Below are 43,019 nucleotides of genomic sequence, written 5' to 3' on the forward strand. Positions count from 1 at the left end.
TCTCGTTCTCAGCAGAGCCCATAGGGTCTGATGTCATCACTCACAGTGCCCATCCCGCCGGACGCTGAGGTCCGGCGTGTCGGGCCGGAACCACCGTTCGTTGCACAGGCCCCAAGGCGGTCACCGCCTACGACCGCCCCGACCTGGCGCCGCGGCTGCGGCAGACGAAGGCGCGGCTGACCGACCCGGTCGTGCGGGTGCTGGTCGTCGGCGAGTTCAAGCAGGGCAAGAGCCAGCTGGTGAACGCGCTGGTCAACGCCACCGTGTGCCCCGTCGACGACGACATCGCCACCGCCGTGCCGACGCTCGTGCGCTTCGGCGAGGAGACGTCGGTGACCCTCGTGCGCGAGGCCCCCGGGCCCGACGGCGTGGCGACCGAGAAGGCCGAGCGGACCGTCGTCGGGCTCGACCAGCTCGCCGAGCACGTCTCCGAGGCCGGCAACCCCGGCAACCGGGCCCGCCTCACCCGCGCCGAGGTCACGCTGCCCCGCAAGCTCCTGCAGAGCGGGCTGGCCCTGGTCGACACCCCCGGCGTCGGCGGGCTCGGGTCCGCGCACGGCGCCGCGACGATGTCGGCGCTGCCCACCGCGGACGCGGTGCTGCTGGTCTCCGACGCCAGCCAGGAGTACACCGCCCCCGAGCTGGAGTTCCTGCAGGCCGCGCGCAAGCTGTGCCCGAACGTCGCCTGCATCGTCACCAAGACCGACCTGTACCCGCACTGGCGGCGGATCGTCGAGATCGACGAGCGCCACCTGCGCACCGCCCGGATCGATGCGGAGCTGCTGCCGGTGTCCTCCGCACTGCGGCTGCACGCGGCCCGCACCCAGGACCTCGACCTCATCGCCGAGTCCGGCTTCCAGGCGCTCACCAGCTTCCTGCTGCGCAAGGTCGTCGGTGCCGCCGACGACCTGGACCGCCGCTCCACCAGCCAGGACGTCCTCGTCACCTGCCAGGCCCTGGAAGCCACGATGCGGGCCGAGCTGATGTCGCAGAACGACCCGGAGAAGGCCGGTCAGCTCGCCCGTGAGCTGGAGGCCGCGCGGTCGCGCGTCGACGGGCTGCGCCAGCGCTCCGCGCGCTGGCAGACCACGCTGACCGACGGCGTCGCCGACATCATCGCCGACATCGAGTACGACCTGCGCGACCGGCTGCGCGCGGTCTCCCGCGACGCCGAGCAGCTCCTGGAGGACGCCGACCCGGCCGACATCTGGGACCAGTTCGCCGAGTGGTTCCACAAGCAGGTGGCCCACGCCGTCGCCCAGAACTTCGTGTGGACGACCGAGCGGGCACGCTGGCTGGCCGAGCAGGTGGCCGAGCACTTCGCCGAGGCCGTCGACGTGACCCTGCCCGAGCTGCGGGTCGCGGGCGGCTCGGTGGCCGGGCTGGTCGACCCGCTGGAGATGCCCGCGGACGAGAAGTTCGGCATCGGGCAGAAGCTGTTCGTCGGCGCCCGCGGCGGTTACGGCGGCATGCTGATGTTCGGTCTCGCCTCCACCTTCGCCGGGATCGCCCTGCTCAACCCGCTCTCGGTCGGTGCGGGTCTGCTGTTCGGCGCCAAGACCGTGCGCGACGAGAAGAAGCGCTTGAAGCAGCGCCGCCAGGCCGAGTCGAAGAACGCCGTGCGCCGGCACATCGACGAGGTCACCTTCCAGGTCGGCAAGGACTCCCGGGACAACCTGCGCCGCATCCAGCGCGACCTGCGCGACCATTTCACCACCGTCGCCGACGAGCTGTCCGAGGCGCTGAAGGAGTCGGTCGCGGCCGCGCAGACCGCCCTCAAGGACGACGCCGAGCGTCAGCAGCGCGTCGCCGACCTGGAGGCCGAGCTGGAGCGGGTGACCGGCCTCGCCGAGCGGGCCAGGGCGCTGGCCGCGGCCGTGGGCTCCGGTGGTCCGGCGTGAGCGCGCTGACCGAGCAGACCCGCGCGCTGCTGCGCCGGACCCTGGACGCCTACGGCGACTCCCCGCAGGCCGCGGGCTGGCTGCGCCACCACCTCGACCGGTTCGACGAGCCGCTGCGCGTCGCGATCGCCGGTAAGGTCAAGGCCGGCAAGTCCACCCTGCTCAACGCCCTGGTCGGCGAGCGGATCGCGCCCACCGACGCGGGCGAGTGCACCCGCATCGTCACCTGGTACGCCGACGCCCCCCGCCCCGGGCGTGCGGATGCACCTGCGCTCCGGCGCCGACCGTCCGCTCACCCTGGCCCGCCGCGACGGCGCCCTGCAGATCGACCTGCAGGGCGCCCGGGTGGAGGACGTCGACCGGTTGCACGTCGACTGGCCGTCGCAGCACCTGCGCCGCACCAACCTGATCGACACCCCCGGCATCGGGTCGCTGACCGCCGACGCGGCCGGCCGGGCCGGGGAGTTCCTCACGCCGGAGGACACCCCGTCGCCCGCCGACGCCGTCGTCTACCTGATGCGTCACCTGCACGCCGGTGACGTGCGGTTCCTGGAGGCCTTCCACGACCGCGGCGTCGCCCGCGCGACCCCGGTGAACACCATCGCGGTGCTCTCGCGCGCCGACGAGATCGGCGTCGGCCGGCTCGACGCGCTGATCTCGGCGCGCCGGATCGCGCGGCGCTACCGCGGCGACGACAAGCTGCGGGGGCTGTGCCAGACCGTCGTCGCCGTGGCCGGGCTGCTCGCCGAGACCGCCCGCACCATGCGGCAGGACGAGTACGTCGCGCTCACCGAGCTCGCCGCGCTCCCGCGTGGCGACGTCGAGGCGCTGCTGCTGTCAGCCGACCGGTTCGGACGCACCGACCTCGACCGGCCCGACGCCGCCACCCGGATCGCGCTGCTGGAGCGGTTCGGCCTGTTCGGCGTCCGGCTCGGGACCACGCTGATCCGCCAGGGTGTGAAGGACCCGACCGCGCTGGCCGACGACCTGGTGCGCCGCTCCGGACTCGACGAGCTGCGCTCGGTGCTCGACACCCAGTTCTCCGAGCGCCGCGACCTGCTCAAGGCCCGCTCCGCGCTGCTCGCCGTCGACCTCGTGCTGACCCGCGAGCCCCGCCCGGCGACGGCCGCGCTGCGTGCCGAGGTGGAGCGGATCCTGGCCGGGGCGCACGAGTTCGTGGAGCTGCGGGCCCTGGCCGACCTGCGCGCCGGGAAGATCGTGTTCCCGCCGGAGGCGCTCGCCGACGCCGAACGGCTGCTCGGCGGCGAGGGCGGCTCGGCGTCGGCCCGGCTGGGGCTCGACGGCGCCGCGGGCCCGCGCGAGGTCCACGACGCCGCCTCCGAGGCGCTGCGCCGCTGGCGGCGACGGGCGGAGAGCCCGCTGACCGGGCGGGCCTCGGCGGAGGCCGCGCGGATCGTGGTGCGCTCCTGCGAGGGGCTGCTCGCGGAGGCCTCCCGCCCGCACGCGCACCACTAGGCAGGGATCAGGGCGTCGCGTCCAGGGCGTGCAACGCCGCGACCAGCGGGGCCAGCTCGGGTCGTGTCGCCGCGTCGGCCAGTGCCCGTTCCAGCGCCCGGTCGTGGCCCGGGCGGGCGCTCTCCAGGAGCAGACGCCCCTGTTCGGTGAGCTCGGTGTAGATGCCGCGCCGGTCGGTGGGGCACAGGTACCGCTGCAGCAGACCCCGGTCCTCCAGCCTGCCGACCAGCCGGGTCGTCGCCGACTGGCTCAGCGCCACCACCGACGACAGCTGGGCCATCCGCAGGTGGAACCCGTCCTGGCGGGCCAGCGCGTCGAGCACGGTGTACTCCACCACCGACAGCCCGTACGAGCGCTGCAACGCCCGCTCCAGGTCGTCCTCCAGCCGGGCGTGCAGGGCGGCCAGGGTGCGCCACCCCCGCGCCCGCGTCTCGACCGCGTCGTCGTCGAGCGACATGGCATGCCTCCCCTTCGGGCGTCGGCGCTACGTTGGCGGCGTCAGCAATAACCAGCGTGTGCAACTATCGGCGCACGCTGACTGTTACACGTGCCGTCCCCACGATACGAGACGGCCGCCCCGACTCCTGGAGAGACAGCCATGCACCTCGACCTGACCGGCCGGACCGCCCTCGTGACGGGCTCCACCCAGGGCATCGGATTCGCCATCGCCGTCGGCCTGGCCCGCGCGGGCGCCCGGGTCGCGGTCAACGGCCGTACCGCGGACCGGGTCGACGAGGCCGTCGCCCGGGCCCGGGCCGAGTCCGGCGGGGACGTCGCCGGCGTGGCGGCCGACGTCACCACCGAGGAGGGCACCGCGACCCTGGTGGCGGCGCTGCCCGACGTCGACGTCCTGGTCAACAACCTGGGCGTCTTCGGCGCCCAGGAGGCCCTCACCATCACCGACGACGACTGGCGTCGCTACTTCGAGGTCAACGTCCTGACCGCCGCCCGGCTGATCCGGACCTACCTGCCCGGCATGCGGGACCGCGGCTGGGGCCGCATCCAGAACATCGCGAGCGACTCCGCGATCGTCATCCCGGCCGAGATGATCCACTACGGCGTGTCCAAGACGGCGCTGCTGGCGCTGTCCCGGGGGTTCGCCAAGGAGGCGGCCGGCAGTGGGGTCACCGTCAACTCGGTGATCGCCGGGCCGACGCACACCGCGGGCGTCGAGGACTTCGTGTACCAGCTCGTCGATCCGGCCCTGCCCTGGGACGAGGCCCAGCGCGAGTTCATGCGCACCCACCGGCCGCAGTCGCTGATCCAGCGGCTGATCGAGCCCGAGGAGATCGCCCACATGGTGACCTACCTGGCCTCCCCGCAGGCCTCGGCCACGACCGGGGCCGCGGTCCGGGTGGACGGCGGGTACGTCGACTCGATCCTGCCCTGACCGGGCGGGGTCAGCCGCGGTCGCCCAGGATCCGGCGGAGCTCGTCGAGCAGCTCGCTGCGGCTGCCCACCCCGAGGCGCTGGCGCATCCGGGCCACGTGGTGCTCGACGGTCTTCGCCGAGATGAACAGCGCCTCACCGATCTCACGCTGGGTGCGCCCCTGCACGACGAGCTCGGCGACCTCCAGCTCACGCTCGGACAGCAGTCCCGACGCGGCCGGCTCCGGGGCGGCCTCGACGGGTGCCGGAGCCACGACGGCAGGCTCCTCGGCCACCGGGCGGGGCTCCTCCGCCGGCGGTGGGACGGTCCCCTGACGCAGGTCCGTGCCCGCGGCCTGCAGGGCCCGCGCGCAGGCCAGCAGCGCCGACACCGCGCGCCGGTCCCCGGTCCGCAACGCCGCCTGCCCGGCGAGGCGGCCGCCGTCGAAGGACAGGCCGACGGCGTGCAGCCCGCGGGCGGCGGCCTCGACCTCGGCCGCGTCGACCCGGTCCTCCAGCACCCCCACCCAGTGCGGGGCCGCCGTCGCCATGGCGTGGGCGAAGCGGCTGCCGCAGGCCGCGCGCTGCAGCTCGTCGGAGCGGGCGCGGGCGGCCTCGACGTCGTCGGTGAGGACCGCGGCCTGCAGCCGTGCCCAGTGCAGCGGGGCGGCCCACAGCGCGGGCCGGCCGAGCCGGTCGAGCAGCGCGTCGGCCTCGGCGAGGTGCGGGGCCACCCAGCTCTCCTCCCGCAGCCGCGACGCCGCGGTCACCAGCTCCCCGAGCGGCTGCAGCACGTAGAGGTCGACCGGGTGGCGGACGATCGCCTGCCGGGCCCGCGTCCAGGACCGCATCAGGGCGCCGAGGTCGGACTGGCGGCGGGCGATCGCCACCTGCAGTGCCGCGGCGAGGAACTCGTCGCGCGGTTCGAGGGGGTCGTCGCCCTCGTCGACGGCGGCGAGCCGCTCCGACGCCGGGCCGGTCGCGCCGCGCAACAGCGCGATCCAGCCGAGCAGCAGCCGGTGCCGGGCCCGGGCGGGTGCCCCGCCGAGCCCGGTCCGCAGGGCACGGTCCAGTACGGACGCGGCGACGTCGAACTCCCCGGTGTGCACGGCCACCAGCGCGGCCAGCGCGGCCGGGGTGTCGGGCAGCAGCGCGGCGCCGTGCGCGGCCTCCAGGAGCCCGGCGGCGCGGGCCAGGCCGGACAGTGCTGCGGTCGGGGAGCCCTCGACCGAGTCGAGCACGCCGCGGGCGGTCAGGTCGTCGGCGCCGTCGACCAGGGTGGGCGCACGGCCGGCGACGAACCCGGAACCGCCACCGTCGCCCCCGACGACGGCGCGGGCCTCCTCCAGCGCCCCGGTCCCGATCAGGACGGGCACGGCCGCCGCGGGCGGGCGCTCCCCGGACACCGCGGCGGTCCACCGGTACAGCTCGGCACTGCGCGCCAGCAGACCCCGCCGGGCGAGGACGGCGGCCGCGACCGACCCGGCCCGGACGGCGTCGGTGGCCTCGACGGCGTCGGTCGCGGACAGCACCGAGTCGGCGTGCCCGAGCGCACCGTCGAGGTCCCCCGCGACGAGGTGGGCCTGCGCGCGGTGCGCGGCGACGGTCAGTGGAGGTGTCCCCGCGGCGACGGCCTCGGCGTAGAACCGGACCGCGTCCGGGCTCTCCGCGTGGGCCGCCTCGGCCGCGGCGGCCCGGAACACCGCGGCGGCGCGCTCCCCGGTGGCCCCGGACCCGCGCAGGGTGCGGGCGACGGCGAGCACGCTCCCGCCGCGGTCGAGCTCGATCTCGGCGAGATGGCGGCGCAGCTCGGCCCGCCGGGCGGGCGCGACCCGGGCGCGGATCGACTCGGCGACCAGCGGGACGACCCGCCCGTCGGGGGTGCAGAGCCCCGCGGCGACGGCCCGGCCGGACAGCTCGTCGAGCTCGGCGATCTCGGCGCCGACGCCGACGCCGGCCGCGTCGGAGATCCCGAGCAGCGGGACGAGCACCTCGCCGTCGACGGGGGCACCGAGCGCGAGCGCGGTGACCAGCTCGACCACCCGTGGGTCCTCGGCGTCGACGGCGTAGCCGATCTGCTCGGCGAGCTGCGGCGGCACCGGCCCGCCGACCCGCCCGTGGGCGAGCAGCCGGTCGACCAGCATCGGGGCCCCGGCGGTGCGCTCGGCGACGACCCGGACGGCCTCGTCGAAGATCCGGACCCCGGCGACGCGGGCGGCCCGCGCAGCGATCCCGGCCGCGTCCAGGGAGCCCAGGACCAGCGGCGGCGCGGCGGCGGCCAGCGTCGCGCCGAGCCGGGCCAGCGCACGGCTGCGCGGCCACGGTCGGAACGCGACGACCAGGCGGGCGTCCGGGCGGCCCGCGTACCCGCGCAGGTCGGCGATCGCATCGTCGCCGAGCTCGTGGGCGTCGTCGACGACCGTCACGTCCTGTTCGGCGCCGGCCTCGGTCCACACCCGGACGAGCTCGCGCAGCAGGGTCGACTTGCCCGCACCGGCCGGGCCGGTGACGGCCACCAGGCGCGGCGCGGCCGGGTCCTCGGCGACCTCCCGGACCAGCGCGATCGACGCGGGGGACCCGGCGAGCGGGCCGGTCGACGGCGCGGCGGGGGTGCGAGACGTCGTCGGTGCCGCCATCCTCGTCCGCCCTCCGTGTCACCCGTTCGGGTCGCCCGATCGGGGACGACCGAGGCTATCGGGTGCGGTGTCCGGTTCCCCCGGCGGTCCCGGCAGGATCACCGGAGTGCAGGACCACGTGTGGGCGATCGTGCTGGCGGGCGGCCGGGGGCTGCGCTACGGCCGGTTGAAACAGCTCGACGAGCTGGCGGGGCTCCGGCTGGTCGACCACACGGTCGCCGCCGCCCGGCGCACCTGCGACCGGGTCGCGCTGGTGCTGCCGTCCGGTGTGGACTGGGACGGCGAGCCGGTCGACGCGCTCGCCGTCGGCGGCGACCACCAGTCCGAGTCACTGCGTGCCGGGCTCGCGGTGGTGCCCGGCGACGCCGGGATCCTGGTGCTCGCCGACCCGGCACACCCGCTCGCCGCGGACCGGATCTTCACCGACGTCGTCGACGCCGTGCGCGCCGGAGCGGACGGAGCGGTGCCGGTCGTCCCGCTGCTGGAGGTGGTGCAGCGGGTGGTCGACGGCGTCGTCGTCGAGACCCTCCCGAAGCAGGACGCGGTGATCACCCAGTCACCGCAGGCGTTCCGGGCGGACGTGCTGCGGGCCGCGCACGCCGACGCGCCCCGGCCGGTGGAGAACTCCGGGATGCTCGCCGCGCTGGGCCACCGCGTGGTGACGGTGCCGGGGGACCCGGCGAACCTGCACGTGGCGAGCCCGGAGGACCTGGCCGTCGTCCGGCGGCTGGTCAGATGAGCGTGCCGACGTCCTGGCGCACCAGGTCGTCGGTGGCCCGCTCGACGACGGCCGCGATCGTCATCGACGGGTTGCAGGCCGCCGTGGTGCCCGGCATCAGCGACCCGTCGAGCACGTAGAGCCCGCGCTGGCCCCGCACCCGGCCCGCGACGTCGCAGACCGTGCCGATGCACGCACCGCCGAGCGGGTGCCAGGTCGTCGGCACGGCGTAGGTGGTGTCGACGAAGGTGCCGCGCACGCCGGTGATGCGGGCCATCCGCTCGTGGATGCGCGCGGTGAGCGGCGCGTCGCCGTCGAGCGGCCACTGCACGACGCCCTCCTGGCGCACCGGGTCCCAGGTGACGCGGCCGCGGCCGGCGCTGACGCCGTAGCCGACGATCATCGTGACGGTGCGGCCGAGCCCGAGCGGCAGCGGCGGCAGCGACGCCTGGATGATCGTGTTCGCCGATGCCGGGTCCGCCCAGTCCTTCGTCCCGAACACCACGGGCCCGCCCTGCACCGGGCCGAAGTCCTCGACGGGGGAGACCCAGGTGCAGATCCGGTCGCCGTTGGTGCCCCAGTTCTCCCCGAGGGCGTCGGGCAGGTCCGGGATCGTGTCGTGCGCGCGGGCGCGCAGCAGCAGCCGGTTGGTGTTCTGCGTCCCCGCGGCGAGCACCAGCGCCGGAGTCGTGATGATCTTCTTCTCCTGGATGGTGCCGGTCTCGTCGATCCGGTCGACGTGCACCTCCCAGCGCCCGTCGGCGGCCCGGATGACGTCGGTGACCTGGTGCAGCGTCGCGACGGTGACCCGGCCGGTCGCCTCGGCCTCGGCGAGGTAGGTGACGTCGACGCTGTGCTTGCCTCCGTTGTTCACACCGAGCGCGCCGTCGCCGTTGGTGTAGGTGGCCTTCATCTCCCCGCGCAGCTCGGCCAGCGCGTAGTCCCAGTCGATCGGCATCGGGATCTTCTCGACCTCGTAGCCGGCGGCCTCGGCGCGGTCCCGGAACACCCGCGACGAGCGGTAGGTGGGGGAGTCGATCAGCTCGTCGGGTGCGGTTTCCAGGCGCAGCATCCGCGCGACCCGCGGGTAGTGCTCGCGGGCGAGCACGTCGTAGTCGAGCTCGCGGGGCATCGTGGCCGCGAACAGCTCCGCGGTCGGCTGCAGCGTCATGCCCTGGTAGATCAGCGACCCGCCACCGACGCCCGCCGCGCAGAACACGTCCATGCCGTTGCCGCCGACCCGCTCCAGCAGACCGGTGTAGCGGCCGGGGGAAAGCGGGACCGCGCCCGGGGTGCTCCGGGTCGGCCGCCCGAGCAGCACCGACAGCGGGTTCGGCGGCCCGTCCAGCGGGTCGGAGACGGTGTCGAGCCAGAACAGCCTGCGGTCGGGGTTGGTCAGGACCCGCGGGAAGGTCTCCGCGTTCGGGCCGGTGACCCAGCGCCGCCCGCGCTCCAGCACGAGCACCGGCACCCCGGCCTGCGCCAGGCGCAGCGCGGTGACCCCGCCGCCGAAGCCGGACCCGACGACGACCACCCGGTGCTCCTCGCGGGTCACCGCGATCCGGCCGGGCGCTGCGGCGGCGACCCCGCTGCCCAGCAGCCCGAGTCCGGCGGCACCCGCCGCGCCGGCGAGGACGGTCCTGCGGCTGATCGTGCGCACGTGAGCCTCCCGTGGGCCGGATGGACACCTGTCCATCGGGTGCGGTGACCGTAGCGCAGTTCCCGCGACCATCGGTACCGGGTTCGGTACGTCGGGTCGCGCACTACCCTGGAGCCGGTGGACGAGGCGATCCTCCGACCCAGCGAGGTCGCGCCGGCGACGCGCGCCCGGCTGCTCGAGGCGGGGGGCGCGGAGCTCGCGGAGCACGGCGCCGAGGTGCTCACCGTGCGCCGGGTGGCCCGCCGGGCCGGAGTCTCCCCGGCGACCGCGTACAAGGTGTTCGGTTCGAAGGAGCACCTGCTCGCCGCGGTGTTCGTGACCCACCTGCGCGCCGCGCCCGGTGAGGAGCCGGACGACCGGCTGCCGGTGGAGGAGCGCGTCGCCGGCTACGTCGACGGTCTGGTCGCCGCCCTGGCCGGGAACAGCGCGCTGCGCGCGGTGTTCCTCGGCCACGACCCGGCCGCCCGCCGGATCCGGGACTCGGTGATCACCGACTTCCAGGACCGGTTCGACCGCGTCTGCGGTGACGACCTGTCCGGCCCGGCCCGACGCACCGCGCGGCTGCTGCTCGCCGGGGCGTTGGTGCTCACCGGGGTCGGCCTCGACGACCCCGCCGATGCCCGCGCCGAGCTCGCCCGCGCGGTGCGCGAGATGCGCGACGCGAACCGGTGAGCGGGGCTCAGACCGCGAGCAGCTCCGTCGACCCGAGCCCCAGCTCGTCGAGCGTGGCCCGTACCTCGCCGGTGTAGACCGGGTTCATCAGCAGCACCGACCGCGGCGGGGAGTCCAGCAGGTCCTTCGGCGCGCGGATCGGCAGCCCGAGCCCGCCCATGAAGCGGCCCTGCAGGCCGGGGTTGATGTCGACGACCGCGCCGACCGCGCCGGTCCCCTCCGCCCCGCCCTCGACGACGTTGAGGAAGGTCAGCCCCTTCGCCCCGCCGCCCCAGACGACCACCTCGTCGCCGGTCGCGGCCCGGCCGCCCAGCCACTCCCGCCAGCGTCCGACCTGGTCCGACACCCGGGTCGCGAAGTCCAGGCAGGCACCGCGCAGCGCGTCGCGCAGGTGCGGCTCCAGCACAGGCGCGCCCGGGGTCCCGCCCGGCCCCGCCTCGGCGACGACGTACTGGTCGGCGTAGGTCAGCCGCACCTGCGGGTCGGAGAAGCCGACCCCGGCCAGGAACGTCCGCATGGTCGCCGGGGTGAAGTAGGAGCAGTGCTCGTACTGCAGGTCCCAGAAGGCGCCCTCGTCGAGGATCCGGCCCAGGTCGGGCACCTCGGCGAGCAGCGCCCGGCCACCGCCGCGCCGCAGCCCGGCGTGCAGCTCCGCGCCGAAGACGGCGAGGTCGGGGATGTGCTCCAGGGTGTGCCGGCAGACCAGGGCCGCGGTGTCCGGCTCGACCTGGTCACGGGCGAACTCCGCGGGGACGGCGGTGAGCCGGTCCGCGAGCTCGGGCCGGACCCGCTGCGGCACGAAGTGCGGGTCGATCCCGGTGACCCGGCCGACGCCGGCGCCGAGCAGCTCGGCGGCGAAGTCACCGGACCCGCAGCCCACCTCGACGACGTGCCGTCCGGCCAGGCCGAACCGCGCCACCCAGTCCGCGGTGATCTCCGCGGCGTAGGCGGCGAAGCGGGGGGAGTGGTGCTGGGACTCCTCGTGGTCGCCGGTGTAGTCGAGCAGCCCCGGGTCGAAGTCGCGGTTGAACACCAGCCCGCAGCGCTCGCAGAGCACGAGCACCTGGTCACCGGTGGCCACCGACCGCGCCGAGACCGGGTCGGGCAGCACCGCGGTGCCGTGCACCGGCAGCCCGGTCACCGAGAAGAACGGATCGCTCGCGGGCGCGTCGCACGCGGGGCAGCGGTTCAGCACCGGGCGAGACTAGCGGCAGTCCGTCACCCGTCCGTGCGGGCGCTCTCCGCCCGCACGGGGCCCGCGCGTGGCCCTCAGCGGTTCAGCACGCCCTGCGGGTCGTGCACGTCCGGGACGGGACTGCCGGAGGTCCCGAGCAGCTTCTGCCACTGCGGGTGGTCGACGACGTCGGGCACGCTCTCCACCCGCCGCGCCGCCGCGAGTACCTCGACCGCACGGGCGGCGTCGCCCTCGGCGCCCGCGCGCACCGTGCGGGCCAGCTCCGGCCAGGTCTCCCCGCCGAGCAGGCCGTTGACGTCGTCGGCGCGGTGCGCGCGCTGGAACTCGCGCACCGCGGCCGCGGTGCGGTCGTCGAACCGGCCGTCGGGCTTCCCGGTCAGCGACCCGGCGTCGCGCAGCAGGTACTGGGCCGCCTCGACGATCGGCCCGCGGTCGCCGGTGCGCAGCAGCGGCCAGCTCGCCTTGGTCGCCTCGGTGCGGGAGAGCCGCCTGCCCAGCAGCCCCGCCACCTCGCGACGCAGCCGGGGCAGCGCGGCGTAGAGACGGTCGCCGGGGCAGAGGGTGTTGCGGTAGTCGCGGTGGCCGTAGAGCTCGGTCGGGGCGATCCCGTAGCGCAGGCAGATGTAGGCGCAGGTGATGCGCAGCGAGTTCCACAGTGCCGGCGTCGGGTCGACGCCCATGTAGGTGCCCTCGTTCTCGATGCCGATCGCGATGACGTTCTGGCCCGGCGAGTGCGCCCCCTCGACGACGCGGCGGCCCCCGTTGAGCTCACCGAGGCTCCAGAGCCTGCCCTCCAGCACGTGCCCGCCGCGCGAGATGGTGAAGTGCTGCCCGGAGTCGAGCCAGCCGTTGCGGTCCATGTGGTAGTTCTGGATCGCCCTCGCCATCCGGTGCGCGGCGCCGACGCTGTAGTCGGTCGTGTTCGCCCCGGCCGTGTGGTGCACCAGGATCCGGATCGGACGCCGGTCCCAGATCTTCGGTGCGGACCTCGGCTTGCGCGCGCCCCACTCGAAGCAGCGCGCGATGAACGGGATCGGCACGCCCTCCGCGAGGGGGCCGGCACCCGCCGGGCCGGGCATGCCCTCCGGCCCCGGGACCGCCGACGGACCGGGCACCGGGTCGGTGGCGGGCGGGGCGGGGTCGGTGGCCGGCGGCGGCCCGGCGAACGCCCGGCCGGGCAGGACCAGGGCCGCGCCGGCGACCGCACCACCGACCAGCAGCCCGCGGCGACTCCAGCTCTGCCCCGGCTCGCCCATCGCTGCTGCCCCCCATCGGCCGCACCGAGCCGGTACCGCCTTCGTCACACACGCCACATCCGTCCCGTGCGACTCCACACTCTCTCGGTTCACGGGAGAAGTACGGCGCGGGCGCGCCGGTCGAGCGCGTCACACGGGTGAGCGGTCCCCGACCCGCACCTGCGCCCTTGCCTGGGTTACCCGTCGGTAATACTCTGGAGTCAGTTACCGGCCGGTAAGTCGATCGGCCCTGGCACGAACGGCGGTGAAGGACGGATGGGCCACTACAAGAGCAACGTGCGCGACCTCGAGTTCAACCTCTTCGAGGTGTTCGAGGTACAGAACCACCTCGGGACGGGGCCGTTCACCGACGTCGACGTCGACACCGCCAAGGGCGTGCTGTCGGAGCTGTCGACCGTCTGCACCGGACCGCTGGCGGAGCACTACGCCACGATCGACCGCAACCCGCCGGTCTTCCACCCCGAGGACCACACGGTCACCACCCCGCAGGAGCTCAAGGACGCCTACAAGGTCCTCTGGGACGGCGAGTGGTGGCGCCTCGGCCTGCCGAACGAGCTGGGCGGCATGGGCATCCCGCCGTCGGTGCAATGGGCCGCCGCCGAGCTGATGTGTGGCTCCAACCCGGCCATCTTCATGTACATGGCCGGCCCGAACTTCGCCTCGATCCTCCACAAGAACGGGAACGAGGAGCAGAAGCGCTGGGCCCAGCTGATGATCGACCGCGGCTGGGGCGCCACGATGGTGCTGACCGAGCCGGACGCGGGCTCGGACGTCGGGGCCGGCCGGACCAAGGCGATCCAGCAGGACGACGGCACCTGGCACATCGAGGGCGTGAAGCGCTTCATCACCTCGGCGGAGCAGGACTTCACCGAGAACATCATGCACCTGGTGCTGGCCCGCCCCGAGGGCGCGAAGCCGGGCACCAAGGGCCTGTCGCTGTTCCTCGTGCCGAAGTTCCACTTCGACACCGAGACCGGTGAGCCGGGCGAGCGCAACGGCGCCTTCGTGACCAACGTCGAGCACAAGATGGGCCTCAAGGCCTCCACGACCTGCGAGCTGACCTTCGGGGCGCACGGCACCCCGGCCGTCGGCTGGCTGCTCGGTGACGTGCACGACGGCATCGCTCAGATGTTCCAGGTCATCGAGTACGCCCGGATGATGGTCGGCACCAAGGCCATCGGCACCCTGTCGACCGGTTACCTCAACGCGCTCGAGTTCGCCAAGGAGCGCGTGCAGGGCGCCGACCTGACGAAGATGACGGACAAGACCGCGCCGCGGGTCACGATCACCCACCACCCGGACGTCCGCCGCAGCCTGATGCTGCAGAAGGCGTACGCCGAGGGCCTGCGCGCGGTCTACATCTACACCTCGACCTTCCAGGACAGGGTGCGTCTCGGCGACGAGGGCAGCGGGATCAGCACCGAGCTGGCGGAGAAGGTCAACGACCTGCTGCTGCCGATCGTCAAGGGTGTCGGCTCCGAGCGCGCCACCGAGCAGCTCGTGCAGTCGCTGCAGACCCTCGGCGGGTCCGGCTTCCTGCAGGACTACCCGATCGAGCAGTACATCCGGGACGCCAAGATCGACTCCCTCTACGAGGGCACCACCGCGATCCAGTCCCAGGACTTCCTGTTCCGCAAGATCGTCCGGGACAACGGCCAGGCGCTCGCGCACGTCGCGGGCGAGATCCAGGCGTTCATCGACTCCGAGGCGGGCAACGGCCGGCTCAAGGAGGAGCGCGAGCTCCTGCGCACCGCGCTCACCGACGTGCAGGGGATGCTCGGCACGCTGACCGGCTACCTCTACGCCTCCACCAAGGACGCCACCGAGCTGTACAAGGTCGGCCAGCACACCGTGCGGCTGCTCATGGCGGTCGGCGACCTGCTCGTCGGCTGGCTGCTGCTGCGTCAGGCGACCGTCGCGCTCGCCGCACTGGGCACCGACGGCGTCCCGGCGAAGGACCGGGCCTTCTACGAGGGCAAGGTCGGCGTCGCGACGTTCTTCGCGAAGTCCGTGCTGCCCCGTCTGACCTCGGAGAAGGCGATCGTCGCGAACGCCGACAACGCGCTCATGGAGCTCGACGAGGCCTCGTTCTGATCCGGTTCCCCTGACGAAGGGCCCCGGGTGCGGACTCCCCGCCCGGGGCCCTTCCTCGTCCGCCGCTACTGCGCGATGTAGCTCTCCAGCTGCTCGCGCTCCTGCTCGAGCATGTCCATCCGGGCCTTGACCAGGTCGCCGATGGACACGATCCCGGCCAGCGCCCCGTCGACGACGACCGGCAGGTGCCGCACCCGGCGGTCGGTCATGACCCGGGCGAGGTCACCGACGCCGTCGTCGGGCGAGCAGGTGACCACCTCGGTGGACATCACCTCGGACACCCGCGCGTCGAGCAGCGCGGCGCCGTGGCTGTGCAACCGGCGCACCACGTCCCGCTCCGAGACGATGCCGACCAGCCGGTCACCGTCGACCACCGGCAGTGCGCCGAGGTTCCGCTCGGCGATCGCCCGGAGCACCTCGACCACCGGGTCGTCCGGCGCCACGGTGCTCACCGCGCTGCCCTTGCTCCTCAGAACGTCCGCGATGCGCATTGGGGGTACCCCGATCCCTCGCTGTCCGGCGACTGGAGGGATCAGGGTACGAATGTGACGTGGGTTACGTCACCCCCTGGACGCGACGATCACCGGATCAGCCGCCGCACTGCACGATCGGCTGCGGGTTGTACTTGACCGTGCGGGTCTTGCTCGTCGTCTCCCCGGTCTGGACGTTGCGCATGGTCCGGGTGTCGGTCGCGGTGAAGCCGGGCGAGCCCTTGCTGGGGCTGCACGGCTGACCGGCCGGGATGTTGACGACCTGCGGCTGGGTCGGGTTGGTCCGCGGCCCGGTCGTCGAGGTGACGTCGTACATCTTCTGGCCGACGAACGAGACGGTGACGTTGCTGGGCGTCCACGCCGTGCGGATCAGCACCGGGGTGGGGCCGTCGTTGCGGAACTTGACGTCGATGAGGTCGTCGAAGACCGTCGCCTCACGGGCCACCGGGTAGCGGCTGATGTAGTAGCTGTGTTCCTTGTGCTCGATGTCGGTCATGCCGGCGAAGTACGACGCGTTGTACAGCGTCGTCGCGAGCTGGGAGACCCCGCCGCCGACGCCGCGCGCCGGGTGGCCGTCCTCGATGATGCCGGCCTCGACGTAGCCGTTGGCGGCGTTGCGGGGGTTGCTGACGGCGTTGAGGCTGAACGTCTCGCCAGGCTGCACGATCTGGCCGTTGACGGCCTCGGCGGCGCGCTTGATGTTCTGCCCCGAGTCGGCGGCGAACCCGCCGGTGGTGAACGTCGAGATCTCGGTCGCGTTGCCCAGCGACTGCAGGTCGGCCGTGGTGATCTCGGCCGGCTTGTTCGCGTACACCGCGGCGACGGTGCGCTCGCCCTGGCCGGTGAGGATCGGCAGCACGTTCGCGAAGGTCGCGTCGTAGTCGATCCCGCGCCCGTCCTGCGACGGGACGACCCGCGGCGGGGTCGCGGCGAAGTCGAGCTGGGCGTCGACGCCGGGCTTCTCGGTGCTCGCCAGCTGCGGCTGGGCGATGTCCTCGAGGGTCTTGTTCGCGATCACCGGCTTCAGCTTCACCGGGCCCTGCGGGTCCGCGGTGAAGCTGAGCGCGGTGGTGATGTCCTCGGGGGTGATGGTCGCGTTCGCGCCCTCACCGGTGATCGTCAGCGGACCGGCGACGGCGGGCTTGGCGACCTCGTCGATGGCCTTCTGCACGTCGGCCGGGGTGGTGATCGCCTGCTCGACGATCAGCGGCAGCTGCACCGGCTCGCCGGAGGCCCACTGCTCCTCGACGACGCCGACGGCCGCGTCGACGTCGAGCTGCTGCCCCGGCTCCGGCGCGACCGGCATCGGGGTGACGCCCTGCCACTGGACCGAACCCTCCTTGGGCTCCTTCATGACCAGCGGGGCCATCTGCTCGAGCGCGGTGCGCACGGCGCGGTCGTCGGCGGAGTTGACCACCCCGACCTCGCGGGTGGTGAAGAACGAGGAGATCCGGGTGATCGGGTTCAGCGGCTGCTCGCCCGCCTCGTCGAGGGTGCGCGCGTAGTCGACCTGCAGGCCCGCGGCCTTCGGATCGATCTCGGAGCGGACCTCACCGGCCTGGACCGGCACCGGCGCGCCGGCACGCGGCTCGATCGCCGCCTGCAGCGTCTCGGTGGCCTGGGCCCGCGACATTCCACCGATCTGCTGACCGGCGACGACGACGCCACGCGGCACGCTGCCGGAGCTGAGCACGAGGTCGCCGACGTAACCGAGGGCGAGCACACCGAGTGCGGCGGCCGCGACGATCAGGCCGACCGGGCGCTTGCGCTGCGGGCCGTCGTCACCGCTCTCGCCGTCGCCACCCTCGTCGCCGCCACCCCCGTCGCCACCACCGGGACCACCCGGACCACCCGGACCGGTCGCGGCCGCGGGGCCCGCGGCACCGAACGCGCCGGCGCCGAGGACAGCGGTGCCCGCGCCAGGGCCGCCGGTGTGGATGCGGGCGGTCTGCTCGCCGGCGCCGCCCGTGGGCGGCGTCGCGGACGCGGCGGGGGTGACCCGGGGCAGGACCTGGGTGCGCTGTTCGCTGAGCGGGGGGACGCGGACGGTGTCCTGGTCCCGGCCCCCGCCGCCCCCGAGGGCCGGGCGGGTCGGGTCCTGTCCGCCGGAGGTCCGGGGGCCGGGCTCCGACGCGGCGGGCGCCGGGGCGCCGCCGGGCTGCTGCGGGGCACCGGTGCCCGGGCGCTGCGGGGACGGCTGGTGCCCGGCGGGCGACGGCGCGGCCGGGTCGTCCGCGGTGGTGGCCTGTCCGACGACGGTGCGGGCCGCGGGGGACTCCGGCGGCGCCTGCTCGGCGGCCTCGGCCGGATCCGCGGGCCCGGACGCGTCGGCGGCCGGAGTCTCGGCGGCCCGGTTCTCGGCGCTCCGGGTCTCGGTGGCCCGCGTCGCGGCGGCCGGGGCCTCGGCGGCGCCCTGCGGCGCGTTGGTTCCCTGCGCGGCGGCGGGCGCGGCTGTGGCAGGAGCGGCTGCCGCGGGACCGGGCGAGGGGCGGCGGGCGGGCATCACGGGGCGACCGGCACCGGCGGCGTCGCCGTTCGGCTGGTCTCCCGGCTCCGGCGCGGCCGTCACCGGCTGCTCGTCCGCGTCGTCGGACGAGGGAGGGCGCTCGGGCATGACGTGGGACTTCCTTTCCGCACTGCCATCGACTCTGTCATCGAGGCCGACGTCGCCGCCTGCGTCGACACCGCCGTCGAACCGGGTGGGCCGCGGGTCCGTGCGGACCGGCGCGACCCGGGGGGATCAGAGGTAGAGACCGGTCCCGTGCTGGGTGGCCTCGGAGGCCACCGCGTGCAGATCCCGCTCGCGCATGACCAGGTGCCCGACGCCGGCGATCTCGACCTCGTACTGGTCCTCCGGGGCGAGCAGGACGCGGTCGCCGGCCTTCACCGTGCGCACGTGCTGTCCCACCCCGACCACCTCTCCCCAGACCAGACGCTTGGCGACCTGTGCGGTTGCCGGGATCACGATTCCGGCCGAGCTCCGTCGCTCGCCGGAACCCTCGACCCTCTTGATCATGACTCGGTCATGGAGCATCTGGATCTCGAGTTTGGGCTCGGCCACCGGGCCGATGCTACGGGTGGCCCCTGACGCCCCCGGCGGCGCCCGGGGCGGGCGACAGCCTGCCCCGAACGTGGAACGCCCCGCGGCGCTACCGAGTCGGGGGTCGGGTGGCGCCGCGGGGCTCAGCAGGGGTTTCGCACTGCCACGACGACCCGTTACACCGCAAACAGTTTTCACTCGTCCGGAGCAGCGGGGGTCAGGTGTTGGCGAGCAGGTACCGCCCGAAGTGCGGCACGGTGAAGGCGATCTGCCCGCGCTGGGCCGAGAACACGAGGCCCTTCTTGAGCAGGCTGTCGCGCGCGGGGGACAGCGACGACGCCCGCCGGTCCAGGTGCTTGGCGACCAGCGACGTCTCGACGGGGTGGTCCTCCCCGTCGGTCAGCTCGGCCATCGCCCGCAGGTACTCCCGCTCGGCGGGCGTCGCCCGCTCGAAGCGGGAGCCGAAGAAGCCGACCGCGAGCTCGGCATCGGCCTCGGGGGCGGCCATCTCGACGTCCTTCGCACCGATCGGGCTGGTCGGCGCGGCGTCCCAGGCGGCCTTGCCGTAGGCCTGCACGAAGTACGGGTAGCCGCCCGAGCGGACGTAGAGGTCGTCGAGGGCCTCCTGGTCGAAGGTCGCGTCCTCCCGCTCGGCGGGGGCGATCAGCGCGAAGTCGGCGTCCTTACGGTCCAGCCGGTCGATCCGCGAGTACTTGAACAGCCGTTCCGAGTAGGACTTCGACGCCGACAGCACCGCGGGCAGGTGCGGCAGCCCCGCCCCGACGACGACGAGGGCACCCGGGCCTGGGACAGCTCGTGGCAGGCGGCGCAGAGCGCGGAGACGTCCTCGGGCCGCAGGTCCTGCATCTCGTCGATCAGCAGGGCGATGCCGGATCCGACGTCCTGGGCGAGCTCGGCGACCTCGGTGAACAGCTCGACCAGGTCGATCTCGATGTCGCCCGAGTCCGCGCGCCCGTTCTTCACCGGGACGTCGATGCCGGGCTGCCAGCGCTCCCGCAGCTTCGTACCCTCCGGCGACGACCGGAGCGCGAACGCCTTGAGCACCCCCAGCACCTCGTCGATGCGCTCGGGGGCACGGTGCCGGACGGCCAGGTCGCGGATCGCGCGGTGCAGCGCCGCGGACAGCGGACGGCGCAGGTCGGCGTCCGGCCGGGCCTCGATCTTCCCGGCGCCCCAGCCGGCGTGCATCGCCATCGAGCGCAGCTCGCCGAGCAGGACCGTCTTGCCGACGCCGCGCAGCCCGGTGAGCACCAGGCTCCGCTCGGGGCGACCACGGGCGACCCGTTCCAGGACGATCTCGAAGGCGTCCACCTCGCGGTCCCGGCCGGCCAGCTCGGGCGGGCGCTGACCCGCGCCGGGGGCGAACGGGTTGCGCACCGGATCCATGCGACGACGGTATCCGCCGATCTTCGGAATTCCGTAGACGACGGCGGCGTGTCGCCTCCCCGCCACCCGGGCGGCCCAGCGACGCCGACCACCACTCAGCAATCACTCAGCGTGGTCACACTGCCCGTCCGGGCCGGTTCCGGCATCGCCCGTGGGGTCCGTCGCGAACGCACCGTGCGAGTGCGGCCGGTGAATGCCCGCGTCGTCGTCACGATCCGGTGGCCCATACCCCGCGACCTTCCGCGACCGCTGCTGACCAGCAACACTCTGCGGTGTGCACCACCCTGTCGCACGTGACTACGCCCGGGAGGAGAGCGCCGTGGGTCGACACCGAGGACGGCACCGCGCCGACCGGATGCATCACTCCACGCTGCGGATGAAGCCGATCACGCTGCGTCGCCGGAGGCTGGAGAGCCTGCGCACTCTGCTCGCAGGGGCGCGCCCCGGCTGGTGAGAAGGACGGCGGGGACGCCCCCGAACGTCCCCGCCGTCCACCACCTGCTCCCGGGCCCGTCCGGAGTCGGGTCAGGTGCGGTCGGGACCGTCCACGACCTCGCCCTCGACGACCGGGCCGGTGCCCGCGGCGGGACCGGCGATGCGCGGGTACACGCTCGCCGTGCGCGGCTCGGTGACGGTCTCCCCCTCCACCACGGTGGCGCCGTAGCGGATCCGCGCGGTGCGCAGACCCGGTGCGGCCCGCTCGGCGGCGCTCACCATGCGACGCCGGACCAGGGCCCGGGTCGGGGGGAACACCAGGGCGAGACCGAGCACGTCGGTGATGAGGCCCGGCAGGAAGATGAGGATGCCGCCGACGGCAACGAGCAGCCCGTCGGTCGCCTCCTCGTGCGCCAGCTTCCCGCGCTGCACCGCGGTGGCGAGCGCGCGGGCGGCGCGGAGGCCCTCCCGGCGGGCGAGCAGGAGCCCGAGCACGGATCCGGCGAGCAGGACCAACAGGGTCCAGCCCAGCCCGATCCACGCGATCAGCCCGGCGAGCGCGACGATCTCGAGCACGACGTAGAGCAGCACGAACGGCATGCCCGTACAACGCACGGGCACGCCGTTCTGCTCCCGGATCGCCCGAATTCCCCGGATCGATCTCCGGGGGCACTCGGATGATCTCCCCAGGTCACCAGGTGAGGGCGACCCCGGGGTCGTGCAGCAGCGCGCCGACGTCGGCGAGGAACCGCGAGCCCTCGGCCCCGTCGACGAGGCGGTGGTCGAACGACAACGCCAGCCGGCACACGGTGCGCACGGCCAGCTCGCCGTCGACGACCCACGGGGCGGGCCTGATCGACCCGACGGCGAGGATCGCGGCCTCGCCGGGGTTGATGATCGGCGTCCCGATGTCGACGCCGAGCACACCGACGTTGGTGATGGTGAACGTGCCACCGACCAGGTCGGCCGGGGCGGTCCGGCCCGCCCGTGCGGTGTCGGTGAGCGTCGTGAGCGCGTCGGCCATGCCGCGCAGGGTGAGGGTGTCCGCGTCGCGGATCTTGGGGACGACGAGCCCGCGCGGCGTCGCGGCGGCGATGCCGAGCTGGACGCGGGCGTAGTAGACGATCTCGCCGGCGCGCTCGTCCCAGCTGGCGTTGATCGCCGGGGTCCGCGCGGCGGCCAGGCAGGCGGCCTTCGCGACGAACGCCAGCGGGGTCAGCTTGACCCCGGCGAACTCGCGCGAGGCCCGCAGCCGGTCGCGCAGGGCCATCGTCTCGGTGACGTCGACGTCGAGGAACTCGGTGACGTGCGGCGCCGTGAACGCGCTCGCGACCATCGCCGCGGCGGTGGCCTTGCGGACGCCGCGGATGGGCTCGCGCCGGTCCTCGGTGGGTCGGGTGGTGGTGGCGCTCGCGCCCGACCCGGCCGGAGCCCCCGCCGACTCCCCGGCAGCGGATGCCTCGGTGTCGCGGCCGTCGATCGCGGCGTCGTTCCCGGCGTCGTTCCCGGCGTCGTTCCCGGCTTCCGTGAGCCCGGCACCCGTCGCGGCGGCGTGCACGTCCTCACGGGTGATCCGGTCGTCGCGCCCGGTCCCCGTCACGGTCCGCAGGTCGACGCCCAGCTCCCGCGCGAGCAGGCGGACCGGCGGTGGGGCGAGGGGGACCTGCGCGGCCCGCGGCCCCACACCGTCGCCCTCGGCGCCCGGGGCGGCACCGTCCGGAAGACCGGTGGAGGTCGCGGGAGCGGCCTGCTCGGGCGCCGGGGCCGTCCCCGGTGCAGCACTGCTCCCGGAGCCTCCGGCGGGGGGCTCGGCGGAGGCGGCCGGCATCACGGAGCCGGCGGGCGCAGCGGCGGAGGCAGATGCGGCGGGAGCGGAGGCGGATGCGGCGGGATCAGCGGCCGCGGGATCGCGCCGGGGCCGTCGCCGCGCGGAGCCCTGCCGCGGCCCGTACCCGACGAGCGTCGCGATCCGCCCGTCCTTGCCCGCTTCACCGATCTTGGCTCCGGCATCGGCGTCGGGCACGGACCCAGCGGTGTCGATCGCGATGATCGGCGTCCCCACCGCGACGGTCGCGCCCGGCTCGACCAGCAGCTCACCGACCGTCCCGGCCCACGGCGAGGGCAGCTCCACGGCCGCCTTCGCCGTCTCGATCTCCACGATGACGTCGTTGACCGCGACCGTGTCCCCGGGCGCCACCCGCCAGGTGACGATCTCGGCCTCGGTCAGCCCCTCGCCGACGTCGGGCAGCTTGAAGTGCTCACGCATGTGCTCCTCCTCACCAGGCCAGGGAACGGTCGACGGCGTCGAGCACCCGGTCCAGGTCCGGCAGGTACTCCTCCTCCAGCCGCGACGGCGGGTAGGGCGTGTCGAAGCCGGTCACGCGCAGCACCGGCGCCTCCAGCGAGAAGAAGCACTCCTGCTGGATCCGGGCGGCGACCTCCGAGGTCACCGACGCCTCCGGGGGCGCCTCGGACACCACGACCAGCCGTCCGGTGCGGCGCACCGACTCCGCGACCGGGCCGAGATCGAGCGGGGACAGCGACCGCAGGTCGATCACCTCGAGGTCGCGGCCCTCCTCGGCGGCCGCCCCGGCGGCGTCGAGGCAGGTCCGCACCATCGGCCCGTAGGTCGCGACGGTCAGCGTCGAGCCCGGCCGCACCACGCGCGAGGCGTGCAGCGGGAAGGCCGAGCCCAGGTCGGTGGCGGCGTCGAGCTCGCCCTTCTCCCAGTACCGGCGCTTCGGCTCGAAGAAGATCACCGGGTCGTCGGAGACGATCGCCTGCTGGATCATCCAGTGCGCGTCGGCCGGGTTCGAGCAGGTGACCACCTTGAGGCCCGCGACGTGCGCGAACAACGACTCGGGCGACTCGGAGTGGTGCTCGACGGCACCGATCCCGCCGCCGTAGGGGATCCGGACGACGACCGGCACCGGCACCCGGCCCTGCGTCCGGTACCGCAGCTTCGCCAGCTGGGACACGATCTGGTCGTAGCCGGGGAAGACGAACCCGTCGAACTGGATCTCGCAGACCGGGCGGAACCCGCGCACCGCGAGTCCGATCGCGGCGCCGATGATCCCGGACTCCGACAGCGGAGTGTCGAGCACGCGCTGCTCGCCGAAGTCCTTCTGCAGCCCGTCGGTGATGCGGAAGACGCCGCCGAGCCGGCCGACGTCCTCGCCCATGACGAGCACCTTGGGGTCGCGCTCCATCGCGGCACGCAGCCCGTCGTTGAGCGCCTTGGCCATCGTGGTCGGCACGGATCAGCCCTCCTGGTCGGCGAACGACGCGTGGTAGGCCAGGAACTCCTCGCGCTGGCGCTCCACCGTCGGCGACGGCTCGGCGTAGACCTGGGAGAACATCCGCTCCGGGCCGGGCTGGGGCATCGCCCGACAGAAGGCCCGCATCCGCTCGCCCAGCGCGTCGGCCTCGGCCTCGACGGCGTCGAAGAAGTCGGCGCCGACGCCGTGCCGCCGGGCCAGGTGCACCCGCACCCGCTCGATCGGGTCCTTGAGCTTCCACAGCTCGACCTCGTCGGCGAGCCGGTAGCGGGTCGCGTCGTCGGAGGTGGTGTGGGAGTCCATCCGGTAGGTGAACGCCTCGATCAGCACCGGGCCGTTGCCGGTGCGGCACTCGTCGAGCGCCCAGCGGGTGACGGCGAGGCAGGCCAGGACGTCGTTGCCGTCCACCCGGACGCCGGGGAAGCCGTAGCCGCGGGCGCGCTGGTAGAGCGGCACCCGGGTCTGGCGCTCCGCGGGCACCGAGATCGCCCACTGGTTGTTCTGGCAGAAGAAGACCAGCGGCGCGTCGTAGGCGGCGGCCCAGACGAAGCCCTCGTGCACGTCGCCCTGGCTGGTGGCGCCGTCGCCGAAGTAGCAGATGGTGGCCTCACCCGTATCACCGTCGGCGGTGCCGACACCAGCGACACTGCCGCCCACCTTGGACTCGAAGCGCTGGCCCATCGCGTAGCCGGTGGCGTTGAGGCACTGATTGCCGATGACGATCGTGTACGGGTGGAACCGGGTCGCGACCGGGTCCCAGGTCCCGTGGTCGGTCCCCCGGAAGATGCCGAGCAGCTCGGTCGGGTCGACCCCGCGGCACCAGGCGACGCCGTGCTCGCGGTAGCTGGGGAAGCACATGTCCTCGGGCGCGAGCGCGCGGCCGGACCCGACCTGCGCGGCCTCCTGGCCGAGCAGCGGCACCCAGAGGCCGAGCTCGCCCTGGCGCTGCAGGGAGTTGCCCTCGCGGTCGGCGCGCCGGACCAGGACGAGGTCGCGGTAGAGCGACCGCAGGTCCTCGGCGGTGATGTCGGCGACGTAGCGGTCGAACCGCTCGTCCGGCACCCGCTCGCCCTCGGGGGTGAGCAGCTGGACGAGCTCGGGCCCGCCCTCGTCGACGCCCTTCAGCCCCGCGACGACCTGGTCGTGGCTGGGCCGCGACCGCGGATCGGTCGGTATCCACGCCTGGGGTTCGTCCACGGCAGACCTCCTCGGTCGCACCGGGCGGGGTCGCGCCCGGGAGCGTCGGCTCCGGGCCCGTGCGGGTGGTGCGGCCCCGGGACGCGCAGGCGCGTCACCGCCGATCCTGGCACGTCACCGACCCCGAGGAGAACCGGTGCCCCGCAGGTCGACGCCTGGACGACGGACCGTCGGACGTCCACATACGACGGCCCCGGCGCCCGGCCGGGACCGTCGTGGAAGGAGGTCAGGCGCCGTGCGGACGCTCCGGGTTCGGCGGCGGGAACGCCGGGGGCTGCTGCGGGGTGCGCTGCGTCGGGGTGTCGGCACCGCCCGCCGGGTACGGCGGGTTCCCGGCGGCCGCGCGGGGCGGAGCGGGCGGGGTGGTGCCCGGCGAGCCGAAGCCGTAGCCGGGCTGCGGGATGCCCGCGGCGTCCTTGGCCTTGCGGGCGGCGCCGGCGATCTGGTTCGTGTACTTGCCCTTGGTCTGCTTGTCGACGAACTGGGCGGCGGAGTCGAGGGCCTTGCCCGCCTGGTCCGGGTGGGAACGGGCGTAGCGGCGGGCGGCCTCCACCGCGCCGGCCAGAACGGTGAGCCTGCGGAACAACGACATCGTCGAGGACCTCCGTGACGGTGGGGCGCCGCGTCGGTGCCGCGACGCCCGGTCGTCGCACCAACAGTAGGCGAACGTGCGCGGACCGGCGCGGGCTCGCGGCGGTCATGGGACGAGCACGTAACGGATCGGCCGCCAGGCGGCGGGAACCACTCCCCAAGTGGCAGGATCCCCGCCGTTCGACCCGGCATCATCTGGAAGGCAACCGCATGACGACCGCGAGGACCCGCAGTGTCCGCTCCCTGACCGGGATCGCACTGACCGCACTGACCGCACTGGTCCTGACCGGCTGTGGTGCCGGCGGCGACGGCAGCGGGGGAGGCGGCTCCGCCGGAGCCACCGGTACCGACGCCCCGATCCCGGCCGTCGCCAAGGACGACCGGCTCGCCGCCCTCGTCCCCGACGAGGTCAAGCGGGACGGCACGTGGGTCGTCGGCACCGACCCGACCTACCCGCCGAACGAGTTCACCGCGCCCGACGGCACGACGATCATCGGCATGGACGTCGACCTGGGCACCGCGGTCGCCCAGAAGCTCGGCCTGACCGCGCGGTTCGAGCAGAGCCAGTTCTCCGGGATCATCCCGGGCATCACGGGCGGCCGCTACGAGGCGGGCATCTCCTCGTTCACCGTCAACTCCGAGCGCACCCAGGTCCTGGACATGGTCAGCTACTTCTCCGCGGGCACCAGCCTGGCGACCCGCAAGGGCAACCCGGACGGGATCGACCCGAACGACCTCTGCGGCAAGGCGATCGGCGTCCAGCAGGGCACCGTGCAGGTCGAGGACGTGCAGGCCCGCAGCAAGAAGTGCACCGACGAGGGCAAGCCGGCCATCCAGATCACCGAGCTGCAGGCGCAGACCGACGTGACGCTCGCGCTGAACTCGAACCGGATCGTCGCGATGCTCGCCGACTCCCCGGTCGCCGCCTACGCACAGACCACCACCAACGGTGCGGTCGAGGTCGTCGGGCAGCCCTACGACACCGCGCCGTACGGCATCGCGCTGAAGAAGAACGACGGGCAGTACGCGCAGGCCGTGCAGGGAGCGGTCCAGTCGCTGATCGACGACGGCACCTACAAGCGGATCCTCGACAAGTGGAACGTCGGCAACGGCGCGATCCCCACGTCCTCGGTGAACGGTGGCTGAGCCGGCGACCACCGGGGCCCGACCCGAGCCCCACGACGCGATCGGGGTCCGGCACCCCGGACGGTGGGTCGCGATCGCGGTGCTCGCGGTCCTGGGCGCGATGCTGGTCAACTCGCTGCTGACCAACGAGAACTTCGGCTGGCCGGTGGTCGCCCAGTACCTGTTCGCCGGCCCGGTGCTGAACGGGCTCGCGAACACCCTGGTCCTGACCGTGCTGTCGATGCTGATCGGCATCGTCGGCGGGATCGGGCTGGCGGTCATGCGGCTGTCGCCGAACCCGGTGCTGTCCGGGGTGTCCGGGGTCTACCTGTGGCTGTTCCGCGGCACCCCGCTGATCGCCCAGCTGCTGTTCTGGAGCTTCCTCTCCTCGCTCTACCCGAACCTGTCGCTCGGCATCCCGTTCGGCCCGGAGTTCGTCGTGTTCGACACGAACTCGCTGATCACGCCGTTCCTGGCGTGTCTGCTGGGCCTCGGGCTGAACGAGGCCGCCTACATGGCCGAGATCGTGCGCGGTGGCATCCAGTCGGTCGACCAGGGCCAGAGCGAGGCCGCCGGAGCACTCGGCATGACCCGCGCGCAGACCCTGCGCCGGGTCGTCCTCCCGCAGGCGATGCGGGTGATCATCCCGCCGACCGGCAACGAGACGATCGGCATGCTGAAGACGACGTCGCTGGTCGTCGTCATCGGCTACACCGACCTGCTCACCTCGGTGCAGCGGATCTACTCGACGAACTTCCAGACCATCCCGCTGCTCATCGTGGCCGCGGCCTGGTACCTGCTGCTGACCTCGCTGCTCACCGCCGGACAGCGTGTCGTCGAACGTCGCTACGGCCGCGGCGTGGCCGGTGCGGTCACCGAGGCGACCCCGCTGGTGCGGCTGTTCTCGTTCCGGACCGGAGGGAAGACCTCGTGACCCCGATGGTGCGAGCCGAGTCGGTCGGCAAGAGCTTCGGCGACGTCGAGGTGCTGCGCGGCGTCGACCTCGTCGTCGAGCCGGGGCAGGTGTGCTGCGTGATCGGGCCGTCCGGCTCGGGCAAGTCGACCCTGCTGCGGTGCATCAACCATCTGGAGACCATCGACACCGGACGGCTGTGGGTCGACGGCGAGCTGATGGGGCTGCGCGAGGAGAACGGGAAGCTCTACCGGCTCCGCGACTCCGCGCTCGGCCGCCAGCGCCGCGAGGTCGGCATGGTGTTCCAGCGGTTCAACCTGTTCCCGCACCGGACCGCGGCGGAGAACGTGATGGAGGCGCCGGTCGTCGTGCGCCGCGAGTCCCGGGCGACCGCGCGCGAGCGGGCGGTCGAGCTGCTCACCCGGGTCGGGCTCGGCGACCGCGCCGACGCCTACCCCGCGCAGCTGTCCGGCGGGCAGCAGCAGCGCGTGGCGATCGCCAGGGCGCTGGCGATGCGGCCGAAGCTGATGCTGTTCGACGAGCCGACCTCGGCGCTGGACCCGGAGCTGGTCGGCGAGGTGCTCGACGTGATGCGCGAGCTGGCCCGCGAGGGCATGACGATGGTCGTCGTGACCCACGAGATGGGCTTCGCCCGCGAGGTCGGCGACGCGCTGGTCTTCATGGACGACGGCCGGATCGTCGAGTCCGGTGACCCGCGCGCGGTGCTGTCGGACCCGAAGGAGGAGCGCACCCGCGCGTTCCTGTCGAAGGTGCTCTAACCGCGGGGGATGCGCCCCATCAGGAAGAACTCCGGGTTGGGGCGCAGGGCGGTCAGGTGCGCGAGCCGGTTCGACATCGCGAACAGGGCGGTGATCGCGCCGACGTCCCAGATCTCGTCGGAGGTCAGGCCCGCGGCGCGGGCGTCGTCGAGGTCGGCCTCGGTCAGCGACTCCGAGCTCCGTGCGACCAGCAGGGCCAGGTCGACGATCGCGCGCTCGCGCTCCGACAGCTCGACCGCGTAGGGGTTGGTCGCGACGCGGTCGGCGATCTCCGGGTCCTTGTACCGGATCCGGAGGATCGCCCCGTGCGCGACGACGCAGTAGGTGCAGTTGTTGGCGCCCGAGGTGGCGACGACGACCAGTTCGCGCTCGGCCTTGGACAGTCCGTCGTCGGAGTCCATCAGCGCGTCGTGGTAGTCCAGGAACGCCCGCAGCTCCCGCGGGCGCCGGCCCAGGGCCCGGAACACGTTGGGGACGAACCCGGAGCGCTCGGCGATCGCGCCGATCCGCTCCGCCAGGTCCGGCGGGAGACCGTCGAGGTCGACGTGCCCGAACCTGCTCACCTCGTGCTGTGCCATGCCCCGGACGTTAGTCGGGATCGGGCGCCGCGACCCCCGTCCGATAGGCCCACACGACGGTCTGCAGCCGGTCCCGGGTGCCGATCTTCGCCATCGCCCGGCCCAGGTGCGACTTCACCGTCGACGTCTCGACGACCAGCTCCTCGGCGATCTCGGCGTTGGAGAGCCCGCGGGCCAGCATCCGCACGATCTCGGTCTCCCGCGGCGTCAGCGGGGCGACCCCGCCGTCGGGCGCGGCGTCCGGGGCGGGGCGGCGCCGCGCGAACTCGGCGATCACCCGGCGGGTGACGGCCCGGTCGATCAGCCCGTCGCCGCGGGCGAGACGGCGGACGGCGTCGACGAGGTCGTCGGGGTGGGTGTCCTTGAGGACGAACCCGCTCGCGCCCGCCTCCAGCGCGCCGAACACGTAGTCGTCGAGGTCGAAGGTGGTGACGACGAGGACCGCGGGGACCGGGTCGTCGAGGCCGGTGATCTCCCGGGTCGCGACGAGCCCGTTCCCGCCGGGCATCCGGACGTCCATGCAGACCACGTCGGGCCGGTGCGCGCGCCAGCGCCACGGCCTCCGGCCCGCTCGCCGCCTCGCCGACGACCTCGACGTCGCCGGCCAGCTCCAGGAACATCCGGAACCCGGCCCGGACGACGGCCTGGTCGTCGGCCAGCACCACCCTGATCACGCGCGTCCCCCTCCGGTCTCCGGGCCGCGGTCGTGCGGGACGACCAGGCGGACCTGCCAGCCGCCGTCGCCGGTCCGGACCGCGGAGAACGTCCCGCCGACCAGCTGCGCGCGCTCGCGCATCCCGGCCAGCCCGAACCCGCGGGTGCCCGGGGCGTCGGCGGAGGGCGCCGGGGTGCCGCGCGCGGGCCCGTTCACGACCTCGACGGCGACCCGGTCGTCGGTGTGGGTCACCGTCACCCGGACCGGGGCGCCGGGAGCGTGCTCACGGGCGTTGACCAGTGCCTCCTGCACCACCCGGTAGCAGGTGACGTCGGCGACCGGGGACGGCTCGCCCGGGTCCCCGCGCCGGACCAGCTCCACCGGACCGCCCAGCTCCCGGGCCTGCTCCACGAGCCCGTCGAGCTCGGCGAGGCCGGGCACCGGGGTGTCGGCCTCGGCGCCGCCCGCCCCCGGTTCCCGCAGCGCCCCGACGACCAGACGCAGGTCCTGCAGGGTGCGGCGACCCTGCTCCCGCAGCCGGGATGCCGTCCGCCGCGCCTCGTCCGGGTCCCGGTCCACCAGCCGCTCGACCACCGCGGCCTGCACCACCATCGCCGACAGGTGGTGCGCGGCGACGTCGTGCAGCTCGCGGGCCATCCGGGCCCGCTCCCGGGCGACGGCGGCGTCCGCCCGTTCCCGGTACGCCGCGACGACACCGGCGGTGTGCACCCGGTCCAGCTCGGCGTAGCGCCGCCGGGTCCGCAGGTACACACCCAGCAGCAGCGGGCCGCCGTAGACCAGGACCGCCGACAGCACCTGCGAGACGACCAGCCCGCCCGCGCCGAGCAGCGCGTCGCCGGACGGGCGTACCGCGATCCCGGTGAGCACCACGGCCGTCTCGACGACCGCCGCGGCGCCGACCAGGGCCCCGGCCCGGCGCACCGGGAGCCGCGACCCGCAGGTGCCGGCCGCGATCGCCGTCGCCGGGCCGCGCAGCGCCGCGCCCACCGGTATCAGGACGACGTTCACCAGCCCCAGCCCGACCGTCAGCGCCAGACAGACCGCGGGGGCGGTGCGGCGCAGCGCCAGCAGCAGGTTCTGCACGGTCACCACCCCGAGTGCCAGCGCCACCGTGCCCGGCGCGAGGCCCAGCTCCGCGGCCGGGCCCGGTGCCAGCACCACCGGGGTGACCACCGCGAGCGTCCCGGCCGCGACGAGCACCGCCAGCGCGACGTCGCGGCGTCGCGGTCCGGCCAGGCCGAGCGCGGTGAGCCGGGCGTCGAGCCGTTCCACGACCGTGCGGGGTGGCGGTTCGGGGTGCGGGTGCATGGGGTCTCCGGCCTCGGGTGGGGTGATCGTAGGGCTCAGTAGGTGAGGCTCGGCAGCAGCAGGCCCGCCACGACCGCCACCACCGCGATGCCGGCCAGCGCGAGCAGGAGCATCACCCGGCCGGTCACCGGCCACCCGCCGGCCCTGGCGCGCAGTGCGGTGACCACCCCGGCCGCCGCGACGGGCACGCCCACCACCCCGATCCACTGGAGCACCTGGAGCCCGCGCAGCACCGGGAGCGGCACATCGCCCAGCGACGCGATCGTGAGCACCGAGACCACCCAGCCCGTGAGCGCGACGAGCGCCGCGAGCGCCGCGGCCCGGGTGAGACCGTGCGCGACCCGGTCGGCCCGCGGCCGGGTCGCGACGACGACGCCGTACCGGCGGCGCCACAGCGCCCCCGCCGGCCGGGCGACGAGCGCACCGAGGAGCACCACGACCGAGCCGGCCAGCACCGTGCCGAGCAGCGTCGCGTCACGCAGCGGGCCGACCGGCAGCTCGGTGAACGCCGCGTCGTGGCCCAGCGCGGTGACCCGGCCGTCGGCGTCGGTGCGCACGGTCAGCAGCCGCTGCCCGCCGACCTCCCGCCACAACCCGGGCCGGACCTCGGCGTAGGCGGCGGGGCGGACGTCGTTCGGGGCGGGCGAGACCAGCAGCGTGCCGTCCGGCCGGGCCGCCACGCGCATCTGGGCCAGCAGGTTCATCGCCCCCATGAAGGTGCTCTCCGACCGCCGGGCCGACTCGTAGGTCCCCGCGATCGCGGCGGCCCTGGCCGGGGTGCCCGCGTCCGGAGCAGACGCCGGGCCCGCCGGGCCGGGGAGGTAGCGGTCGGTGAACCCCTCGGTCACCGCGCGCCGCAGCTCCAGGGTGTCCGCGCCGCCGCGACCGCTGCTGTTCGTCGTGACGAACACGCCGATCCGCTCGGCCGGGTACAGCTGCAGGTGCGAGTGGAACCACTGGGTGTCGCCGCCGTGGCCGAGGACGAGGTGGCCGTTGCGGCTCTCGTCGAACAGCCCGAGTGCCATCCGCGGGCCGTCGGCGAGCGCGCCGAGGGTGTCCGGACCCAGCGCCGGGCGCTGCATGAGTGCCCACGCGGCGGGGGAGAGTAGCGGGGTCGAACCGGGTGCGCCGAGCAGGGCGGAGGCGAACCGGCCCATGTCGGTGGCCGACGCGCTGAGCGACCCCGCCGGGGCCGGGCTGACGAACTCGAACGGCATCGGCGGGGCGTCGACGCTGGTGTGGCCGTCCGACATCGCCGCGGCGGCGGCCGCGGGCAGCGGCTGGTCGAAGGTCGCGGTCGTCATCCCGGCGCGGTCGAGCACCTCGCGCTGCACGTAGCGCTCGAAGGGCTCGCCGGTGACCCGCTCGACGACGTGCCCGACCAGGCCGTAGCCGTAGTTGGAGTACGACGGCACGGTGCCGGGGGCGCTGACCTGCTCGGGCGGGTCAGTGGCGAGGAACTCCCGCAGCGACGGTCCACCCGGCCCGTTGCGGATGAGCCCGCGGATCTGCTCCTCGAAGCCCGCGGTGTGGCTCAGCAGGTTCCGCAGGGTCACCGGGCCGCGCGGCATCGGCACGTCGATGTCGAGATGGCGGCGGACGTCGGCGTCGAGGTCGACCAGGCCGCGGTCGGCGAGCTGCAGCACGGCGACCGCGGTGGCCACCTTCGACACCGACCCGACCCGGAACAGCGTCCGGGCGGGGTCGACCGGCCTGCCCGGTCCGGCCGAGCCGTAGCCGCGGGCGGCGAGCACCTGCCCGTCGCGTACGACGGTGACCGCGGCCCCGGCGATCCCGCTCCGGTCGAGCGCGGCGGGGACGAGGCCGTCCAGCCAGGCGCCGACGTCGGTGGCGGTGAGCGGGGCGGTCGGGACGGCCGTCCGCGGAGCCGGGTCGGAGGCCGGGGCGGCCGGGGCCGCACAGCGACCGACCAGGGCCGCGACCAGGATGACGAGCAGGGCGACGGTGGCGGCGCTGCGGCGGGGCGGGCCGCCGGTCCGGCGTACGGTGATCATGTCGTCGAGCCTCGCCGGAACGGGCCCCCGGCACATCGGGCGCAGGTCGGCAGTGCGGCCTACGACCTCCGACGGAGACGGCTCTTCCGCACGCGCGGCCCGATCGGGGACCATGTCGCGCCATGGGAGTCCCGGAGCAGGTCCGCACGCAGCTCGCGACCTGGTGCACCGAGCAGGTACCCGACGGCGAGAGCGACCGGCGCCGGATCGCCTACACCACCGCCGGCAACACCGTCACGATCCTGGACCGACGGCCGCCCACGTTCCCGGAGCTGGGTGCGGCGTGGTCGTCGACGGCACTGGCGCAGCTGCGGGTCGACGACCCCGGGCCGGGCAGCTGGACGCTGTACCGCGTCGCCGACCCCGGTTCGGGGCAGCGCTGGCGGCCGGCGGGGCCGCCGGACACCGACCCGTTCGTGCTGCTCGCGCGGGTCGCCGAGACGCTCCGCGCGAGCAGCTGACGCTCAGTCGTCCCGGCCGCCCGTGACGGCCGGGCGCGGGCCCGGTGCCATTGCCGACGGCGTCGACGGGCGGGACGGCTCGTCGTCGTGCGGCGTCGTGTCCGACACGCGCGGGGCCGGGCGCGGCGCGGGCACCGACGGGTCGACGGTCTCGTGGGCGCCGGCCTGTCCGGCCTGCACCGGGACGGTGACCGGGAGCTCCGGTGCCTCCGCGGCCGTCCGGGCGGCGGGGACCGACGACGGCGGCGGCACGACCGGGGACCCGGGGCCCGGCCGCACGGCGGCGGTGCGGTCCCCGGTGCCGCGCAGGAACCGCGCCGAGGCCTGGTTCAGCACCTCGAGCAGGGTCGTCCCGGACGAGGCGGCCCGCGGCTCGTCCCCGACGACGGCGAGCATCCGCGGCGCCGCCGCGGTCAGCAGCAGCCCGTCGGCCTGCATCGCGCCCGCACCCAGCACGACCACCAGGTCGGCGGTGTCCGCCGGGGGCAGCGCGCCGAGGACGTCGTCGAGGGGCTCGCAGACGACCAGGCCGAAGCCCGGGACGCCACGGCCGGCGTCGGCCGCCCAGGTCTCGGCGAGCTGCGGGTGGGTCCGGGCGAGCTCGCCGAGCAGCCGGTCCAGCTCGTCGCGGTCGGCGACCTCGCGCCGGGCACGGTCGAGCTCCTCGAGCGCGTCGGCGTAGGCCTGCGGGTCGTGTGCCCGCAGCGCGTCCACGACGGCGTCGTGCTCCGGCGCCCGTGCCCTGTGGGGCACCCGGTCGGCGCAGGTGGCGGCCAGGCGTTCCAGCTCGTCGGTGGCCTCGGCGGGGTCGCCGTGCTCGTCGTAGTCGACGATCGCGCGGGCGACCCGCTCGGCGGCAGCCAGGTCCGGCACCGAGACCGGGGAGTCCTGCTGCAGGAACAGCACGTCGTGGCGCAGCGCGCCGACCGACCGGGCGGTCGCCGCCACCCGGTCCAGGGTGTCGGTGAGCGCGGGCAGCTCGGAGGGGTCCCGCGGGATCGGCAGGCCCAGCACCGCGCACAGCCGCGCGATCTCGTCGTCGCGGCGGGCCAGGTCCAGGTGCCGGACGATCGCGACCACGTGGTCGTAGGTCTGCGGGGCCTCCCCGCCGACGCGGAAGCGGCGCAGGTGCGGCTCGGCGTCCTTCTGCTCCTGCGGGCGGAAGTAGGACCGGGTCCGGCCGCCGGAGTCGAGGAAGTCCAGGTAGCGGCGGACGAGGTCGGCGCCGCCCTGGGGCAGCGGCTCCACGATCTCGACCGTGGGACCGGCGGCGTGCCGGGCGCGGTCGTCGCGCTGGCGGGCCGCGTGCGCCTGCAGCGCCTCGAACTCGGTGCGCAGTCCCTGGTGGACCAGGCGACCGACGACCTCGCGCAGCCGCTCGGCGTCCGGGGCCGCGGCGATGGCCTCCAGCGAGCCCAGGACGCACCGGGAGACCTGGGTGACGGCCCCGCGCCGGGCGGCGTCGAGGTCGCGCAGCAGACCGGGCACGATCCGGGCCTCGCCGGTCTCGGCGCCGGCCACGACCCGTGCGGCGCGCTCGCAGCAGCCCGCGACGTCGGCCGGGTCGGGCATGCCGTCGGCGGCGGGAAGGCGCTGGCCGCGCCGGGCGGTGCGGTCCGCGCCGACCCGGGCCAGCAGGCGGCGCAGCCGCTGCAGCTCGCGGACCGGCAGCTCCGGGAACGAGGTGGCGACCCTGCCCTCCACGCTCACCGGCAGCGAGTCGTGCACCGCGGCGACCCGCTCGGCGGACGCACCGGTCAGCAGGACGCGCATGCCGTAGCCGGTCAGCTCGGCCAGCGCCCTGGCGAGCTCACCGGGGCTGCTGTCGGAGAGCACGACGAGCGGCTCCTCGGCCACCACGCCGAGCAGTGTCGACGGGTGGGCGGGGTCCTCCTCGGAGCGCGGCGGGGCCGCGGCCCCCAGCGCGGTCGACAGGGTCCGCAGACCGGCCGGCACCCGGCCGGCGCGCAGTTCGGCGGTGATCCGCGCCGCCGCCGCCCGCGGTGCCCCTCCGCCGCGGCCGGCCGACGCCAGCCCTTCGACGAACGCGACGAGCGCGTCGATGTCCGTGTCCTCGGACACCCGGACGTCCAGCATCTCGTCTCACACCTCCGCCGTACCCGTGTCGTCGCCCCGGGGACGACGTTCACGGTGTGTATCGCCGTGGACGGCCCGGTGTTCCGCCTCCGCCGCGATCGTCCGGCCGGGACCGACCGGCCGCCGTCACGAGGAGCGACGGAGCCGTGTCCCGTTCGGGGTACACGGCGGGTGCGGGATCGCCGTGTGGACGTCCCCGATTTCCCGCGAAAGGCTACCGGTCAGGGCTCTACGCTGGGCCGATCTCGTCGAGACCGGGCAACGTCGCCCCTTTCGGCGTCCTTCGCTGTCCACAGTGAGCGACCGAGGCAGTTCAAACACTGCTCCATCAGAGTGAATTTACCCGATCAGCAACAGCGGGCGGAGGGGACACGGTCCTGGCGGTCGGTCCGCTCCCGCCAGAACTCGCGCTCGCCCAGCACCGGCGCACCGGGGTGGTGGGCCGCCCGATGGGCCAGGTAACGCTCGTAGTCGCGCTCCCCGGCGAGCTCGCGCACGAACGTCCAGAACGCCCGGAGCCGGCTCATCCGGAACCCCCGGCCCTGGCGAGCTCGCGTTCGGAGCGGGTGGGGATCAGCCCGGCAGGGGCCTGGATCCGGGACTCGACGTACGGGTCCTCGGAGCCACCGGGCAGCGGGCGTCCGCGCAGCGCGGCGACCCACACCCGGACCGAGTCGGCCAGGACGATCACGATGAGCACCGCGAACAGGGCGGTGAGCACGGTGTCGACGGTCGTGTTCACCACCACCTTCTGCATCGCCTCGACGGTCCTGGCGGTGCCCAGGCTCGTCTTCCCCGCGTCGAGCGCGGCCTGGTACTGGTCGCGCTGGGCCCAGAACCCGAGCTTGGGGTTGTCGGAGAAGATCTTCTGGTAGCTCGCGGTCAGGGTGACGACGGCGTCGAACACCAGCGGGACCAGCGTGATCGGTGCGTAGCGGGCACGGCCGGAGCGGATCAGCAGCGTGGTGCAGACGGCCAGTGCGACGGCGGCGAGCAGCTGGTTGGCGATGCCGAACAGCGGGAAGAGCTGGTAGATGCCGCCCAGCGGGTCGTTGACGCCGGCGTAGAGCAGGTAGCCCCAGGCCCCGACGATGACGGCGCTGCAGATCCAGGCCCCCGGCCGCCAGCTCGTGTCGCGGAAGCGCGGCACCACGTTGCCGATCGTGTCCTGCAGGATGAAACGTCCGACGCGGGTGCCGGCGTCCACCGTGGTGAGGATGAACAGCGCCTCGAACATGATCGCGAAGTGGTACCAGAAGGCGCGCATCGCGTCGCCGCCGAGGACCTGGGAGAACACCGTCGACAGCCCGACGGCCAGGGTCGGCGCCCCGCCGGAGCGCCCGACCAGTGTGTGCTCCTCCACCGCCTGCGCGGCCGCGGTGAGGTCGGCCGGGGAGATGGTGAACCCGATCTGCGCCACCGCGGCGGAGGCGGTCTCGACGGTCGGCCCGAGCACCGTCGCGGGCATGTTCATCGCGAAGTAGAGGCCGGGATCGAGGATGCAGGCCGCGGCCAGCGCCATGATCGCGACGAAGGACTCGGTGAGCATCGCGCCGTAGCCGATGACCCGGATCTGGGACTCCTTCTGGATCAGCTTCGGCGTCGTGCCCGAGGCGACCAGGGCGTGGAACCCGGACAGGGCACCACAGGCGATGGTGATGAAGACGAACGGGAACAGCGAGCCCGCCGCGACCGGGCCCTGCCCGTCGGAGGCGAACCGGGTCAGCGCGTCCATCTGCAACGACGGCCAGGCCAGCAGGATCGAGGCGGCGAGCAGCACGACCACGCCGACCTTCATGAACGACGACAGGTAGTCGCGCGGCGCGAGCAGCATCCAGACCGGCAGCACCGAGGCGGCGAAGCCGTAGACCACCAGCGCGAGGGTCAGCTGGTTCGCGGTCAGGTGGAAGACCTCGCCCCAGGACGAGTTCTGCACCCAGCCGCCGCCGACGATGGCCAGCAGCATCAGCGCGACGCCGAGCACCGAGACCTCGATGATCTTCCCCGGGCGCAGGTAGCGCAGGTAGAAGCCCATGAACAGGGCGATCGGGATCGTCATCGCGAGCGAGAACGTGCCCCACGGCGAGTCGGCCAGGGCCTGGACGACGACCAGCGCCAGCACCGCCAGCAGGATCACCATGATGGCGAGGACGGCGACGATGGCCGCCGTCCCGCCGACCGGCCCGATCTCCTCGCGGGCCATCTGGCCGAGGCTGCGGCCGCTGCGGCGGGTGGAGAAGAACAGCGTGACCATGTCCTGGACCGCGCCCGCGAACACGACCCCGACGATGATCCAGATCGTGCCGGGCAGGTAGCCCATCTGTGCCGCGAGCACCGGGCCGACCAGCGGGCCCGCGCCGGCGATGGCCGCGAAGTGGTGGCCGAACAGCACCCGCCGGTCGGTGGGCTGGAAGTCCTGCCCGTCGTCGAGACGTTCGGCCGGTGTAGCGCGGGTGTCGTCCACGCGCAGCGCCCGGTGGGCGATGAAGCGGGAGTAGAAGCGGTAGGCGATCGCGTAGGACGCGACGGCGGCGAACACCAGCCAGGCCGCGGAGATCTCCTCGCCGCGGGTGAACGCGACGATCGACCAGGCGATCGCGCCCACCACCGCCACCGCGACCCAGATCGCGATCTGCCTCGGGTCGCGACGACGGGTCGTGCCCGTCCCCCCGGTCCCCGGTTCTCCCGGTCGCTCCGTCGTGACCATGCCGTCCCCCGCTCGTGCACCGTGCGCGACCGACGCCGTCGTGGGGCCGGCCCGATCGGGAACGTTACGTCGGGCAACGTTCGCTGTCACCGGTCCGGGGACGCCGTTACCGAGTCTCGACCGGCCGCGTCCTTCCCGATCCCGGGACACCCACCTCACGGGCCCCGTGCAGGCGCAGCACGGAGCCCCCGCACACCGGACGGCGTGCGGGGGCTCCGTGGGTCTCGCGCGGCCGGGTCCGCGGTGGGTCAGGCGCCGAGGCGCTGCTTCAGGGCCTCGAACTCGTCGCGGATCGAGGTCGGGAGGTTGTCGTCGCCGATCTTGGCGAACCACTCCTCGATCAGCGGGATCTCGGCCTTCCACTCCTCGACGTCGACCGCGAGGGCCTCCTCGACGTCGGCGCGCTCGGCGTCGACACCGTCGAGGTCGATCTGGTCCACGGTGGGCACGAAGCCGATGGGGGTGTCGACGGCGGCCGCCGTGCCCTCCATGCGCTGGATGCACCACTTGAGGACGCGGCTGTTCTCACCGAAGCCGGGCCACAGGAAGCGGCCGTCCTCGCCGCGGCGGAACCAGTTGACGTAGAAGATCTTCGGGAGCTTCTCGGCGTCGGCGCTCTTGCCGAGGTTCACCCAGTGCGCGAAGTAGTCGCCGACGTTGTAGCCGAGGAACGGCAGCATCGCCATCGGGTCGCGGCGGACCTGGCCGAGGCCGCCGGCCGCGGCCGCGGTCTTCTCCGAGGACATCGTGGCGCCCATGAAGGTGCCGTGCTGCCAGCTGCGGGCCTCGGTGACCAGCGGGATCGTGGTCTTGCGGCGGCCACCGAACAGGATGGCCGAGATCGGCACGCCGTTCGGGTCCTGCCACTCCGGCGCGACGACCGGGCACTGCGCGATCGGCACGGTGTAGCGCGAGTTCGGGTGCGCGGCGTCGGTGCCGGACTCGGGGGTCCAGTCGTTGCCCTTCCAGTCGGTGAGGTGCTGGGGGTCGCCCTCCAGACCCTCCCACCAGACGTCGCCGTCGTCGGTCAGCGCGACGTTGGTGAAGAGCGCGTTGCCCTCCTCGATGGTGCGCATCGCGTTGGGGTTGGTCTTCCAGTTGGTGCCCGGCGCGACACCGAAGAAGCCGAACTCCGGGTTGATGGCGTAGAGCCGGCCGTCCTCACCGAAGCGCATCCAGGCGATGTCGTCACCGACGGTCTCGGCGCGCCAGCCGGGGATGGTCGGCTGCAGCATCGCCAGGTTGGTCTTGCCGCAGGCGCTCGGGAAGGCCGCCGCGACGTAGTACGCCTTCTCCTCCGGGCTGATGAGCTTGAGGATCAGCATGTGCTCGGCGAGCCAGCCCTCGTCGTGGGCCATCGCCGAGGCGATGCGCAGCGCGTAGCACTTCTTGCCGAGCAGGGCGTTGCCGCCGTAGCCGGAGCCGTAGCTCCAGATCTCCCAGGTCTCCGGGAAGTGGCTGATGTACTTGGTCTCGTTGCACGGCCACGGCACGTCGGCCTGGCCCTCGGCGAGCGGGGCGCCGATCGAGTGCAGCGCCTTCACCCAGCGGTCACCCGCGACGTCGAGCAGCGGGACGACCTGCGCACCCATCCGGGTCATGATCTTCATGGAGATCACGACGTACTCGGAGTCGGTGATCTCGATGCCGATCTTCGGGTCGTCCGAGTCGGTCGGCCCCATGCAGAACGGGACGACGTACATCGTCCGGCCCTTCATCGAGCCGCGGTACAGCTCGGTCATGGTCCGCTTCATCTCGGCCGGGTCGGCCCAGTTGTTGGTCGGGCCGGCGCCGCGCTCGGTCTCGGTACAGATGAAGGTCCGCTCCTCGACCCGCGCGACGTCGTCGGGGTCGGAGGCGGCGTAGAAGGAGTTGGGTTTCTTCTCCAGGCGCGTGAGGGTCCCCGCCTCGACCAGCTGGTCGGTGAGCCGGGTCCACTCCTCGTCCGAACCGTCGCACCACACGACGCGATCCGGGGTGGCCAGCTCGGCGATCTCCTGGACCCAGGCCGCGACGCCCTGGTTGGTGGTCGGTGCCTTGTCGGTGCCCGGAACGGTCGCTGCAGTCATGTCGTCCTGTTCTCCTCGCCGGCCCCGGCCCGCCACCCGGGGGAACTACGACGGGCCCGCGACCGGAGTCGGTGACGGGCCCAGACGGGAAAAGGTGGTTTCCGAGGCTACCTGCGAAATAGTGCGCTACCCACGGGTGGAGTTGAGAGGTCAGGCACAGCACCGATCATGTAAATCGATACAGTACGCGCCGGACGACGGCGATGTCCGCCCAGGTGACAGCCATGTCACACGAACGCAACCTGTTCCCGGTGACCGATTCGCCGACGATCCGTGACATCGGCACGACATTCTCGGAGAAACGTCGCCGAAATTCACCCGCAGACCGGAAGCGACCGCCTCAACGCGTTCCCGGAACGCACTTAGGATTTTCGAGAACGGAAGGGTCAGCGCACGGACGCGACGGAGCGCGCGAGCTCCGGGACCATGATCGGCAGCCGGTGCGCGGTCACCTGCCAGTACCGCGCACCGGGGTCACCGGCCCGCCAGGCGTCGGCGAGCCGCACGACGGCGTCCGGGGCGATCACCCGGCGTGGCCGGGGCCGCATCCCGCAGCGCTCGCGGACGCCGGCGTCGAGCGCGCGCCAGGCGTCCTCGGCGGTGGTGTGGACCGAGACCTCCGGACGACCGGCGACGGCACCCCCGGCATCCGGGTCCCCGGGGTCGGGTTCCACGACGTCGCCGGGGTGTTCCCCGAGCACCAGGGTGTAGGCGCTGACCACCTCGTACGGCACGGCTGTCTCCCGTGTGGAGTCGGCACCGACGACCGGCACCGATCGTCGGTGCCGGTCGTCGCGGACGAGCCGTAGTGAACCAGCCGGTGCACACCGGATCCGCCGAACGAGCGGCCGACGGGGCCGCGCGTCGCCGGAACCACCCGTCCGGGCGGCCGGACGGTCACCCGTGACCGTCACGGGTGGTCACTCGTCGCTCACACCCCGCGACGAGCGGTCAGTGGCGGGCGCCCGCGGGCTCGGCGTCGGCGTCCACCGCGGAGGCACCGGCCGCCAGGACGTCCCGGTGCGCACGACGCAGGCCGAGCCCGGCCGTCACCAGCACCACGGCGACGACGACCGCCGCCGTCCCGGACGCGACGTCCACCCCGTGCACGAACGCCTCCCGCGCGGAGGCCAGCAGAGCCGCGGCGGCGTCGGCGGGCATCGTCGTGGCGACGTCCGCCGCCCCGCCGAGGGTCTCCCCGGCCGAGGACGGCGTCCCGTCGGGGAGCACGACGCCCGCCCGGTACACCGCGGACAGCACCCCGCCGATCAGCGCGGTGCCGAGCACCGCACCGACCTCGTAGGCGGTCTCGGAGACCGCGGCCGCGGCACCGGCCTTCTCCGGCGGGGCGGCCGCCAGGATCGCGTCGTTGGTGACGGTCTCGGACAGCCCGATCCCCGCGCCGATCAGCACCGCGGCCGACATCAGCAGCACGACGGCCGAGTCCACCTGCAGGAACAGGCAGGCCACATAACCGGTCAGGACGAGCGCGAGCCCGGTCGCGACGAGCTGGTGCAGCGCGAACCGGGGGGCCAGCCGCGCGGCGGCGAGCCCGGCCACGACCGTCACCACGAAGCCCGGCAGCAGGATCAGGCCCGCCTGCAGCGGCGAGTACCCGACGACCAGCTGGAGGTACTGGGCGGAGAAGAACAGCAGTCCGGTGAGACCGAACATGGTGGTGGCGTTGGCCAGCGCGCTGTGCCGCAGCACCGGGCGGGCGAACAGCTCCAGGTCGATCAGCGGGTCCAGGCCGCGCCGCACGCGCCGCCGGTAGTGGGCGAGGAACGCGGCGCCCGCGGCGACACCCACCAGCACCGACGCGACGACGGCGGGGGTCACCCCGCCCGCGGACCCGGCCAGCTTCAGCGCCAGGACCAGCGACCCCATCGTCAGCAGCGACAGCACCACGCCGACCAGGTCCAGCCGGCCCGGCTCGGTCTCCCGCGACTCCGGCACCACCAGCGGCGCGACGACGAGCAGCAGCGCCATCGGCGGCACGCTCATCACGAAGATCGAGCCCCACCAGAAGTGCTCGAGCAGCAGCCCGCCGACGATCGGGCCGAGTGCGGCGCCCGCGGCGAACCCGGTCGCCCAGATCGCCAGCGCGAGCCTGCGGTGGGTCCGGTCGAGGAACACCGACCGCAGCAGCGCCAGCGTGGAGGGCATCAGCATCGCGCCGAACACGCCGAGCAGGGCACGCGCCGCGACGAGCTGGCCTGCCGAGGTCGCGAACGCGGCGAGCAGCGAGACCACGCCGAAGCCGGCGACGCCGATCATCAGCAGCCGGCGACGGCCGATCCGGTCACCGAGGGTGCCCATCGTGACCAGCAGCCCGGCCAGCACCAGCGGGTAGACGTCGACGACCCACAGCAGCGTCGCCGCGTCCGGGCGGAGCGCGGCGGAGAGCTCCGGCAGTGCCACGCCGAGCACCGTGTTGTCGATCGACACCAGCAGCGTGGGGATGGCGAGCACCGCGAGTGCGAGCCAGGCGCGCAGCCCGGGCAGCGGCGCCGCGTCCGGCCCGCCCCTGTCCCTCGCCGCGCCCCGTGCGCCGACCTCCGGCCGTGACATCGCCGTTCTCCCTTGCACTCGTCGTTCCGTCGTGCCCTGATCCGGACGCGTCTTTACCGTCCAGACGGTACATCTTTATACCGTCCAGACGGTACAGTCCATTCCCGGCCGGGACTGTGAGCCGGGGCACGGGCACTAGGTGTGATGTCCAGGGAGGTTGGTCAGCCTGGTGACTGGTGGCTGGCCGCCGATGGCGGAGTGAGCGCGGTGGTGATTGTAGAAGTGCAGCCAGCCGGGTAGGGCGTCGTTGCGTTGGCGGGTCGACTCATAGAGTCGGGCGTAGGCCCAGCCGTCGGCCAGGGTCC

General features: G+C 74.0%; 34 protein-coding genes and 3 pseudogenes. 12 read left to right on the forward strand and 25 right to left on the reverse strand.

Translation table 11 applies throughout. From position 1 onward, the window contains the following. The first annotated feature begins 191 nt into the window (after positions 1–191). From FVA95_RS17050 to FVA95_RS17055, 3 genes and pseudogenes are all read left to right on the forward strand, one after another. Positions 192–1,901 (forward strand): dynamin family protein, encoded by a 1,710-nt coding sequence (locus FVA95_RS17050; RefSeq protein WP_240051550.1) that lies wholly within the window; start codon positions 192–194, stop codon positions 1,899–1,901. Further along, a pseudogene (locus FVA95_RS32985) lies at positions 1,898–2,077 on the forward strand (GTP-binding protein); the annotation flags it as partial. The gene FVA95_RS17050 and the pseudogene FVA95_RS32985, both read left to right, overlap by 4 nt. Before the next feature lie 85 nt (positions 2,078–2,162). Next, positions 2,163–3,377, forward strand: coding sequence for a GTP-binding protein (locus FVA95_RS17055; protein ID WP_240051552.1), 1,215 nt, complete (start codon positions 2,163–2,165; stop codon positions 3,375–3,377). A 7-nt stretch (positions 3,378–3,384) separates the two neighbouring features. Here FVA95_RS17055 and FVA95_RS17060 read toward each other — a convergent pair whose 3' ends face one another. Next, the gene (locus FVA95_RS17060) at positions 3,385–3,834 is read right to left on the reverse strand and encodes a MarR family winged helix-turn-helix transcriptional regulator (protein ID WP_149665108.1); all 450 of its coding nucleotides are present in this window, start codon (positions 3,832–3,834) and stop codon (positions 3,385–3,387) included. 141 nt (positions 3,835–3,975) lie between these two features. Between FVA95_RS17060 and FVA95_RS17065 the strand changes: the two genes are divergently transcribed. Further along, complete coding sequence (locus FVA95_RS17065; RefSeq protein ID WP_149665109.1) at positions 3,976–4,767, forward strand: SDR family NAD(P)-dependent oxidoreductase; 792 nt, start codon at positions 3,976–3,978, stop codon at positions 4,765–4,767. A 10-nt stretch (positions 4,768–4,777) separates the two neighbouring features. Here the strand turns inward: FVA95_RS17065 and FVA95_RS17070 are convergent, their stop codons facing one another. After that, complete coding sequence (locus tag FVA95_RS17070; protein ID WP_149665110.1) at positions 4,778–7,381, reverse strand: helix-turn-helix transcriptional regulator; 2,604 nt, start codon at positions 7,379–7,381, stop codon at positions 4,778–4,780. A 106-nt stretch (positions 7,382–7,487) separates the two neighbouring features. Here FVA95_RS17070 and FVA95_RS17075 point away from each other — a divergent pair, with 106 nt between their 5' ends. Further along, a complete protein-coding gene (locus FVA95_RS17075) occupies positions 7,488–8,120 on the forward strand; it encodes a 2-C-methyl-D-erythritol 4-phosphate cytidylyltransferase (RefSeq protein WP_205015886.1) in 633 nt (210 codons plus the stop codon). Here the strand turns inward: FVA95_RS17075 and FVA95_RS17080 are convergent. Further along, a complete protein-coding gene (locus FVA95_RS17080; protein WP_149665111.1) occupies positions 8,113–9,759 on the reverse strand; it encodes a GMC oxidoreductase in 1,647 nt (548 codons plus the stop codon). The two genes, FVA95_RS17075 and FVA95_RS17080, sit on opposite strands and share 8 nt — an antisense overlap. A 117-nt stretch (positions 9,760–9,876) precedes the next feature. On the opposite strand from FVA95_RS17080, the gene FVA95_RS17085 reads away from it, so the two are divergent. Then, complete coding sequence (locus FVA95_RS17085; protein WP_149665112.1) at positions 9,877–10,431, forward strand: TetR/AcrR family transcriptional regulator; 555 nt, start codon at positions 9,877–9,879, stop codon at positions 10,429–10,431. 7 nt (positions 10,432–10,438) lie between these two features. Here the strand turns inward: FVA95_RS17085 and FVA95_RS17090 are convergent, their stop codons facing one another. Both FVA95_RS17090 and FVA95_RS17095 read right to left on the reverse strand, forming a co-directional pair. Next, the gene (locus tag FVA95_RS17090) at positions 10,439–11,626 is read right to left on the reverse strand and encodes a class I SAM-dependent methyltransferase (protein ID WP_149665113.1); all 1,188 of its coding nucleotides are present in this window, start codon (positions 11,624–11,626) and stop codon (positions 10,439–10,441) included. A gap of 74 nt (positions 11,627–11,700) precedes the next feature. Beyond that, on the reverse strand, positions 11,701–12,882 hold the full coding sequence (locus FVA95_RS17095) for an N-acetylmuramoyl-L-alanine amidase (RefSeq protein WP_149665114.1): 1,182 nt from the start codon (positions 12,880–12,882) through the stop codon (positions 11,701–11,703). Positions 12,883–13,137: 255 nt separating this feature from the next. Between FVA95_RS17095 and FVA95_RS17100 the strand changes: the two genes are divergently transcribed. Then, positions 13,138–14,976: an acyl-CoA dehydrogenase gene (locus FVA95_RS17100; RefSeq protein ID WP_149665115.1), complete on the forward strand. Its 1,839-nt coding sequence runs from the start codon at positions 13,138–13,140 to the stop codon at positions 14,974–14,976. A 65-nt stretch (positions 14,977–15,041) separates the two neighbouring features. Here FVA95_RS17100 and FVA95_RS17105 read toward each other — a convergent pair whose 3' ends face one another. The 4 genes and pseudogenes from FVA95_RS17105 to FVA95_RS17120 all read right to left on the reverse strand — a co-directional run bounded on the left by FVA95_RS17105 (position 15,042) and on the right by FVA95_RS17120 (position 19,914). Then, positions 15,042–15,467 carry a CBS domain-containing protein gene (locus FVA95_RS17105; protein ID WP_149665116.1) on the reverse strand — a complete coding sequence of 142 codons (426 nt, stop codon included), beginning with the start codon at positions 15,465–15,467 and terminating at the stop codon, positions 15,042–15,044. A 97-nt stretch (positions 15,468–15,564) separates the two neighbouring features. Next, a complete protein-coding gene (locus FVA95_RS17110; RefSeq protein WP_205015887.1) occupies positions 15,565–18,081 on the reverse strand; it encodes a VanW family protein in 2,517 nt (838 codons plus the stop codon). Positions 18,082–18,207: 126 nt separating this feature from the next. Next, positions 18,208–18,528 carry a co-chaperone GroES gene (locus FVA95_RS17115; RefSeq protein WP_043276256.1) on the reverse strand — a complete coding sequence of 107 codons (321 nt, stop codon included), beginning with the start codon at positions 18,526–18,528 and terminating at the stop codon, positions 18,208–18,210. 196 nt (positions 18,529–18,724) lie between these two features. Beyond that, positions 18,725–19,914 (reverse strand): annotated as a pseudogene (locus tag FVA95_RS17120) (ATP-binding protein). 319 nt (positions 19,915–20,233) lie between these two features. On the opposite strand from FVA95_RS17120, the gene FVA95_RS33515 reads away from it, so the two are divergent. Next, on the forward strand, positions 20,234–20,368 hold the full coding sequence (locus tag FVA95_RS33515; protein WP_255407961.1) for a hypothetical protein: 135 nt from the start codon (positions 20,234–20,236) through the stop codon (positions 20,366–20,368). Positions 20,369–20,439: 71 nt separating this feature from the next. Here the strand turns inward: FVA95_RS33515 and FVA95_RS17125 are convergent, their stop codons facing one another. From FVA95_RS17125 to FVA95_RS33935, 5 genes are all read right to left on the reverse strand, one after another. Beyond that, positions 20,440–20,949 (reverse strand): FxsA family protein, encoded by a 510-nt coding sequence (locus FVA95_RS17125; RefSeq protein ID WP_161992337.1) that lies wholly within the window; start codon positions 20,947–20,949, stop codon positions 20,440–20,442. Between the two features lie 91 nt (positions 20,950–21,040). Then, positions 21,041–22,615 (reverse strand): dihydrolipoamide acetyltransferase family protein, encoded by a 1,575-nt coding sequence (locus tag FVA95_RS17130; protein WP_149665118.1) that lies wholly within the window; start codon positions 22,613–22,615, stop codon positions 21,041–21,043. Between the two features lie 10 nt (positions 22,616–22,625). Further along, the gene (locus FVA95_RS17135) at positions 22,626–23,594 is read right to left on the reverse strand and encodes an alpha-ketoacid dehydrogenase subunit beta (protein WP_051050475.1); all 969 of its coding nucleotides are present in this window, start codon (positions 23,592–23,594) and stop codon (positions 22,626–22,628) included. A gap of 15 nt (positions 23,595–23,609) precedes the next feature. Beyond that, positions 23,610–24,824: a pyruvate dehydrogenase (acetyl-transferring) E1 component subunit alpha gene (pdhA, locus tag FVA95_RS17140; protein WP_205015888.1), complete on the reverse strand. Its 1,215-nt coding sequence runs from the start codon at positions 24,822–24,824 to the stop codon at positions 23,610–23,612. Between the two features lie 226 nt (positions 24,825–25,050). Continuing rightward, on the reverse strand, positions 25,051–25,416 hold the full coding sequence (locus FVA95_RS33935; protein ID WP_149665120.1) for an antitoxin: 366 nt from the start codon (positions 25,414–25,416) through the stop codon (positions 25,051–25,053). 209 nt (positions 25,417–25,625) lie between these two features. Here FVA95_RS33935 and FVA95_RS17150 point away from each other — a divergent pair, with 209 nt between their 5' ends. From FVA95_RS17150 to FVA95_RS17160, 3 genes are read left to right on the forward strand one after another with little or no spacing between them, the layout of a single operon-like run. Further along, entirely contained in the window at positions 25,626–26,561 is a 936-nt protein-coding gene (locus FVA95_RS17150) for an ABC transporter substrate-binding protein (protein WP_149665121.1), read from the forward strand. After that, on the forward strand, positions 26,554–27,474 hold the full coding sequence (locus FVA95_RS17155; RefSeq protein ID WP_149665122.1) for an amino acid ABC transporter permease: 921 nt from the start codon (positions 26,554–26,556) through the stop codon (positions 27,472–27,474). The genes FVA95_RS17150 and FVA95_RS17155 overlap by 8 nt, the downstream gene beginning before the upstream one ends. Further along, complete coding sequence (locus FVA95_RS17160) at positions 27,471–28,232, forward strand: amino acid ABC transporter ATP-binding protein (protein WP_304627184.1); 762 nt, start codon at positions 27,471–27,473, stop codon at positions 28,230–28,232. The genes FVA95_RS17155 and FVA95_RS17160 overlap by 4 nt, the downstream gene beginning before the upstream one ends. Here the strand turns inward: FVA95_RS17160 and FVA95_RS17165 are convergent. The 4 genes and pseudogenes from FVA95_RS17165 to FVA95_RS17180 form a co-directional block, all read right to left on the reverse strand. Then, the gene (locus FVA95_RS17165) at positions 28,229–28,810 is read right to left on the reverse strand and encodes a peroxidase-related enzyme (protein WP_075334019.1); all 582 of its coding nucleotides are present in this window, start codon (positions 28,808–28,810) and stop codon (positions 28,229–28,231) included. The two genes, FVA95_RS17160 and FVA95_RS17165, sit on opposite strands and share 4 nt — an antisense overlap. Positions 28,811–28,820: 10 nt before the next feature. Further along, positions 28,821–29,484, reverse strand: a pseudogene (locus FVA95_RS17170) (response regulator). Then, positions 29,481–30,794, reverse strand: coding sequence for a sensor histidine kinase (locus tag FVA95_RS17175; protein WP_149665123.1), 1,314 nt, complete (start codon positions 30,792–30,794; stop codon positions 29,481–29,483). The pseudogene FVA95_RS17170 and the gene FVA95_RS17175 overlap by 4 nt, the downstream one beginning before the upstream one ends. Before the next feature lie 35 nt (positions 30,795–30,829). Then, positions 30,830–32,809, reverse strand: a complete 1,980-nt coding sequence (locus FVA95_RS17180; protein WP_149665124.1) for a serine hydrolase domain-containing protein — start codon at positions 32,807–32,809, stop codon at positions 30,830–30,832. A gap of 122 nt (positions 32,810–32,931) precedes the next feature. Here FVA95_RS17180 and FVA95_RS17185 point away from each other — a divergent pair, with 122 nt between their 5' ends. Then, positions 32,932–33,270, forward strand: a complete 339-nt coding sequence (locus FVA95_RS17185) for a hypothetical protein (RefSeq protein ID WP_149665125.1) — start codon at positions 32,932–32,934, stop codon at positions 33,268–33,270. Between the two features lie 3 nt (positions 33,271–33,273). Here the strand turns inward: FVA95_RS17185 and FVA95_RS17190 are convergent, their stop codons facing one another. From FVA95_RS17190 to FVA95_RS17220, 7 genes are all read right to left on the reverse strand, one after another. Then, complete coding sequence (locus FVA95_RS17190) at positions 33,274–35,367, reverse strand: hypothetical protein (RefSeq protein WP_149665126.1); 2,094 nt, start codon at positions 35,365–35,367, stop codon at positions 33,274–33,276. 347 nt (positions 35,368–35,714) lie between these two features. Then, positions 35,715–35,894, reverse strand: coding sequence for a YbdD/YjiX family protein (locus tag FVA95_RS17195; RefSeq protein WP_060714194.1), 180 nt, complete (start codon positions 35,892–35,894; stop codon positions 35,715–35,717). After that, complete coding sequence (locus FVA95_RS17200) at positions 35,891–38,074, reverse strand: carbon starvation CstA family protein (protein ID WP_240051551.1); 2,184 nt, start codon at positions 38,072–38,074, stop codon at positions 35,891–35,893. Before FVA95_RS17200 ends, FVA95_RS17195 begins: the two co-directional genes overlap by 4 nt. A gap of 248 nt (positions 38,075–38,322) precedes the next feature. Continuing rightward, entirely contained in the window at positions 38,323–40,143 is a 1,821-nt protein-coding gene (locus tag FVA95_RS17205; RefSeq protein ID WP_149665127.1) for a phosphoenolpyruvate carboxykinase (GTP), read from the reverse strand. Positions 40,144–40,529: 386 nt separating this feature from the next. Continuing rightward, positions 40,530–40,877, reverse strand: a complete 348-nt coding sequence (locus FVA95_RS17210; RefSeq protein WP_149665128.1) for a hypothetical protein — start codon at positions 40,875–40,877, stop codon at positions 40,530–40,532. Positions 40,878–41,094: 217 nt separating this feature from the next. Then, positions 41,095–42,714, reverse strand: a complete 1,620-nt coding sequence (locus FVA95_RS17215; protein ID WP_149665129.1) for an MFS transporter — start codon at positions 42,712–42,714, stop codon at positions 41,095–41,097. A gap of 135 nt (positions 42,715–42,849) precedes the next feature. Further along, positions 42,850–43,019: integrase core domain-containing protein (locus tag FVA95_RS17220; RefSeq protein WP_149662779.1), on the reverse strand; the 170-nt coding region annotated here is incomplete at its 5' end.

The organism is Pseudonocardia sp. EV170527-09 (assembly GCF_008369905.1).
GTDB lineage: Bacteria > Actinomycetota > Actinomycetes > Mycobacteriales > Pseudonocardiaceae > Pseudonocardia.

Bases quoted from the DNA above. Each gene is read 5' to 3' on its own strand.
- FVA95_RS17190 (WP_149665126.1), bottom strand. From the start codon at position 35,367: ATGCTGGACGTCCGGGTGTCCGAGGACACGGACATCGACGCGCTCGTC.
- FVA95_RS17195 (WP_060714194.1), bottom strand. From the start codon at position 35,894: ATGAGCCGGCTCCGGGCGTTCTGGACGTTCGTGCGCGAGCTCGCCGGG.
- FVA95_RS17135 (WP_051050475.1), bottom strand. From the start codon at position 23,594: ATGGCCAAGGCGCTCAACGACGGGCTGCGTGCCGCGATGGAGCGCGAC.
- FVA95_RS17200 (WP_240051551.1), bottom strand. From the start codon at position 38,074: ATGGTCACGACGGAGCGACCGGGAGAACCGGGGACCGGGGGGACGGGC.
- FVA95_RS17110 (WP_205015887.1), bottom strand. From the start codon at position 18,081: ATGCCCGAGCGCCCTCCCTCGTCCGACGACGCGGACGAGCAGCCGGTG.
- FVA95_RS17185 (WP_149665125.1), top strand. From the start codon at position 32,932: ATGGGAGTCCCGGAGCAGGTCCGCACGCAGCTCGCGACCTGGTGCACC.
- FVA95_RS17060 (WP_149665108.1), bottom strand. From the start codon at position 3,834: ATGTCGCTCGACGACGACGCGGTCGAGACGCGGGCGCGGGGGTGGCGC.
- FVA95_RS17215 (WP_149665129.1), bottom strand. From the start codon at position 42,714: ATGTCACGGCCGGAGGTCGGCGCACGGGGCGCGGCGAGGGACAGGGGC.
- FVA95_RS17100 (WP_149665115.1), top strand. From the start codon at position 13,138: ATGGGCCACTACAAGAGCAACGTGCGCGACCTCGAGTTCAACCTCTTC.
- FVA95_RS17130 (WP_149665118.1), bottom strand. From the start codon at position 22,615: ATGCGTGAGCACTTCAAGCTGCCCGACGTCGGCGAGGGGCTGACCGAG.
- FVA95_RS33935 (WP_149665120.1), bottom strand. From the start codon at position 25,416: ATGTCGTTGTTCCGCAGGCTCACCGTTCTGGCCGGCGCGGTGGAGGCC.
- FVA95_RS17095 (WP_149665114.1), bottom strand. From the start codon at position 12,882: ATGGGCGAGCCGGGGCAGAGCTGGAGTCGCCGCGGGCTGCTGGTCGGT.
- FVA95_RS17165 (WP_075334019.1), bottom strand. From the start codon at position 28,810: ATGGCACAGCACGAGGTGAGCAGGTTCGGGCACGTCGACCTCGACGGT.
- FVA95_RS17175 (WP_149665123.1), bottom strand. From the start codon at position 30,794: ATGCACCCGCACCCCGAACCGCCACCCCGCACGGTCGTGGAACGGCTC.
- FVA95_RS17125 (WP_161992337.1), bottom strand. From the start codon at position 20,949: ATGCCGTTCGTGCTGCTCTACGTCGTGCTCGAGATCGTCGCGCTCGCC.
- FVA95_RS17070 (WP_149665110.1), bottom strand. From the start codon at position 7,381: ATGGCGGCACCGACGACGTCTCGCACCCCCGCCGCGCCGTCGACCGGC.
- FVA95_RS17180 (WP_149665124.1), bottom strand. From the start codon at position 32,809: ATGATCACCGTACGCCGGACCGGCGGCCCGCCCCGCCGCAGCGCCGCC.
- FVA95_RS17205 (WP_149665127.1), bottom strand. From the start codon at position 40,143: ATGACTGCAGCGACCGTTCCGGGCACCGACAAGGCACCGACCACCAAC.
- FVA95_RS17150 (WP_149665121.1), top strand. From the start codon at position 25,626: ATGACGACCGCGAGGACCCGCAGTGTCCGCTCCCTGACCGGGATCGCA.
- FVA95_RS17065 (WP_149665109.1), top strand. From the start codon at position 3,976: ATGCACCTCGACCTGACCGGCCGGACCGCCCTCGTGACGGGCTCCACC.
- FVA95_RS17105 (WP_149665116.1), bottom strand. From the start codon at position 15,467: ATGCGCATCGCGGACGTTCTGAGGAGCAAGGGCAGCGCGGTGAGCACC.
- FVA95_RS17055 (WP_240051552.1), top strand. From the start codon at position 2,163: ATGCACCTGCGCTCCGGCGCCGACCGTCCGCTCACCCTGGCCCGCCGC.